The organism is Thauera propionica (genome assembly GCF_002245655.1).
Lineage (GTDB): Bacteria > Pseudomonadota > Gammaproteobacteria > Burkholderiales > Rhodocyclaceae > Thauera > Thauera propionica.
Genome location: NZ_NOIH01000007.1, coordinates 57,672 through 111,487, shown reverse-complemented (window position 1 = coordinate 111,487; position 53,816 = coordinate 57,672). Strand labels below are relative to the sequence as shown.

63 protein-coding genes (2 of these 63 cut by a window edge) are annotated in these 53,816 nt (G+C 64.4%); 25 read left to right on the top strand and 38 right to left on the bottom strand.

The features are described 5' to 3' along the window. A protein-coding gene (gene ppsA / locus CGK74_RS06525) for a phosphoenolpyruvate synthase (RefSeq protein WP_094267690.1) crosses the window boundary here: on the bottom strand, nt 1-1,898 show its 5' portion. 469 nt of this gene lie to the left of the window's left edge; 1,898 of the gene's 2,367 nt are visible here — the first part of the coding sequence; its start codon is at nt 1,896-1,898; its stop codon lies off the left edge, out of view. A gap of 130 nt (nt 1,899-2,028) precedes the next feature. Between ppsA and ppsR the strand changes: the two genes are divergently transcribed. The 3 genes from ppsR to msrB all read left to right on the top strand — a co-directional run bounded on the left by ppsR (nt 2,029) and on the right by msrB (nt 4,550). After that, nucleotides 2,029-2,862, top strand: coding sequence for a posphoenolpyruvate synthetase regulatory kinase/phosphorylase PpsR (gene ppsR, locus CGK74_RS06520; protein WP_094267689.1), 834 nt, complete (start codon nt 2,029-2,031; stop codon nt 2,860-2,862). An 88-nt stretch (nt 2,863-2,950) separates the two neighbouring features. After that, nucleotides 2,951-4,120, top strand: a complete 1,170-nt coding sequence (locus CGK74_RS06515) for a DUF2863 family protein (RefSeq protein WP_094267688.1) — start codon at nt 2,951-2,953, stop codon at nt 4,118-4,120. Nucleotides 4,121-4,148: 28 nt separating this feature from the next. Further along, entirely contained in the window at nt 4,149-4,550 is a 402-nt protein-coding gene (gene msrB / locus CGK74_RS06510; protein WP_094267687.1) for a peptide-methionine (R)-S-oxide reductase MsrB, read from the top strand. A gap of 110 nt (nt 4,551-4,660) precedes the next feature. Here msrB and CGK74_RS06505 read toward each other — a convergent pair whose 3' ends face one another. From CGK74_RS06505 to CGK74_RS06450, 12 genes are all read right to left on the bottom strand, one after another. Then, nucleotides 4,661-5,842 carry an acetyl-CoA C-acyltransferase family protein gene (locus CGK74_RS06505; protein WP_094267686.1) on the bottom strand — a complete coding sequence of 394 codons (1,182 nt, stop codon included), beginning with the start codon at nt 5,840-5,842 and terminating at the stop codon, nt 4,661-4,663. 28 nt (nt 5,843-5,870) lie between these two features. Beyond that, entirely contained in the window at nt 5,871-6,797 is a 927-nt protein-coding gene (locus CGK74_RS06500) for a CobD/CbiB family protein (RefSeq protein WP_094267685.1), read from the bottom strand. 138 nt (nt 6,798-6,935) lie between these two features. Continuing rightward, a complete protein-coding gene (locus CGK74_RS06495) occupies nt 6,936-7,571 on the bottom strand; it encodes a CoA pyrophosphatase (RefSeq protein WP_240498644.1) in 636 nt (211 codons plus the stop codon). Continuing rightward, on the bottom strand, nt 7,568-8,215 hold the full coding sequence (locus CGK74_RS06490) for a retropepsin-like aspartic protease family protein (RefSeq protein WP_240498643.1): 648 nt from the start codon (nt 8,213-8,215) through the stop codon (nt 7,568-7,570). Before CGK74_RS06490 ends, CGK74_RS06495 begins: the two co-directional genes overlap by 4 nt. Next, nucleotides 8,206-8,634, bottom strand: coding sequence for a type IV pilin protein (locus CGK74_RS06485; RefSeq protein WP_094267682.1), 429 nt, complete (start codon nt 8,632-8,634; stop codon nt 8,206-8,208). The genes CGK74_RS06490 and CGK74_RS06485 overlap by 10 nt, the downstream gene beginning before the upstream one ends. After that, on the bottom strand, nt 8,631-8,975 hold the full coding sequence (locus CGK74_RS06480) for a cupin domain-containing protein (protein ID WP_094267681.1): 345 nt from the start codon (nt 8,973-8,975) through the stop codon (nt 8,631-8,633). The genes CGK74_RS06485 and CGK74_RS06480 overlap by 4 nt, the downstream gene beginning before the upstream one ends. Before the next feature lie 43 nt (nt 8,976-9,018). Next, nucleotides 9,019-12,585, bottom strand: a complete 3,567-nt coding sequence (locus tag CGK74_RS06475; protein WP_094267680.1) for a pilus assembly protein — start codon at nt 12,583-12,585, stop codon at nt 9,019-9,021. 25 nt (nt 12,586-12,610) lie between these two features. Then, nucleotides 12,611-13,111, bottom strand: a complete 501-nt coding sequence (locus tag CGK74_RS18930) for a pilus assembly PilX family protein (RefSeq protein WP_165770051.1) — start codon at nt 13,109-13,111, stop codon at nt 12,611-12,613. A gap of 12 nt (nt 13,112-13,123) precedes the next feature. Beyond that, nucleotides 13,124-14,164, bottom strand: coding sequence for a PilW family protein (locus tag CGK74_RS06465; protein ID WP_276206045.1), 1,041 nt, complete (start codon nt 14,162-14,164; stop codon nt 13,124-13,126). Nucleotides 14,165-14,178: 14 nt separating this feature from the next. Further along, entirely contained in the window at nt 14,179-14,688 is a 510-nt protein-coding gene (pilV, locus tag CGK74_RS06460; protein ID WP_094267678.1) for a type IV pilus modification protein PilV, read from the bottom strand. A gap of 21 nt (nt 14,689-14,709) precedes the next feature. Continuing rightward, nucleotides 14,710-15,207 carry a GspH/FimT family pseudopilin gene (locus tag CGK74_RS06455; RefSeq protein ID WP_133091797.1) on the bottom strand — a complete coding sequence of 166 codons (498 nt, stop codon included), beginning with the start codon at nt 15,205-15,207 and terminating at the stop codon, nt 14,710-14,712. A gap of 133 nt (nt 15,208-15,340) precedes the next feature. After that, nucleotides 15,341-15,544, bottom strand: a complete 204-nt coding sequence (locus CGK74_RS06450; RefSeq protein WP_094267676.1) for a YjfB family protein — start codon at nt 15,542-15,544, stop codon at nt 15,341-15,343. Between the two features lie 181 nt (nt 15,545-15,725). On the opposite strand from CGK74_RS06450, the gene CGK74_RS06445 reads away from it, so the two are divergent. Next, nucleotides 15,726-16,541, top strand: coding sequence for an ankyrin repeat domain-containing protein (locus CGK74_RS06445; protein WP_094267675.1), 816 nt, complete (start codon nt 15,726-15,728; stop codon nt 16,539-16,541). Between the two features lie 14 nt (nt 16,542-16,555). Here the strand turns inward: CGK74_RS06445 and CGK74_RS06440 are convergent, their stop codons facing one another. The 6 genes from CGK74_RS06440 to CGK74_RS06415 form a co-directional block, all read right to left on the bottom strand. Next, the gene (locus CGK74_RS06440) at nt 16,556-17,041 is read right to left on the bottom strand and encodes a YajQ family cyclic di-GMP-binding protein (protein WP_094267674.1); all 486 of its coding nucleotides are present in this window, start codon (nt 17,039-17,041) and stop codon (nt 16,556-16,558) included. 22 nt (nt 17,042-17,063) lie between these two features. After that, complete coding sequence (ppnP, locus tag CGK74_RS06435; RefSeq protein ID WP_094267673.1) at nt 17,064-17,387, bottom strand: pyrimidine/purine nucleoside phosphorylase; 324 nt, start codon at nt 17,385-17,387, stop codon at nt 17,064-17,066. A 14-nt stretch (nt 17,388-17,401) separates the two neighbouring features. Next, nucleotides 17,402-17,632 carry a DUF2788 domain-containing protein gene (locus CGK74_RS06430; RefSeq protein ID WP_094267672.1) on the bottom strand — a complete coding sequence of 77 codons (231 nt, stop codon included), beginning with the start codon at nt 17,630-17,632 and terminating at the stop codon, nt 17,402-17,404. Nucleotides 17,633-17,671: 39 nt separating this feature from the next. Continuing rightward, nucleotides 17,672-18,901, bottom strand: a complete 1,230-nt coding sequence (locus CGK74_RS06425) for an argininosuccinate synthase (protein ID WP_094267671.1) — start codon at nt 18,899-18,901, stop codon at nt 17,672-17,674. A 71-nt stretch (nt 18,902-18,972) separates the two neighbouring features. Then, a complete protein-coding gene (argF, locus tag CGK74_RS06420) occupies nt 18,973-19,896 on the bottom strand; it encodes an ornithine carbamoyltransferase (RefSeq protein ID WP_094267670.1) in 924 nt (307 codons plus the stop codon). 9 nt (nt 19,897-19,905) lie between these two features. Then, nucleotides 19,906-21,081, bottom strand: coding sequence for an aspartate aminotransferase family protein (locus CGK74_RS06415; protein ID WP_094267669.1), 1,176 nt, complete (start codon nt 21,079-21,081; stop codon nt 19,906-19,908). A gap of 233 nt (nt 21,082-21,314) precedes the next feature. Here CGK74_RS06415 and CGK74_RS06410 point away from each other — a divergent pair, with 233 nt between their 5' ends. Then, nucleotides 21,315-21,605, top strand: a complete 291-nt coding sequence (locus CGK74_RS06410) for a DUF3579 domain-containing protein (protein ID WP_094267668.1) — start codon at nt 21,315-21,317, stop codon at nt 21,603-21,605. 137 nt (nt 21,606-21,742) lie between these two features. Here the strand turns inward: CGK74_RS06410 and rpsT are convergent, their stop codons facing one another. Further along, complete coding sequence (gene rpsT, locus CGK74_RS06405; RefSeq protein ID WP_004251992.1) at nt 21,743-22,009, bottom strand: 30S ribosomal protein S20; 267 nt, start codon at nt 22,007-22,009, stop codon at nt 21,743-21,745. Between the two features lie 176 nt (nt 22,010-22,185). Between rpsT and murJ the strand changes: the two genes are divergently transcribed. Genes murJ through CGK74_RS06390 form a run of 3 tightly spaced genes read left to right on the top strand, consistent with a single transcriptional unit; the run spans nt 22,186 to nt 25,497 of the window. Further along, nucleotides 22,186-23,721 carry a murein biosynthesis integral membrane protein MurJ gene (gene murJ / locus CGK74_RS06400; protein WP_094267667.1) on the top strand — a complete coding sequence of 512 codons (1,536 nt, stop codon included), beginning with the start codon at nt 22,186-22,188 and terminating at the stop codon, nt 23,719-23,721. A 32-nt stretch (nt 23,722-23,753) separates the two neighbouring features. Further along, nucleotides 23,754-24,674 carry a histone deacetylase family protein gene (locus tag CGK74_RS06395; RefSeq protein ID WP_094267666.1) on the top strand — a complete coding sequence of 307 codons (921 nt, stop codon included), beginning with the start codon at nt 23,754-23,756 and terminating at the stop codon, nt 24,672-24,674. A 4-nt stretch (nt 24,675-24,678) separates the two neighbouring features. Then, a complete protein-coding gene (locus CGK74_RS06390) occupies nt 24,679-25,497 on the top strand; it encodes a DUF429 domain-containing protein (protein ID WP_094267665.1) in 819 nt (272 codons plus the stop codon). A 46-nt stretch (nt 25,498-25,543) separates the two neighbouring features. Here the strand turns inward: CGK74_RS06390 and CGK74_RS06385 are convergent, their stop codons facing one another. Beyond that, on the bottom strand, nt 25,544-25,885 hold the full coding sequence (locus tag CGK74_RS06385) for a zinc ribbon domain-containing protein YjdM (protein ID WP_094267664.1): 342 nt from the start codon (nt 25,883-25,885) through the stop codon (nt 25,544-25,546). Nucleotides 25,886-25,970: 85 nt separating this feature from the next. Here CGK74_RS06385 and dbpA point away from each other — a divergent pair, with 85 nt between their 5' ends. Then, nucleotides 25,971-27,425 (top strand): ATP-dependent RNA helicase DbpA, encoded by a 1,455-nt coding sequence (dbpA, locus tag CGK74_RS06380; RefSeq protein WP_206186199.1) that lies wholly within the window; start codon nt 25,971-25,973, stop codon nt 27,423-27,425. Nucleotides 27,426-27,440: 15 nt separating this feature from the next. Here the strand turns inward: dbpA and CGK74_RS06375 are convergent, their stop codons facing one another. The 6 genes from CGK74_RS06375 to mltG are packed head-to-tail and all read right to left on the bottom strand — an operon-like array spanning nt 27,441 to nt 32,068. Continuing rightward, complete coding sequence (locus CGK74_RS06375; protein WP_094267663.1) at nt 27,441-28,160, bottom strand: ankyrin repeat domain-containing protein; 720 nt, start codon at nt 28,158-28,160, stop codon at nt 27,441-27,443. Beyond that, the gene (locus CGK74_RS06370) at nt 28,141-28,917 is read right to left on the bottom strand and encodes a TatD family hydrolase (protein WP_094267662.1); all 777 of its coding nucleotides are present in this window, start codon (nt 28,915-28,917) and stop codon (nt 28,141-28,143) included. Before CGK74_RS06370 ends, CGK74_RS06375 begins: the two co-directional genes overlap by 20 nt. A 58-nt stretch (nt 28,918-28,975) precedes the next feature. Then, complete coding sequence (locus CGK74_RS06365) at nt 28,976-29,341, bottom strand: PilZ domain-containing protein (protein WP_094267661.1); 366 nt, start codon at nt 29,339-29,341, stop codon at nt 28,976-28,978. Then, nucleotides 29,338-30,396 carry a DNA polymerase III subunit delta' gene (gene holB / locus CGK74_RS06360; RefSeq protein WP_094267660.1) on the bottom strand — a complete coding sequence of 353 codons (1,059 nt, stop codon included), beginning with the start codon at nt 30,394-30,396 and terminating at the stop codon, nt 29,338-29,340. Before holB ends, CGK74_RS06365 begins: the two co-directional genes overlap by 4 nt. Further along, a complete protein-coding gene (gene tmk, locus CGK74_RS06355) occupies nt 30,393-31,052 on the bottom strand; it encodes a dTMP kinase (protein ID WP_094267955.1) in 660 nt (219 codons plus the stop codon). The genes holB and tmk overlap by 4 nt, the downstream gene beginning before the upstream one ends. 11 nt (nt 31,053-31,063) lie before the next feature. Continuing rightward, nucleotides 31,064-32,068: an endolytic transglycosylase MltG gene (gene mltG, locus CGK74_RS06350; protein WP_094267659.1), complete on the bottom strand. Its 1,005-nt coding sequence runs from the start codon at nt 32,066-32,068 to the stop codon at nt 31,064-31,066. 191 nt (nt 32,069-32,259) lie between these two features. On the opposite strand from mltG, the gene ygfZ reads away from it, so the two are divergent. From ygfZ to CGK74_RS06335, 3 genes are read left to right on the top strand one after another with little or no spacing between them, the layout of a single operon-like run. Next, on the top strand, nt 32,260-33,291 hold the full coding sequence (gene ygfZ / locus CGK74_RS06345; RefSeq protein WP_094267658.1) for a CAF17-like 4Fe-4S cluster assembly/insertion protein YgfZ: 1,032 nt from the start codon (nt 32,260-32,262) through the stop codon (nt 33,289-33,291). Nucleotides 33,292-33,321: 30 nt separating this feature from the next. Then, complete coding sequence (locus CGK74_RS06340) at nt 33,322-33,624, top strand: DUF4936 family protein (protein WP_094267657.1); 303 nt, start codon at nt 33,322-33,324, stop codon at nt 33,622-33,624. Between the two features lie 3 nt (nt 33,625-33,627). Next, nucleotides 33,628-34,398, top strand: coding sequence for an NRDE family protein (locus CGK74_RS06335; RefSeq protein ID WP_094267656.1), 771 nt, complete (start codon nt 33,628-33,630; stop codon nt 34,396-34,398). Between the two features lie 12 nt (nt 34,399-34,410). On the opposite strand, the gene CGK74_RS06330 is transcribed toward CGK74_RS06335, so the two are convergent. The 4 genes from CGK74_RS06330 to tadA are packed head-to-tail and all read right to left on the bottom strand — an operon-like array spanning nt 34,411 to nt 36,583. Beyond that, nucleotides 34,411-35,187 (bottom strand): spermine/spermidine synthase domain-containing protein, encoded by a 777-nt coding sequence (locus tag CGK74_RS06330; RefSeq protein ID WP_094267655.1) that lies wholly within the window; start codon nt 35,185-35,187, stop codon nt 34,411-34,413. Further along, a complete protein-coding gene (locus CGK74_RS06325) occupies nt 35,184-35,642 on the bottom strand; it encodes a GNAT family N-acetyltransferase (protein ID WP_094267654.1) in 459 nt (152 codons plus the stop codon). Before CGK74_RS06325 ends, CGK74_RS06330 begins: the two co-directional genes overlap by 4 nt. Next, nucleotides 35,639-36,118 carry a L,D-transpeptidase gene (locus CGK74_RS06320; RefSeq protein WP_094267653.1) on the bottom strand — a complete coding sequence of 160 codons (480 nt, stop codon included), beginning with the start codon at nt 36,116-36,118 and terminating at the stop codon, nt 35,639-35,641. Before CGK74_RS06320 ends, CGK74_RS06325 begins: the two co-directional genes overlap by 4 nt. Beyond that, the gene (gene tadA, locus CGK74_RS06315) at nt 36,119-36,583 is read right to left on the bottom strand and encodes a tRNA adenosine(34) deaminase TadA (RefSeq protein ID WP_240498641.1); all 465 of its coding nucleotides are present in this window, start codon (nt 36,581-36,583) and stop codon (nt 36,119-36,121) included. 208 nt (nt 36,584-36,791) lie between these two features. Here tadA and CGK74_RS06310 point away from each other — a divergent pair, with 208 nt between their 5' ends. From CGK74_RS06310 to CGK74_RS06300, 3 genes are all read left to right on the top strand, one after another. Further along, a complete protein-coding gene (locus CGK74_RS06310) occupies nt 36,792-37,574 on the top strand; it encodes a DODA-type extradiol aromatic ring-opening family dioxygenase (protein WP_094267651.1) in 783 nt (260 codons plus the stop codon). 129 nt (nt 37,575-37,703) lie between these two features. Further along, entirely contained in the window at nt 37,704-38,312 is a 609-nt protein-coding gene (gene xpt / locus CGK74_RS06305) for a xanthine phosphoribosyltransferase (protein ID WP_094267650.1), read from the top strand. Between the two features lie 85 nt (nt 38,313-38,397). Continuing rightward, on the top strand, nt 38,398-39,261 hold the full coding sequence (locus CGK74_RS06300) for an HDOD domain-containing protein (RefSeq protein WP_094267649.1): 864 nt from the start codon (nt 38,398-38,400) through the stop codon (nt 39,259-39,261). Between the two features lie 8 nt (nt 39,262-39,269). Here the strand turns inward: CGK74_RS06300 and CGK74_RS06295 are convergent, their stop codons facing one another. Beyond that, entirely contained in the window at nt 39,270-40,217 is a 948-nt protein-coding gene (locus CGK74_RS06295) for an alpha/beta hydrolase (protein ID WP_206186198.1), read from the bottom strand. Between the two features lie 281 nt (nt 40,218-40,498). On the opposite strand from CGK74_RS06295, the gene CGK74_RS06290 reads away from it, so the two are divergent. The 6 genes from CGK74_RS06290 to CGK74_RS06270 all read left to right on the top strand — a co-directional run bounded on the left by CGK74_RS06290 (nt 40,499) and on the right by CGK74_RS06270 (nt 46,717). Then, on the top strand, nt 40,499-42,184 hold the full coding sequence (locus CGK74_RS06290; protein ID WP_094267648.1) for a methyl-accepting chemotaxis protein: 1,686 nt from the start codon (nt 40,499-40,501) through the stop codon (nt 42,182-42,184). A gap of 79 nt (nt 42,185-42,263) precedes the next feature. Beyond that, entirely contained in the window at nt 42,264-43,454 is a 1,191-nt protein-coding gene (gene ppk2, locus CGK74_RS06285) for a polyphosphate kinase 2 (RefSeq protein WP_094267647.1), read from the top strand. A 115-nt stretch (nt 43,455-43,569) separates the two neighbouring features. Then, on the top strand, nt 43,570-44,220 hold the full coding sequence (locus CGK74_RS06280) for an RcnB family protein (protein ID WP_206186197.1): 651 nt from the start codon (nt 43,570-43,572) through the stop codon (nt 44,218-44,220). A gap of 198 nt (nt 44,221-44,418) precedes the next feature. Then, nucleotides 44,419-44,556 (top strand): hypothetical protein, encoded by a 138-nt coding sequence (locus tag CGK74_RS18925; RefSeq protein ID WP_165770049.1) that lies wholly within the window; start codon nt 44,419-44,421, stop codon nt 44,554-44,556. 36 nt (nt 44,557-44,592) lie between these two features. Next, nucleotides 44,593-46,095, top strand: a complete 1,503-nt coding sequence (locus CGK74_RS06275) for a methyl-accepting chemotaxis protein (protein ID WP_094267646.1) — start codon at nt 44,593-44,595, stop codon at nt 46,093-46,095. Between the two features lie 67 nt (nt 46,096-46,162). Beyond that, nucleotides 46,163-46,717, top strand: coding sequence for a glutathione peroxidase (locus tag CGK74_RS06270; RefSeq protein ID WP_094267645.1), 555 nt, complete (start codon nt 46,163-46,165; stop codon nt 46,715-46,717). Nucleotides 46,718-46,764: 47 nt separating this feature from the next. Here CGK74_RS06270 and CGK74_RS06265 read toward each other — a convergent pair whose 3' ends face one another. After that, a complete protein-coding gene (locus CGK74_RS06265; protein ID WP_094267644.1) occupies nt 46,765-47,094 on the bottom strand; it encodes a DUF2249 domain-containing protein in 330 nt (109 codons plus the stop codon). Nucleotides 47,095-47,353: 259 nt separating this feature from the next. Between CGK74_RS06265 and CGK74_RS06260 the strand changes: the two genes are divergently transcribed. The 4 genes from CGK74_RS06260 (at nt 47,354) to CGK74_RS06245 (ending at nt 50,218) form a co-directional block, all read left to right on the top strand. Next, nucleotides 47,354-47,962, top strand: coding sequence for a LemA family protein (locus tag CGK74_RS06260; RefSeq protein WP_206186196.1), 609 nt, complete (start codon nt 47,354-47,356; stop codon nt 47,960-47,962). A gap of 13 nt (nt 47,963-47,975) precedes the next feature. Beyond that, the gene (locus CGK74_RS06255; RefSeq protein WP_094267642.1) at nt 47,976-48,938 is read left to right on the top strand and encodes a TPM domain-containing protein; all 963 of its coding nucleotides are present in this window, start codon (nt 47,976-47,978) and stop codon (nt 48,936-48,938) included. Continuing rightward, entirely contained in the window at nt 48,939-49,478 is a 540-nt protein-coding gene (locus CGK74_RS06250) for a TPM domain-containing protein (protein ID WP_094267641.1), read from the top strand. 236 nt (nt 49,479-49,714) lie between these two features. After that, nucleotides 49,715-50,218, top strand: a complete 504-nt coding sequence (locus CGK74_RS06245) for a phasin family protein (protein ID WP_094267640.1) — start codon at nt 49,715-49,717, stop codon at nt 50,216-50,218. A 65-nt stretch (nt 50,219-50,283) separates the two neighbouring features. Here the strand turns inward: CGK74_RS06245 and moaE are convergent, their stop codons facing one another. From moaE to CGK74_RS06220, 5 genes are all read right to left on the bottom strand, one after another. After that, nucleotides 50,284-50,766: a molybdopterin synthase catalytic subunit MoaE gene (gene moaE, locus CGK74_RS06240; protein ID WP_094267639.1), complete on the bottom strand. Its 483-nt coding sequence runs from the start codon at nt 50,764-50,766 to the stop codon at nt 50,284-50,286. Nucleotides 50,767-50,769: 3 nt separating this feature from the next. Continuing rightward, nucleotides 50,770-51,024 (bottom strand): molybdopterin converting factor subunit 1, encoded by a 255-nt coding sequence (gene moaD / locus CGK74_RS06235; RefSeq protein ID WP_094267638.1) that lies wholly within the window; start codon nt 51,022-51,024, stop codon nt 50,770-50,772. A gap of 19 nt (nt 51,025-51,043) precedes the next feature. Next, nucleotides 51,044-52,249 carry a molybdopterin molybdotransferase MoeA gene (locus CGK74_RS06230; protein WP_094267637.1) on the bottom strand — a complete coding sequence of 402 codons (1,206 nt, stop codon included), beginning with the start codon at nt 52,247-52,249 and terminating at the stop codon, nt 51,044-51,046. Further along, nucleotides 52,246-52,740, bottom strand: coding sequence for a molybdopterin-guanine dinucleotide biosynthesis protein B (gene mobB / locus CGK74_RS06225; RefSeq protein ID WP_094267636.1), 495 nt, complete (start codon nt 52,738-52,740; stop codon nt 52,246-52,248). The genes CGK74_RS06230 and mobB overlap by 4 nt, the downstream gene beginning before the upstream one ends. Before the next feature lie 142 nt (nt 52,741-52,882). After that, a protein-coding gene (locus CGK74_RS06220; RefSeq protein WP_094267635.1) for a sensor domain-containing diguanylate cyclase crosses the window boundary here: on the bottom strand, nt 52,883-53,816 show its 3' portion. Its footprint extends 326 nt past the window's final position; 934 of the gene's 1,260 nt are visible here — the last part of the coding sequence; the start codon falls outside the window, past its right edge; it ends in the stop codon at nt 52,883-52,885.

The window sequence follows — 53,816 nt, the reverse complement described above, 5'->3', positions numbered from 1 at the left end:
AGGCCCAGCTCGTTGCGCACCTTCTTCATCGCCGCCACTTCCATCTCGAAGCAGTCACGGAAGGTGTGGGCGATGTAACGCGAGGCGCCACGGAAGCCCAGCATCGGGTTTTCTTCCTCAGGCTCGTAGATCTCGCCGCCCAGCAGCTTGCGGTATTCGTTCGACTTGAAGTCGGACATGCGCACGATGACGGGCTTCGGGTAGAAGGCGGCGGCGATGGTCGCCACACCCTCGACCAGCTTCTCGATGAAGAACTGCTTGGGCGTCGCGTAACCACGCGAGCGGCGGTTGATCTCGTCGCGCAGGTTGGCCGGCACCTGGCCGAGATCGAGAATCGCCTTCGGATGGATGCCGATCATGTTGTTGATGACGAACTCGAGGCGAGCCAGGCCAACGCCGCCGTTGGGGATCTGCGCGAACTCGAAGGCGAGTTCGGGGTTGCCCACGTTCATCATGATCTTCACCGGAATTTCGGGCAGGTTGCCCATATCGGTGGTGATGACCTCGTACTCGAGCTTGCCGCGGTAGACGTAGCCGGTGTCGCCTTCGGCGCACGATACGGTGACGGACTCGCCTTCATTGAGGACGTCGGTCGCGTTGCCGCAGCCGACGATGGCGGGGATGCCCAGTTCGCGCGCGATGATCGCCGCGTGGCAGGTGCGGCCACCGCGGTTGGTGACGATGGCACTGGCGCGCTTCATCACCGGCTCCCAGTTGGGGTCGGTCATGTCGGTGACGAGGATGTCGCCCGCCTGCACGCGGTTCATTTCGGAAGCGTCGCCGACGATGCGCACGACGCCCGCGCCGATCTTCTGGCCGATTGCACGACCATGCGTGAGCGCCTTGCCGTACTGTTTGAGGCGGTACTTCTCCATCACCAGGCCGCTGTCCTGGCTCTTCACCGTCTCCGGGCGCGCCTGCAGGATGTAGAGCTTGCCGTCGACGCCATCCTTGCCCCATTCGATGTCCATCGGACGGCCGTAGTGCTTCTCGATGATCACCGCGTAGCGGGCCAACTCGAGCACGTCCTCGTCGGTCAGCGAGAAGCGGTTGCGATCAGCCTCGGGCACATCCACAGTGCGCACCGACTTGCCGGCCACGGCCTTGTCCGTGAACACCATCTTGATCAGCTTGGAGCCGAGGTTGCGACGGATGATCGCCGGTTTGTCCAGCGCCAGCGTGGGCTTGTGGACGTAGAACTCGTCCGGGTTGACTGCGCCCTGCACCACCGTCTCGCCCAGGCCGTAGGACGCGGTGATGAACACCACCTGGTCGAAGCCGGATTCGGTGTCGATCGAGAACATCACGCCCGAAGCGCCCGAGTCGGAACGGACCATGCGCTGCACACCGGCCGAAAGCGCGACGTCGGCGTGGGCGAAATTCTTGTGCACGCGATAGGCGATGGCGCGGTCGTTGTAGAGCGACGCGAACACTTCCTTCATCGCGTGCAGGATGTTCTCGTAGCCGTGGATGTTCAGGAAGGTTTCCTGCTGGCCGGCGAAGGAGGCGTCCGGCAGATCTTCGGCAGTCGCCGACGAACGCACGGCGAAGCTGCCCTCGCCTTCTGCGGTAATCTTCTCGTAAGCCGACTTGATCTCCGCTTCGAGCTGCGCCGGGAACGGAATGTCGATGATCCACTGGCGGATCTGCGCACCGGTCTTCGCCAGCGCGTCGACGTCGTCGACGTCCAGCGCGTCGAGCGCAGCGTTGATGCGATCAGCCAGGCCGTCGTGGGCGAGGAATTCGCGATAGGCTTCAGCAGTCGTCGCAAAGCCGCCGGGCACGCGTACGCTGGCAGGCAGCTGGCTGATCATCTCGCCGAGCGAGGCGTTCTTGCCGCCGACCTTTTCGACATCGGTCATGCGCAGTTCGTTGAAGGGGATCACGTAGCGAGTCATGGCTGGCCTTCCGCAAAAGGGAGATAGAAAGCAAAATGCGATTTTACAGTTTTATTGTGCTCTGCCGCACGACAGGGTTTGCCCCAATACCCCACCCGGTCTCTCCAGCCGGCGCATACAGGTATCCATCATGAGTGAAGCGCCCACCCGCACCGTCTTTTTCGTCTCCGACGGCACCGGCATCACGGCCGAAACCCTCGGCCACAGCCTGCTCGCGCAGTTTCCGGAAGGCAAGTTCAAACAGGTCCGCGCGCCGTTCGTCGACGACATCGACAAGGCCATCGAGTGTGCGACGCAGATTCGCGAGGCTGCCGCAGCCGACGGCGTCCGCCCGATCGTGTTCAGTACTCTCGTCAACGAGGACACGGTTGCTGCACTGCACAAGGCCGACGCACTGTTCCTCGACCTCTTCGAACGCTTCATCGGTCCGCTCGAAACCGAGCTTGGCCAGCGCTCGACCCATGCCGTCGGACGCTTTCACGGCATCGCCGACAGCATCAACTACAAGCACCGCATCGAAGCCATCAACTTCGCCATGGCGCACGACGACGGCGTCTCGAGCGATGGCGAACTCGCCGAGGCTGACGTGATCCTCGTTGGCGTCTCACGCTCCGGCAAGACGCCGACCAGCCTCTACCTGGCCATGCAGTTCGGCGTCAAAGCCGCCAACTATCCGCTGATCCCCGAAGACTTCGAGCGCAATAAGCTTCCGGGCGAATTGCACAAGTACCGTACCAAGCTGTTCGGCCTGACCATCGCCCCGGAACGCTTGTCGCAGATCCGCCAGGAGCGCCGCCCGAACAGCCGCTACGCCTCGCTCGAGAACTGTCGCTACGAGATCGACGCCGCACACAAGCTCATGCGCCGCGAGAACATCCGCTCGCTCGATTCGACCACCAAGTCCATCGAGGAAATCTCCGCCACCATCCTGCAGACCGTTCGCGTAGACCGCCCCGGCTTCTGATGCGCAGGGGCATCCGCGCACGATCGACTACAATACGATCCGTTAACGCCCGCGCCTGCGGACGCCCCAACAGCAACAGGACACCCCGATGAAAAGAACGCGCCTCAAGCGCCGTGGCGGCCTCGGCCGCATCGCAGAAAGACTCGTCTGGCTCGCCAATGGCATCGCCGAATCCGGCAGCCGTGTCGAAGATCGCTATTGGGAACAGCAACTGAGCACTGCCATCGACGAGCATCTCGCCGACGATGAGGAAGAAGCGCTGAACGCCGCGCTCGACCACCTTTACAGCACCGAACCGCGCGCCTACGACGAGCTCGCCGACTTCATCGAGTCGCGCGCCGAATGTGCCGCCGGGGCCTTTGCGACGCATGACGTGGTGTTGGTCGCGGCTCCCGTCCTGGCCTGGTCGCGCTATCGTATTCCGGCCTCGAACATTCCGCCTGCCGTGCTGGCCAACCTCCGCGTGCATCTTCAGGCCCATGTGCTGGCCAAAGGCGCACGACTCGCGCTCGCCGACTTCCTTTTCAGCCCGGACCAATTGCCGCAGGGTTACTGCGCCACCGCTGAGTTCGCCAAGGTGCTGGGCACGGCGGCGATGGACAATCACGACCTGCGCATCGACACCGAAGGCATGCCCGAGACGGCGCAGTTCCTGTCAGACACGCGCTACCTGCTCGCCGCGGTCGCCGTGCCGCGGGGCGAAGCCCTGTTCCGCTGGCAGGAGGACGACGGCAGCCGCGACACCGCCCGCGACCAGTGGCGCACCCAGGGCGGAGCCTGCCTGGCGCCACTGTTGCCGGGCTGCGCCATCGACCTCGTGTTGCCCGAGAGCTACTTCGCTGCCAGCCGTGCCGCCGACAAGGACAGCCGTCCATACTCCGTTCGCGCCTCGGTCGCCTATCTCGGCACGGCACTCGAGACGCCGGCCGCCAACCTGCGGGCCGTCATTGCCCCCTTCTGGGATCGTCAGCTCGAGGAGTACCGCGTCGGCATCACGGTGCGCGGCAGTGAACAGGTCGTGCATGGGGTCGTATGGCCGCTGCTCGGCGCAGAGGACGACAGCACCGACTGCGCGGCGCAGATCGAGGCCGTGCTGCGGGAGTGTGGCGTGAATGACATCGTGCACCTGGATCACCAGTTCCCGCTCGAGTATTGCGACGACTGCGGCGCCCCGATGTATCCGTCGCCGGAGGGCGAGGTGGTGCACGCCGAGATGCCCGAAGACCGCGCGGAACAAATGCCGCGTCATCTGCACTAAGCGCTAACCCTCAGGCAGGCTGACGACGATGCCCCGTAAGATCGAGAAGGCGGACGCCGAATGGCGCGCCCGGCTAAGCGACATGCAGTACCACGTCACGCGCGAGAAAGGCACTGAACGCGCTTTCACTGGCGAATACTGGAACGTCTGGGACAAGGGTGCCTACAACTGCGTCTGCTGTGGCGCCCCCCTGTTTCGCTCCGAACACAAGTTCGACGCCGGCTGCGGCTGGCCCAGCTTCTGGACGGCGGCCGAGCCAGACAACGTCGAGTCCGCCATCGACCGCAGTCACTACATGGTGCGTACTGAAGTCCTGTGCCAGCAGTGCGGCGCCCACCTCGGCCACGTTTTCGAAGACGGGCCGCAGCCCACCGGACTGCGTTACTGCATCAACTCTGCGTCGATCAAGCTGGACAAGGATCCTGACTGACGAGTCGGCTCCGGCCGGCCGCGCCGGTCCTGCTTAACGCGAGGAGCAAAAAGAAGCCGCGCAGGCCCCGAAGGGCAGCGCGGCTTTTTCGTGGTGCCAACCGAGCGTACTTAGATGCGTTCCCACACCGTCGTGATGCCCTGACCGCCCCCGATGCACATCGTGGCCAGGCCATAACGGCCATTCACGCGGATCAGCTCATGCAGCAGCTTGGTGATGATCACCGAGCCCGTCGCACCCACCGGATGCCCCAGGGCGATGGCGCCACCGTTCGGGTTGACCTTGCTCGTATCGAGTTCCAGGCCACGGTTGACCGCGATCGACTGGGCCGCGAAGGCTTCGTTCGACTCGATCACGTCCATCTGGTCGAGCTTCAGGCCTGCGCGCTGCAGCGCGAGCTTGGTCGACGGAATCGGACCTTCGCCCATGACATCGTTCGGCACGCCGGCAATGGCATAGGACACCAGGCGGGCGATCGGCTTCTGGCCGGCAGCGGCTGCCTTGGCTGCGTCGGCCAGCACCAGGAAGGCAGCGGCGTCATTGATGCCAGAGGCGTTGCCCGCAGTCACCGAACCATCCTTCTTGAACGCCGGCTTCATCTTGCCGAGCGCTTCCATCGTCGTCATGCGCGGGTGCTCGTCGGTATCGAACACCACGGTCCCCTTGCGGGTCTCGAAGGTGATCGGGACGATCTGATCCTTGAAACGCCCCTCGGCGATCGCGGCCGCAGCACGCTTCTGCGACTCGAGCGCAAAGGCGTCCTGCTCCTCGCGCGAGATCCCCCACTTGCTGCACAGGTTCTCGGCGGTGATACCCATGTGACCCACGCCGAACGGATCGGTCAGCACGGCAACCATGGCATCGATCGCCTTGGTGTCGCCCATGCGCGCACCGCTGCGCAGCGCCGGCAGCAGGTAGGCGCCGCGCGACATCACTTCGACGCCGCCACCGATCGCATAGTCCGCGTCACCCAGCATGATCGCCTGCGAGGCGCTGACGATGGCCTGCTGCGCCGAACCACACAGGCGATTGACCGCGAACGCCACAGAGTCCGTCGACATGCCGGCATTGACCGTCGCCACGCGCGCAACGTAGGCGTAGCGCGAGTCGGTCGGAATGCAGTTACCCACCGCAGCGAACGAAACCGCCTTCGGGTCCACTCCTGCACGAGCAAACGCTTCCTTGGCGACGACCGCACCAAGCTCCGACGGCTCCATGTCCTTTAGCGAACCACCAAAACCGCCGACAGCGGAACGAACAGCACTCAGAACAACGACTTCACGATTTGCCATGCGAACTCCCTCCTAGGAAATCGAAATCTCACCCGCCCACCCAGCCCGCAAGGCCGAGCAGTGCAAGCATGAACAAACACACCAGCAGCGCCCGCCATACCAGGCCCACGGTGCTTTGCATGTGATCGGCATCCGCCTCATCGCCCTGTCCAAGCTCGGGTCGGTCGACGATCTCGCCGGATTCATGGATGGGCATGCCGAGCCTTACACCCAACGCCCCTCCGCCGCTTGAAAGCAGTATAGCCGACGACCTGTCGGGCCACAGCACGGCCTGAGTGCGCCAGCAATAGATAGCATCCTCGAAATTGCCCACGATCGAGAAAGAGGCTGCTGTAAGCCGCACCGGCACCCAGTCGATCGCCTCGAATGCGCGGCGCGCAAAACGACCGAACTCACCGAACTCCGGATCGGTGCGCTGCCCCCAATCTTCGGCAAAGAAACGTGCCAGCCGATACATCACCGCACCACTCGGCCCGGGCAGGATCACGAACCAGAACGCCACGCCGAACACGTTGCGGTGTGCAGCGACCAAGGCCTGTTCTATGGCGAGGCGCGCCACCTCGCTCGAACTTGCGTCGCGGTAGCTACGGCCCCGCCATTCGCCCAGCAGTTCCCGTGCCCGATCGAGTTCCCCCATGCGCAGCGCGAGGTGGATGTCCGTGAAGAAATGGCTCTCATGACGAAAGCCCATCGTCAGGTAAAGCACCGCCACGTTGAACGCGAAGGCCAGCAGCGGATGCCCTTCCCAAAGCAGGTAGTGCGCCAGGGCCGTACCAACCGTCCCCAACACGACGACCAGCACCCAGGCCAGTCGTCCATGCTGGGCCTGTCCGTCATTGAAGCGACTCACCAACGCACCCGACAAGGCCGCAAGCGGGTCGAGCACGACGTGTTTGACGGGTAGCGGACGAACCTGCTCGAGCAGCAGGGCAATGATCAACGAAAAGAGGGTCATGCAGCAGCCGGGGGACGAGGAAGGAACTCGGAATCTGTTTTGCCCAAGATACCACAAGTGCCAAGAACAACTCGCGCACACGACGGGCGCAGAGCCCATCCTGTACGACAGGTCAGCTCGTCCCCTGATGCCTCTCTGTCAACGCTCCGGCTCCCTCAGCAGGCGATACAGGGACATCAGGATCCCGGCGGTCGCACCCCAGATGAAGTAGTCCTTGTAAGGCATGGCGTGGAACTGCCGCTCCCGCCCTTCGTGCATCAGGCTATGGCGCTGGTGGTTGGCGGGATCGAGAAAATGCTTCAGCGGCACCTCGAAGGCCTCGGCCACCTCGAAGGCATCCAGACGGAGTTCGAACGGCGGATGCACGAGCCCCACCACGGGCGTGACACGAAACCCCGTGCCCGTGTAGTAATCGGGCAAGGCACCGAGCAACTCGACATGGCGACGGTCGAGACCAATCTCTTCTTCGGTCTCGCGGAGCGCGGTGTCAACGGGCGTCGAGTCCTGCGCCTCGACGCGCCCACCGGGGAAGCTGATCTGGCCCGGATGGTGGTGGAGATGGTCTGTGCGGCGGGTGAGGAGGATGGCGGGATCAGAACCATTCAGAACGATCGGCACAAGGACCGCGGCTGGCCTTCCACTCCGCTGCGCAAGCACTTCAGGAAAATCGCCAGATTCGACATCGACAGGCCCGGCAGTCAACAAGCCGCGCAGACGAATCAGCGCAGGTGAAAGCTCGCGAACGTTCCGCTCCAGACTCATCGAAATCGTCAATACCGCTTCTTGAGAAGCAGTTTGTCTCCTTCTTGTCGCCAGTCCATCCGATTCAAAAAACTCATCCCCAACAGCACAACGGGCAAGTCCTGTTCATGCACGACGACATCGACGTTCCGCACCGAAAGGGGCCCGATTTCGAGCCTGTCCAGCTTGTGCCGCCAGACACGCACAGTACCGTTAGCTGTCGCGCTCATGCCCGGCGTTCCGGATGCGTAGTCGATTCCGGCACGTACGGCATCAGAGCGCCCCAGCGAAACGAAAGTTGCACCGGTATCAACCAACAACTCCGTCGCAGCACCGTTCAGGCGACCCCGAGTGACAAAATGCCCGCGTGAGTCGGCTTGCAGCGCGACCTGCTCGCCCCCCTCTGTCGTGGCCGCATGAACAACATGCTCACCCAGACGTGCTGACCCTCGCTGGCCTTCGAACTCGTATGAAAGCAAGTCACCATCGACCCGGAGGACACGGACCCCTTCGCGAGATTTTCCCCCAACCGGGATCGTCTGCGGCGCGCCCCCATCCACCACGAGGATAGCCCTCGTCCCAATCGTGCCGACCAACGCGATGTCCAATGCTTGAGCTGCATTCGCGACCATCAGCATCGCAGTCAGACAGAAAGCACCGCGAACGCTCACCAGCACTGTCGGACTTCCATTCCAGCCGCCTGCCCCTTCACCCCCGCCTGGTTGATCGTCAACGTTCCGCAAGCATCGCCTGTCTGAGGGCCAGCTGGCACTGCCTGAATCGCGAAACGATCTCTGGCCTGCGCACCAGCCACGAATCCGACGTTGTAATAAGTGACACCACCATCCACCGGGCATCTTGCCGCAAAGGGCAAATCGGGGGCTGCCGGGTCGTCAAAATACCAACCGTTCGCAGAAAAACGCCGCTCCATAGCATTCGCCAAGCTCAACAAGACGGACGCGCATTCGGCTCTCCGCCCCTTTCTGAGATACTCGCTGTAATTCGGATAGGCAATAGAGGCGATGATGGCGATCACCGCCACGACGATCATCATCTCAATCAGCGTGAAGCCACCAAGTTGTCGACGGAGTCTCATTTCGATCCCTCCCGCATTGGCTGGCTCTCATCGAGATCGTGAAGAACATGCAATCGGGAAATCCGATTTTCCGCATTCTCGACCGTATAGTCGTAGCCGATGGGAACACCCTTCGGAAACCTCACGAGATCACCGACCGTAAGCCGGCGCTCGGCGCCATCCGCGGTGATCACGATACGGCTCGAAGGGGAAACGGCCCGACCATTCACTATCAATTGCGGTGGCACGAGTTCAACGCCATCGAGCCGCCCCTGCAATTCTGGCATGCCCTCCTGAGCCCCAACCCCCCAAGAGGACACCGCGAGCATTGCGCCGAGCGCCAGTTTCTTAATCGTTATCATCGCAATGATTTCCTTTTTTTCAGTACCGCGCGCCCATGTTCGCTCAGCGCAGTTGCCGCCAGGACTGCCGACCTAGCGAGAATGGCACCTTGTTCGGAATCTGCACCAGCTGCCCCGAGGTATCCGTCATGTTCTTCATGACGGTATCGCCAACACGCAAGACTGCAGGCATCCGCATCATGCCATCCTCGTTGAGAATTCCCGTTGGCGGGGTCCGAACCTCGTTTCCATCTTCATCGAGAACAGGATTTCCTTCATTGTCCAGGAGGGGAACCCAGTCCGCCATGTTGAAGAGGCCATCACCATTGAGATCGAACGCCGCGAAGTCAAGACGCCCCCCAGTTGCCGGATCGACTTCCATCAACCACGACGACCCGCCAAACGAGCAGGGATCCGAATTCGGGATGCGCGTAACGAAGATGACCCGATCAGACCAGACCGAAACCGCTTCTGTGACCCGCTCCCCCTGCACCCCGAGACGTGGAGAAATGAGGTCAATGAAGAAACCCTTTTCCGGACTTGTGGGCGACATTGTCCTATTCGTAACCTGACGAAGCCCCCAGTTCTTATCTCCGACGGTGAGCCGATATTCGTATGTGATCGATTGTTCCAGCAAGTTCGTACGGGCGACCTTCGAGGATCCGGTTGCCGCTTCGCAGTCTGAACCCGTTACGCGCCGTCCACATTCGTCCTTGATGCCGTAGAGACTCTGTCGCGCCATGTCACCTTGATCACCACGCTCAAAGAACTGCCCGGTCCCGATGTAGACGTACACACCCCTACCACCTAACGCTGCAACTTGCGGCTTTGCCGTGATGGGCTGGGCATTACCCAGCGAATCCTTTGCCTGGAACAAGGGTTTTCCGCCAAAAGCGACCTTCCAGTTCGCGGCCGCAGTACTCGTCAGATCAAACTTCCAGACGTTCCCCAGCATGTCTGCCGCATAGACCATATCGGCCGCGCCATCCTGATCGAAGTCAACCGCGACCGGGGTCGCCAAGCCATTCGGCGTCGTCGTACTTCCCACTCCGGTATCAAGCCGGGCGAGCAGCGCACCATCGGATAGCCGAACGACGAACAACTGAGCCTTGTGCGAGTCGCTGTTGTAGCCGTTTCCGAAGATGGCGACCCAATCACCGCCTTCGGTCATGACAATCGACGCCTGGCCGATGGTGTAGCCGAGCTCAGCATGCGAAAACTCCCACATGATCTTGTCAGCACCGAATGCGTTCGGGTTCTCGACATCCAGGGCGAAATATGAGCGGCCGCCGGCGCCTGTAGAACCCACCAGCACGGTTTTCCAGGAGGTTCCAATCCACGCGTCCCCTACCTTCGGCGCTCCATCAACGTAGTAGCGATGCGTATAGTCCGGATCGGCCAACTCCTTGAGATACGGAAATACCGAGTTCGGAATGAAGGCAAACTTCTCCACCCCGGTACTGGCGTCAAACGCGTGCAACATGCCGTCGTTGGCACCCACATACAAGGTCCCCGGTCGTTCCTTGAATGCCGTACTGTTTTTTCGCGTCACGTACGCAGTTCGCTGCGCAAGCGGAATGCCCGACAAAGTCGCGTAACCAAAGTCCTCGGAAGCGACATATGCGGGATCCGAATTCACGATATCGCCAAGTTTGCCTGCCCTGGCCCGGAAAACGCCATCGCCGGCACCACCGACCTCATGAAGCTGCTCGCCGCGCAGGTAGTTCAGCAAGCGAGCATCGCTATTCAGATAACCTTTCTGGGCCGTCGTGATCGAGGACCAGAGGAATGGAACGCCGGTCCCGCCCGACTCGGGGCTCCAAGTAAAAATGCTCCGCGATCCGTGAGCGGGGATGAGCGCCGCTGCACTCCAGGAAGGAGTCGCAGTCGGCTGGCCAGTCACGGGATCCAGTGCATAGGCAGCAAGATCTCCAGTCCAGCCGCCGCTCTCGTAGGTCGCACGAAAGATCTTTGACTCCGAGCTCAACTGGAACGCGCTGACCGCTGCAGCCGAAGCGGAACTGCTACGGCGTCCGATAGACTCGAGCGTTTCCTTGATCACTTGTGCGAATTCATCGGGGTCACTCGCACTGAAGAACCCGCCACGCGCATTCACTGAAGCATGCAGAAGGTCATCTACTTTACGTGCATCCTTAACAGCGGTCGTTCCCTCAAGAGGATTACCCCAAGGAATCGTAGTGCCCGAGTCGATCGCCGCGAAAGCAGCATCTGGAGAAACCGTTCCCTCAACACCCAAGCCGATACCGAACAACGACATGTGCTGCCAAAAAGCCGGATTGATCGTCGTCGTAGGAACCCGGTTCTCGACATCCGTCCGAAGGTCACGCTTCCAGTAGTACATCGCGACGTCGGCCAAGGTGTCCGAATAGGAATCGGAGAAGGGACTCGTAGCGGAATAGGTATAGCTTTCCCCTCCTGGACCAGTGATCGCGCTTCCCGCGACGCCGTCCACATTATTGTCGCGTGCAGCGCTGGTGCGGGCATCATACTCACTGCCTTCGCTCCAGTACCCATCAGTCATCAGGATGGCGTATGACTGCCTGCAGCTGAGATCCGTCCCGCCTGTGGCCCCTGGGGTCGTACTCCAGGGCCCCCGATCGTCAGTGCGCGAGAAATATTGCCCTGCATCATCCAGCGCTCGGCGAAGCGGCGTGCCCGCAGCCGGGATCGTGTGCCCATACAGCTCGCTGAAGAAGCCTGCGCGATCCGTGCCCTCAAAGCGCCGGACTCCCCTGATGACCGTACCGCCGGCCAAACCATCCACGGTGCTGCTATCGGTGTTGATCGCACCGAAACCGACGCGCATGCCCTCCCCCTGGGCTGCAAAACCACGCCCGATGCCCGCTCGTGCCGTAAGAATACGGGATCGGTAATAGCTGAACCAGTTGGCGAAATTCTGGGTTTCCTGGGCAACACTCCGCCCCCACGGGAATGTAGTAACCGTGGTTTCGGAACCGCCGTTCAGATCCTGTCGATACCCGGCTGTGCCCCTGATCTGGTACTTGACATAGTTCCGATAATTGTCGACTGCACCGCTACCCTTATAGACATAGAACGTAATGGGCCAATAGGTGCGCGCAGTGTCGTTAGTACCCGAATCATTTCTCCAGCGATTGTAAGACTTCTCAGTCGTTAAATTCCATTTTCCTCGCGAATAATTCTGTGGATTGAAAGGCGCATCAAACGGATTAATATTCGCCCATGCTGCGTTATCCTGATTGACCCACGGCAGGTAGGTGACGTTCGGATTGTAGAAAATCTTGTTATTGTGGCTTGAACGAACCTGCACGTTTCTTGCGGACGTATCGCTGAACTGAATTATCCTATTATCATAAATACTCCCGCCATACATGTTGCTGACCGGCGGAAAAAGATAGTAAGTCCAGGTCAACGACTCGGGGATCGCCTCGAACTGCATTGAGCCCGAATCATCAAGGATAAAAAGGATGTTCGGCTCGATCGTCCCGCCGAGGTACAAGGGGACACTCGAGATATCAAACGACGCAGCGTTGGCCATGCTCGCCACGCCTGTAAGACAAAATGACATTGCCGCGATATGCGCTGCCAAACGACGCGGGGCTGGCATACGTGAGATTCGTTTCGTTTGCATGATGACTCCGCTCGAGATGCCGCAATCAGCGTGTATATGTGTTCTGGATGATTGAAACTGTGTTCGCGCGCGCACCTTGCGCTCTCGCCGTAACGGTGAAAACCTCGAGTTCCTTGTTCTTTCCCGCCTCGAGGGTGTTCGTAAAACTGATGTTGGGCAGTTTCTCTATTCGGTAAACCGCTGCGGTTGCGGCGCGCACGCGTTCGTCCGCACTGAGTACGACCCGGTTTGCAGCCCAGTCGTCAAGCAAAGGGTCTGGCGCCGAGGTGCCGACGCTCTCGATATCGAAACGGCCATTGACAAGCGAAACCGTGAAGGGGAACAGCCCGGCGGTCAGCGCTTCTTCCGCAACCCGGACGGTTGCCTCAGCAGCCTGCGTTGCAAGGTTGCGATCATGCAGATTTCCAGCCATGCGTTCCTGTTGCGTCGAGGTCTGCATCGCCGTCAGGCCGATCATGGTTACGACCAACAACATGATCAGACCGATTATCAACACGGCACCGTGCTGAGAGGCTCTAAGCCGCATAATCAAATACTCCTAGCGAAGCCGGTTCCGCAGACCGACTGCAGTGGTGAATTCCTGCCGGTATCGTCGGTCACCCTCTTCTGCATCCTGCTCTACTCCATCGAAGAAATAGGTCTGCTCGGTTTCCAAGACGCGATTCTGAGCTGAGACGAAAAGCAGACGGGCCCTCACTGCCACGACCCTGGCCCAGCTGGGGGGTGTGGCATCACCAATTGCTACGTACTGATCGACGGAGCCATTGCCGTCGGTATCTTCACCGTACTCAACCACCAAACTCTCGACACCCTCAGCAATCTCCTGAAAAGTGACACCGTCAGTCGATCGGAATAGTGACGGAATCTCGGCATCGCTATTGTCCATGCGTCCGCTCCCCTGGATTCGGTATACGACCTGCTTGAGCGGAAACACCATTGCGTCGGCACCGTATCCGTAATTCAAAGTTTGATCCAGTTCCAATGTCACTTTGTTATTGGGCACTGAAACGATTGGATCCGAACGCAACTGAAAAAGGTCGCCCTTTGTGCAATCGGTGATCAGGCCGAAACGCGTCTCGGTAGCAAGGTCACCATTGCCCATTGCAGCACCCATCGCCTGCCCCGGAACTCGCGTAGTGTTAAGCAATTCGATCGACAGATCTCCGGGCGTAACGACGTTGCCCACGCCTCCACCGAGACGAGTGCCATCCTCCATCGCGCCGATGATGCGGATCTCATCCGTGCCATTCAGCCCCTCCGGCTCGGCACGAATTGCACGCTCTTCAACGAGGTCCACCTCATTCAGCGGAACATCGGCATCGCTCACCCTGACGTCGTTGGCCCCAAAACGGCGGCATCCCATGAATGCCGCATGCCTCAGATCGCTTGCGAGAAGCTCGAGCGCGATTCGGGCATTCTCCTGCACCCGCGATTGCGCCTCGTTCTGCGTGTAGGAGGTACGTGACGCGAAGAAGACGGTAAACACCCCTGCGATTACCAGCAAACCGATGATCAAGGAGATCATCAACTCCACGAGGGTGAAACCCCTGGCTGATGTACGGCCGGAACGTGTTCTCATGGTCGTGCCCATTCTCATATGTGCCCCACCACCATCATCGAGACGGCAGCACGATCGCGCCCATTCTCATCCAATGCAGTCCAGCGGATGACCACACGAACATAGTCACCATTCTCTGGACACGCGTCATCGATCTGGATGGCAGGATCGTCAGCCTGACAGACTTGACCTTCGCCACCCGGCAACGATGCAACACGCTGGACCCATTCATCGAGGTCCTCCCCGGCCACCCCCGCAGCATCGGGTTCATCGTCCTCGTCGCTGCCGAAGTCGAGGTTGTAGTTGTAGTCGGCGATCCGCGCAGGGTTCGCACGAACGCTGTCGATAATCTGGTAGGCGAGAATCGACGCCTGAGTGCGAATCCCGGCGTCCTGATTCGCCTTCAGGGAAGCAACCTGCAGCCCGGCAAGCCCGAGGAGACCTAGCGACAGGACGACGAGGGCGATGAGAACTTCCAGCAGACTCGCGCCGCACTGCCTCACCTGGACCAGCGACCTGCCGGCCGTCAGAATCCTTCGATTCATTCTGAGATTCCTCAACGTGCGTCAATCACAAGCAATGCGCTCGACTCGCGAAAGCCCACTCGGCATCACAACAATCCGCCGGGTTCTGAGCTCTCCCTCTTCACAACCAACTGGCGTGACGAGCAGCACGAAGTCTCCCGTCAGCCTTGCCCCTAGGCGAGAAAAGCGAACCTCTCCTCCGAGATCCTCATCGATTGCCGCATCCGTCGCTGCAAGCGCCTTGTTGAAGACGAACAACTCCTCGTCTCCGACAACGAGAGGATCGTCCTCCGGATTGAGGACGCGCCAACCTGCGCCATACCCATCGTCGTCGTCGGGAACAACGCGAACGGTATCACCGCGACGCACAGCCTCGCTCCGCGCATAGTTGAGACCGGAAATGAGCTCGTTGGACCACGTCGTGATCCGGTTGTCGATCAGCACGTTCCTGAACGACGGCGCAGCCATCGACAGAATGATTGCCAGCACGCCTAGCGCGACCATCAACTCGATGAGCGTAGTTCCGCGTTGATACCGCATGAAGGTCATCCTCTATAAGGTCAGCCAAACTCTTACATGGCACCGAGAAAAATGCTGCGTCATTGCGACGAGCGGAATGTAGCTGCGGATCGTCGGCACGAGCGCAGCAACCCTCTCGCTACGAAACCGGCGGTCAAGCCCATGTATCGACTAGGCCGCCTGCGGCTCTCCCGTAGGCAGGTGACGTCGCCACCACTTCAGGGAGCGCCTGAACCAGCTGCAACGCACTCTCCTCCTGCATGTTCATAGCCATCTTCAGCACCCTGATCGACACCTCCGCCTGAACCTTGGCCGCAGCGTTGGCGCTGGCTGCTGCGGCGATGGAAGTAACGTCCATACCTGACTCCTTAGCAGCGAAACCTCTCAAATTAATCTTACGCGCCGGCCAACCAAGTGCCTGGCGTAGCCATTGCGGAAAACCGCAACTTGTGACCGATGTCACGCCCCATCATGGGTAGTGTTGTTCAAACAGTCAAAATCGCCGTAAATAGAGACTGTCAACTAAACCATTCATTTATATGAAACATGAATTTTTCGCCTTCATGGGAACGAGCTACCCCTCGAGCCTTGAACGCGAGTTCGAGCGGATCCTGATCAAGATCGAGGACCTGTGGGACACCCCCAAGATCCACGATTACTTCAGCGACCTGCTCATCGACAAGCGCGGCGGCCGCAAGGGCTTTCCGCCGGACGTGCTGGCGGACATCATCCGCCTGCGGGATGCGCGCGAGCTCGAAACCTTCAAGGCGGCGGAGCGCAAGGAACACGCGATGCACGACCTGACCGCGCGCGGCATCGCCTTCCTGCCGAAGAACTTCTTCAGCGCACTGGAAGAAGGCAACCAGGAAATCATCGACCTCTTCGTCCGCGCCAACTTCAACGTGAATCTGACAGCGGAGGACGGGACTCCGCCTCTGGTGTTCGCGCTCAAGCGCGGCCTGACGATCATCGCGCAGATCCTGCTCAGCGCGGGCGCCGACCCGAACGCGAAGGATCGCCTTCACCTGACACCGCTGCTGGTCGCCTGCGGCAAGCCGACGGCCGGCTACCGGAACACGGTGGAACTGCTGCTGAAGAAGGGTGCGCACATCAACGTTCGTGACCCGCTCGGCAACACGCCTTTGCTCCTGTCGATCAGCGGTGGCACACCCGACATCGCATACATGCTTATCGAACAGGGGGCAGACGTGTTTGCCAGCCGGCGCGATGGCGAGACCGCGCTGTCACTGGCGCAGAAGCTAGGTGACGAGCGCCTGCTGCGCCTGATCGAGTTCAAAACGAAACAGGCTTCGCCCTTCGGCGGAAGCCTGTCTGGTGAGCGCGCTGCAGCCTGAGCGCTGCGTGGAAATCAGTCGCGGAAGTTGCCGTACTGCAGCGGGAAGTCAGTGACCTGCTTCTTCACCAGCGCGATCGCTTCCTGCAGCACGTCACGCTTGGCACCGGACACGCGCACTGCGTCGCCCTGGATGGCGGCCTGCACCTTCATCTTGCTGTCCTTCAACAGCTTGACGATCTTCTTGGCCAGATCCTGATCGACGCCGACGCGCACCTTCACTTCCTGCTTGACCTTGTTGCCGGAGATCTTCTGCACATCGCCGTAATCGAGGCAGCGGACATCGACGTTCTTCTTGGTCATCTCGGGCAGCAGGATGGTCTTGATCTGGTCGAGCTGGAAATCGCTGTCACCGTAGAGGGTGAGCAGCTTCTCGGCGTGTTCGATCTTGGCGCTGGTGCCCTTGAAGTCGTGGCGTCCATCGACCTTGCGGTTCGCCTGCTCCACCGCGTTTCGCAGCGAAGGCTGATCGACCTCGGACATGATGTCGAATGACGGCATCGCTCCCCCTCCTCCCGCGCGCTCAGCCGAAGTGGCAGATGTAGTGATACGGCTCGCCCGACACTTCGATGTCGAAGCTCGAGTTACCCGGCACGTCGAAGGATTCGCCAGCGCCGTAGGACTTCCACTCAGCTTCACCCTTGAGCCGGACGCGGCAGCTGCCCGCCACGCCTTCCATGACTTCGGGTGCGCCGGTATTGAAGGTCAGTGCAGCCGGCAAGATCACGCCGACCGACTTACCCGTACCATCCGCGAAACGGACGCTGTGGCTGACGCACTTGCCGTCGAAATAGACGTTGGCCTTGGTGGTGACGGCAACGCCGTCGAGCTTTTCGGTAATGCTCATCAAACTATCCTTTCTTACTCGATTCCAAGCAGCCTCTGGATGAAGCCCTTGGCGACGAAACCGATGAAACCCAGGCCGAGACCGATGAACATCCACATCGCGCCGTACTTGCCTGCCTTGGACTCCTTTGCGAGGTTGCCGATGATGAACAACATGTAGAGGATCAGGGCCGTGAAGCAGACCTTGAGTGAAATGTCCTCGAACTCGGCCATCGTCAGGCCGAAGATCAGTATGTCGTTGTCCATCACCGGTTTCCAAAGAGCTTTACGACCTGAACCGCTTCCTTAGCCGCGCTTCGCCTTGGCGTTGGCCGCGATGCGCATGCGCAGCGCGTTGAGGCGGATGAAGCCGTGTGCGTCCTTCTGGTTGTAGGCGCCCTGGTCGTCCTCGAAGGTCGCGATCGTCGGATCGAACAGCGAATCGGTCTTCGAGTCGCGGCCGGTGACGATGACGTTGCCCTTGTAGAGCTTGAGGCGCACCCAGCCATTGACGGTCTGCTGGGTGTGGTCGATCAGCGCCTGGATAGCCTGGCGCTCGGGGCTCCACCAGTAGCCGTTGTAGATCATGCTGGCGTAGCGCGGCATCAGGTCGTCCTTGAGGTGGGCGACTTCGCGGTCGAGCGTGATCGATTCAATGGCACGGTGGGCGCGCAGCAGGATGGTGCCACCCGGCGTTTCGTAGCAGCCACGGCTCTTCATGCCGACGTAGCGGTTCTCTACCAGATCGAGGCGGCCGATGCCGTGCTTGCCGCCCAGCTCGTTGAGCTTGGCGAGCAATTCGTGCGCCTTCATGCGGGTGCCGTTGATGGCGACGAGGTCACCCTGCTCGAATTCCAGGTCGACGTACTCGGCGGCGTCCGGCGCAGCTTCGGGCGACACGGTCCAACGCCACATCGACTCTTCGGCTTCGGCAGCCGGGTTCTCGAGATGGCGGCCTTCGAAGGAGATGTGCAGCAGGTTGGCGTCCATCGAATAGGGCGAGCCGCCCTGCTTGTGCTTCATCTCGATGGGAATGCCATGCTTCTCGGCGTAGGCCAGCAGCTTCTCACGCGACAGCAGGTCCCATTCGCGCCACGGGGCGATGACCTTCACGCCCGGCATCAGCGCGTAGTAGCCGAGCTCGAAGCGGACCTGGTCGTTGCCCTTGCCGGTGGCGCCGTGCGACACGGCATCGGCGCCGGTGGCGCGCGCGATCTCGATCTGGCGCTTGGCGATCAGCGGACGGGCGATCGAGGTGCCGAGCAGGTACTCGCCTTCGTAGACGGTATTGGCGCGGAACATCGGGAAGACAAAGTCGCGCACGAACTCTTCGCGCAGGTCGTCGATGAAGATGTTCTCGGGCTTGATGCCGAACTTGAGCGCCTTGGTGCGCGCGGGCTCGAGCTCTTCGCCCTGGCCGAGGTCGGCGGTGAAGGTGACCACTTCGCACTGGTAGGTGTCCTGCAGCCACTTCAGGATGACCGAAGTGTCCAGCCCGCCGGAGTAGGCGAGCACTACTTTCTTGACGTCGCTCATGCTGTTTTCCTGTTTCCTGCTGTGTTGCCGGCGCGCACGCCCGTGTGCACCGTAAATGTCGTCGGACTGAGTCAGGCCTTGATACGGCCCAACATCAGGTATTCCATGAGGGCTTTCTGTGCGTGGAGGCGATTCTCGGCCTCGTCCCACACCACCGACTGCGGTCCATCCATGACCTCGGCGGTCACTTCCTCACCGCGATGCGCTGGCAGGCAGTGCATGAAGACCGCGTCCCTGTTGGCCACAGACATCATCTCGGCGTCCACGCACCAGTCGGCGAAGGCCTTCATGCGCTCCTCGTTCTCGGCTTCGAAGCCCATCGAGGTCCACACGTCGGTCGTCACCAGATCCGCGCCGCGGCAGGCATCCATCGGGTCGGCGAACTGCTCGAAGTGATCGGTGCCATAGAGGCCGGCACGTTCGGGCTCGACCTCGTAACCCGGAGGCGTCGATACGTGGACGTTGAAGTCCAGCACCTCGGCGGCCTGCAGCCAGGTGTTGCACATGTTGTTGCTGTCGCCCACCCAGGCCACCGTCTTGCCCTGGATCGAGCCGCGATGCTCGATGAAAGTGAAGATGTCGGCCAGGATCTGGCACGGGTGGTATTCGTTCGTCAGGCCATTGATGACCGGCACGCGCGAATTGGCGGCAAAACGCTCGACGATGTCCTGCTCGAAGGTGCGGATCATCACCAGGTCGCTCATGCGCGAGATCACCTGGCCCGCATCCTCCACCGGCTCGCCGCGGCCAAGCTGCGAGTCGCGGGTGTTCAGGTAGATGGCCGAGCCGCCGAGCTGGTGCATGCCGGCCTCGAAAGACAGACGCGTGCGGGTGCTCGCCTTCTCGAAGATCATCACCAGCGTGCGGTCAAACAGAGGGTGGTAAGGCTCGTAGCGCTTGAACTTGTCCTTGATCCACTTCGCGCGCTCGAACACATAGTCGTATTCCTCGCGCGTGAAATCCTTGAACTGCAGGTAATGCTTGATGGAAGTCATAGGCAATCCTTAGCCGTTCGCGAGGAAGTCGCGCACCATCGGCGCCAGCATGGCCACCAGGGTCCGAGCCTCGTCGGCGGTGAAGGTCAGTGCCGGCAGCAGGCGGATGACGCGTTCGGCCGTGACGCTGAGCAGCAGACCCTGCTCCGCCGCACGCGCCATCAGCACGCCGCAGGGGCGATCGAGCTCGATGCCGATCATCAGCCCGCGACCGCGGATATCGACCACACCTGCAACGCCGACGAGCGCTTCGGCCATGCCCTTGCGGATCTGGTCGCCGATCGCCACCGCGTTGTCCATCAGCCTGTCCTCGACGATGGTGTCGAAGGTGGCCAGGCCGGCGGCGCAGGCCAGCGGATTACCGCCGAAAGTGGAGCCATGGTTGCCGGGACCGAAAAGCCCCGTGGCCCTGCCCGACGTCACGCAGGCGCCGATCGGCACCCCGGAGGCCAGGCCCTTGGCCAGCGTCATCACGTCGGGCTTGGTGCCGGCGTGCTGCCAGCCGTACCACTTGCCGGTGCGCCCCATGCCGCACTGAACCTCGTCGCACATCATCAGCCAGCCCTTGTCATCACACAGGGCACGCAACTCGCGCTGGAAGGTCTCGTCGGCCACATTGACACCGCCCTCGCCCTGGATCATCTCGAGCATCACCGCGACGACCGTATGGTCGTGCTCGGCGATCTTGCGGATGGCCTCGATATCCTTGTATGGCACGCGGATGAAACCCTGCACCAGCGGCTCGAAGCCGGCCTGAGCCTTGCGGTTGCCGGTGGCCGACAGGGTCGCCATGGTGCGACCATGAAAGGCGCTTTCCATGACGATGATGTGCGGCAGCTCGATTCCCTTCTTGTGCCCGTACATGCGCGCAAGCTTGATTGCGGCTTCGTTGGCCTCGCAACCGGAGTTGCAGAAGAACACCTCGTCCATGCCAGCGGTCTCGGCGATGCGGTCCGAGAGCTGCTCCTGCAGCGGAATGCGATACAGGTTGGACGTATGGATCAGCTTGCCGGCCTGGTCGGCGACCGCCTTGACCAGGCGCGGATGATTGTGGCCCAGCGTATTGACGGCGATGCCGGACAAGGCATCGAGATAGCGCTTGCCGGTCTCGTCGTACATCCAGACGCCTTCGCCGTGCGTAAACGCGATGGGCAGCCGGGCGTAGGTGTTCATGACATGGGACATGCTGTACCTCGATCGAAACTAAGCCGTAAACGTGCACGGCGGCCGCCGCCGCCGTGCAAATGAGCCGGAATCTTAAGCCAAAACCGCCAACCCTGTACAGGCGCGGCCGCTGACGCGGGAGTCTTATATATGACCGTCAATAAACCCGTTTTCTGCTAGAATGCGCCGCGCTTTGGGCGCCGCCCGCTGGACGGCGTCCATAGCGCACCTCCTCTGCCGCCAGGGCGCAAGACATGACTCAGAAGATCGAAAATTTCATCATCGTCGGCATCACCAATGACGGGAAGAAATTCCGCCCCAGCGACTGGGCCGATCGCCTCTGTGGCGTCATGTCAGCCTTCGGCGCCGACCATCGCATGATGTATTCGCCCTATGTCCGCCCGGGCTGCACGCTCAAGGGCGACAAGACCGTGCTGGTCGACGCGCGGCTCTACGACATCGAGCCGATGGCGTACAAGTTCATGATCAATTTCGCGAAGGACAACGACCTCCAGATCGACTGGATGGGCGATACACCACTCTGACAATCGGGCCGCGCTCACGCCAGAGCCGCCGCATCACACCAATGCTGGCGCCTTGTCTGACGCAGACATAAAAAAAGCGACCCGCGGGTCGCTTTTTCTTCAACCGCAGCCAAGACTGCGGCGAGGATCATACAAGATCAGACAGCCATCGCCTTGACGGCAGCCGACAGACGGCTCTTGTGACGAGCAGCCTTGTTCTTGTGGATGATCTTCTTGTCGGCGATGCTGTCGATGGTGCTCATCGAGGTGCGAAAGACCGACTGAGCCGCCGCCTTGTCGCCACCCACGATGGCCTTGCGCACGGCCTTGATCGCGGTACGCAGGCGGGAACGAAGGCTGGCGTTGTGGGCGCGAGACTTGACTGCCTGACGGGCGCGCTTGCGAGCTTGTGCCGAGTTGGCCATAGATGTAATTCCGTTGTTGAATGGTTCTGGAAAGCCCGCGATTCTAATGGCGCTCCGAATCTAACGCAAGCACGATTTGCGCTGCGGCGATAGTGTCTCGACTTACAGTGACCGTAGCGCCCGGCTATCATGCGAGCCTTGCCGCCCACGGCCCACTCCATTCCGCAAATACACGCATGAATCTGCTGCGCGCCCTCGCCACCGTCAGCGGCATGACCCTGCTGTCTCGCATCCTCGGCTTCGTGCGCGACTTCGTCATCGCCCGTACCTTCGGCGCTGGCATGGCCACCGACGCATTCTTCGTCGCCTTCCGCCTGCCCAACCTGCTGCGCCGCATGTTCGCCGAGGGCGCGTTTTCACAAGCCTTCGTGCCGATCCTGGCCGAATACAAGAACCGCCAGGGGCCGGAGGCGACGCATACCCTGGTCAACCGCGTCGCCACCCTGCTAGGCCTTGCCGTGGCCGCAGTCGCTGCGCTCGGCGCGCTGGCCGCACCGCTGATCATCTACGTTTCGGCGCCGGGCTTCTCGGGCGCCCCTGGCAAGTTCGAACTCACCGTCGAGCTCACACGCATCACCTTCCCCTACATCTTCTTCATGTCGCTGGTGGCGCTGGCCGGCGGCGTGCTCAACACCTGGAGCCGCTTCGCGATTCCGGCGTTCACACCGGTGTTGCTGAACCTCGCCTTCATCGGCATGGCACTGTTCGCCGTACCCTATTTCGACCCACCGGTGCTGGCGCTGGCGTGGGCGGTTTTCCTCGGCGGCACGCTGCAATTGCTGCTGCAACTGCGTCCGTTGTGGAAGATCGGCATGCTGCCGCGTTTCGACCTCGACCTGTCCGATCCGGGCGTGCGCCGCGTGATGAAGCTGATGGCGCCGGCCATCCTGGGCGTGTCGGTCAGCCAGATCTCGCTGCTGATCAACACCATCTTCGCCTCGTTCCTCGAAAGCGGCAGTGTGTCCTGGCTGTACTACGCCGACCGGTTGATGGAGTTCCCCGCCGGTCTGCTCGGCGTGGCACTCGGGACGATCCTGCTGCCCAGCCTGTCGAAGCTCCATGCAGACGACAAGGCGCAGGAGTTCTCCTCGCTGCTCGACTGGGGCCTGCGCCTGACGCTGATGCTGACACTGCCAGCAGCGCTCGGCCTCGCGCTGCTGGCCGTTCCGCTGGTCGCGACGCTGTTCAACTACGGCGCCTTCGGCGCCGACGACGTGATGCACACCCGCAGCGCGTTGATCGCCTACAGCGTCGGCCTCACGGGCCTGATCCTGGTGAAGGTGCTCGCGCCCGGTTTCTACGCCCGCCAGGACATCCGCACGCCGGTGAAGATCGCCATCATCACGCTCGCCGCGACGCAATTGATGAACCTCGCCTTCGTGATCCCGCTTCGCCACGCCGGGCTGGCGCTGGCGATCGGGCTGGCCTCGTGCCTGAACGCGGCCCTGCTGTATCGCGGCCTGCGCCGGCGCGCGGTGTATGTGCCGCAGGCCGGCTGGGGTGCGTTTGCGCTGAAACTGCTGGCGGCGCTCGTGGTCATGGGCTGCGTGCTGTGGTTCGGCGCCGGGCCGGAGCGGCTGTGGATCGAGATCGGCGGGCTCGAACGCGGTCTGCGCCTCGCCGCCGTGGTCGGTGCTGGCGCCCTGAGCTACTTCGCGACGCTCTTCGCCTTCGGTTTTCGCCTGCGCGATTTCCGTCGCCGCGGCGCCTGAGTCGTCCGTCCCCGAACGCCCCGCTCGACGCCATGAAGCTCTACTACGCCGACCATTTCGTCCTGCCGCTACCCGAAGGCCACCGCTTTCCGATGGAGAAGTACGCACGCCTGCGCAGTCGCCTGCAGGCCTCCGGCATGTTCGCCGAGACGGATTTCCGCGTGCCCGATCCGGCGAGCGACGAAGCCATCCTGCGCGCGCATGACGCCGGCTACCTGGAGCGCGTGGCTGGCGGCACGCTCGACGCGGCCGAAGTGCGCCGCATCGGGTTTCCGTGGTCGCCCGCCATGGTCGAACGCTCGCGCCGCTCGGCCGGCGCCACCCTCGCAGCCTGTCGCAGTGCCCTCGCACGCGACGGCGGCACGGCTTGCGCAGTGAACCTGGCCGGCGGCACGCACCACGCCCACCGCGATTTCGGCTCCGGATTCTGCGTCTTCAACGACACGGCCATCGCTGCGCTGGCCATGCGCGCCGAAGGCCGTGCGGGACGCATCGCCATCGTCGATTGCGATGTGCATCAGGGCGATGGCACGGCGACCATCCTCGCCGACGAGCCCGAGGTGTTCACCTGCAGCCTGCACGGCGCCAAGAACTTCCCGTTCCGCAAGCAGATCAGCGACCTCGACATCGAGCTGCCCGACGAGACCGACGACGCGGCCTACCTGAAGGCACTGGACGACGCCGTGCAGAGCGTGTTCGAGCGCGTGCGCCCCGAGCTGGTTATCTATCTCGCTGGCGCCGATCCCTATGCTGGCGACCGGCTGGGACGCCTCGCGCTCAGCATCGACGGCCTGCGCCTGCGCGACGAGCGCGTCCTGGCCACCTGTCGCGACGCCGGCGTGCCGGTCGCGATTGCCATGGCAGGCGGGTATGCGGAGCCAATCGACGACACCGTGACGATCCACTTCAATACCGTGACGAGCGCAGCCCGTCTGCTGCGCGACCGCGCCTGAACCGATGACGCTTGCGCTGACGCTGATCGGCGTCGATTTCACCTCCGCGCCCCGTCCGGCCAAGCCCATCACCGTGGCACTAGGCAGACTCGAGAGCGACACCGTCGTCCTCCAGCAGCTCGAGAAGCTGGCTGACTGGCCCGCCTTCGAGTCGCTGCTCGCCCGCCCCGGACCCTGGCTCGGCGCCTTCGACTTTCCCTTCGGCTTGCCGCGTGAGGCGGTCGTTGACCTGGGCTGGCCGACGACATGGACCGAACTGGTCCGACACTGCGCTGGCATGGGAAAGGCGACCTTCCGTGCCGCGCTGGACGCCTATCGTGAAACGCGCCCGATGGGCAAACGCTACGCGCATCGCGCCACCGACCTGCCGGCGCACTCGCACAGCCCGCTGAAGCTGGTGAATCCGCCGGTGGGGCTGATGTTCCTGGAAGGCGCGCCGCGCCTGCTGGCCGCGGGTCTGTCCGTGCCCGGCGTGCATGCGGCGGACCCGCATCGACTCGCGGTCGAAGCCTACCCCGGCCTGCTGGCGCGCAGCATCACGACCGAATCGTACAAGAGCGACGACAAGCGCAAGCAAACGCCCGAGCGCCGCGTCGCCCGCGTGCGGATCGTGGACGCCATTGGCGCCGACCGCAGCGCCGCAGGCATTGCCCTGCACGCCACACAGGCACAGCAGGCAGTATTGATCGAGGACGCGAGCGGCGACAGCCTGGACGCCGTCCTAGCGCTGCTGCAGGCCGCTGCCTGCGCCCTTGCGGGCGCACCGCACTACGGACTGCCGCCGGACTTCGACCCCCTCGAAGGCTGGATCGCCGGCGCCTGAACGGTCCTTCGCCCGCTACTGGCGGTGGCGGGCGAAGGAATGCGCCTCACAGCTTCTTGACGAACTCCGACTTCAGCTTCATCGCGCCGATGCCATCGATCTTGCAGTCGATGTCGTGGTCACCATCGACCAGACGGATGTTCTTCACCTTGGTGCCGACCTTGACTACCAGCGACGAGCCCTTGACCTTCAGGTCCTTGATCACGGTGACACTGTCACCGTCCTGCAGCACATTGCCGTTGACGTCCTTGAACACCTTCTGCGCTTCACCCGCGTCCTCGACGCCGTCCTGCGGCCATTCGTGCGCACATTCAGGACAGACGTAGTTGGCGCCGTCCTCGTAGGTGTATTCGGAACCGCACGCGGGACATTTGGGCAGACTGCTCATCCTGTTTCCTTGTCGTTATGTAATGCGCCCGGACATGTCGCCAGAAAATTCCCGGCATGCGCCGTCCGAGGCCTGATAATTGCGCATGACCGACATTATCCCCCCTGACGGCGCCGTCGCCGAACACGCTCTCCCCCCCGTCACCACGCCCGAGGCTTTGGCCCGGGGCTTCGACACCCTGTCCTTGCCGCCGGCCATGCTGGTCAACCTCCAGCAACTGGGCTATCTGTCGATGACGCCGATCCAGGCTGCGGCACTGCCGCCCGCGCTGGGCGGGCGTGACCTCATCGCCCAGGCGAAGACCGGCAGTGGCAAGACCGTCGCCTTCGCCCTGCCGCTGCTGACCCGTCTCGATCCGCAGCGGCTCGACGTGCAGGCCCTGGTGCTGTGCCCGACGCGTGAACTGGCCGACCAGGTCACGCAGGAGACCCGCCGCCTCGCCCGCTTCGCCGACAACATCAAGGTGCTGTCGCTGTGCGGCGGCACGCCGATGCGCCCGCAGCGCGAAAGCCTGGCGCATGGCGCCCATATCGCAGTCGGCACGCCGGGCCGCATCATGGATCATCTGGAGCGCGGCAGCCTGAAGCTCGATGCGTTGACCACGCTGGTACTCGACGAGGCCGACCGCATGCTGGACATGGGCTTCCACGACGACATCGCGTGGATCGCCAGCCACTGTCCGGTTCGCCGCCAGACGCTCCTGTTCTCGGCCACCTTCCCCGCAGGCATCGCGGCGCTGGCGCAGCGCTTCCAGCGCGAGCCACTGCAGGTGAAGCTCGCCGAGCAGCATGCACCGGACAAGATCCGCCAGTGCTTCTACGAGATCGAACACGCGGCACGCCTGCAGGCCGTCGCCACCCTGCTGCGCCATTACCGGCCCACGAGCGCGCTGGCCTTCTGCAACACGCGCCAGCAATGCCGGGCGCTGGTCGAACTGCTGCGAGGCGAAGGTTTTCACGCCCTGGCGCTGCACGGCGAGATGGACCAGCGCGAGCGCGACCAGGTGCTGATCCAGTTCGCCAACCGCAGTTGCTCGGTACTGGTCGCCACGGATGTGGCCGCGCGCGGGCTGGACATCGCGCAGCTCGAGGCGGTGATCAACGTCGATGTCACGCCCAATCCCGAGGTGCACATCCACCGCATCGGGCGCACCGGACGAGGCGACGAGGCAGGTCTCGCGCTCAGTCTGTGCAGCAATGCCGACCGCCGCCGCGTGACGACGATTGCCGAGACGATGGGTTTCACGCCCGAATGGCACACGCTTGGCGAGTTGTCGATCGAAAATCCCGCGCCGTTGCAGCCACCGATGGCCACATTGCTGATTCTGGGCGGGCGCAAGGACAAGATCCGCCCCGGAGACGTGCTGGGCGCCCTTTCGGGCGAGGCGGGCCTGTCCCGCGAACAGGTGGGCAAGATCACCGTGACCGACCAGAATACCTACGCGGCCGTGGCGCGTGAGGTCGCCCACGACGCCGCCCGGCGGCTGACGGCCGGAAAGCTCAAGGGGCGGACGGTGAAGGTCCGCATCCTCGAGGGCTGAACCGCGACGAAGGTCTTATTCGATCATGACCCTGATCGCCGGCGCCGGCAGGCCGCGCCGCTTGCGCTCGGCCTGAATCAGTTCGGCGATGTCGGTGTTGCTGTTCTGCAGTGCCCAGGCGTCGGCCGACAGGCCGGCTTCGTTGAGCACATTGAGCTCGGTGCGCGGGATGGCCAGCAGCTGGCGCACGAATCCGATGTGACCGTTGCGCGCGGCGAGCATCAGCGGCGTCGCCAGGTTCGGCGCCGGCGCATTGACGTCGGCACCTGCCGCCACGAGGTCCTTGAGCAAGGCCTCGCGCCCCTCGAACGCAGCATAGTGCAGCGGCGTCCAGCCTTCCTGATTGACCGCGGCGCCCGCCTTGATCAGCACACGAGCAGTGTCCTCGTGGCCCCGCAGCACGGCCAGCATTAGCGCCGTGTCACCCGCGGCATTGCGGTAGTTGATCCTTGCCCGATACTGCAGCAGGGCCTCGACAGCGGCGGTCCGCCCGTCTCGCGCGGCCAGGATGAGCAAGGTGTTGCCGTTGGAATCGACGGTATCCGGGTCGATGCCGCGATGCAGCAGACTTGAGAGCGCCTTCGCATCACCCGAGGTGGCTGCACTCAATGCATCGTCGTAGGCGCCGGCCAGCGCCACACCGGACAACAGGCCGCAGGCGACGAGCGCACCGGTGGCGACCAGGGTGCGCACGCGGGCGCGCGGCGAGCGGATTTCAGGCAGGTCTTTGTGCATGGCTGAACAGGCGGAAAAAATTATCGGTCGTCGCCGCCTCGATCAGTTCCAGCGGCTCGTCGCGCAGGCGGGCAAGCTCCTCGGCCACGTGAATGACCCAGCCCGGCTCATTGGTCTTGCCGCGGTGGGGTACCGGTGCGAGATAGGGCGAATCGGTTTCGATCAGCAGACGGTCAAGCGGTACGCGCTTGGCGACCTCCTTCAGGTCCTTCGCATTGCGGAAGGTCACGATGCCTGAGAACGAAATGTAGAAGCCGAGTTCCAGCGCGCCTGCGGCGACCCCCCAGCTCTCGGTAAAGCAATGCATGACACCGCCTGCCTCGCCGGCATTTTCCTCGCGCATCAGCCGCAGCGTGTCGTCCGCTGCACTGCGCGTGTGGATGACCAGCGGCTTACCGGTCTCGCGGGCCGCGCGGATGTGCGTGCGAAAGCGCTCGCGCTGCCACTCGGGGGCGTCTTTCTGCCAGTAGTAGTCGAGCCCGGTCTCACCGATCGCCACCACCTTCGGATGATCGGCGAGCGCCACGAGGCGGGCCACGTCGGGTTCGTCGCAGTCGGCGTTGTCGGGGTGGACACCGACCGAGGCCCACAGATGCGGATGGCGTTCGGCCATGTCCAGCACGCGCGGGAAGTCCTCGAGCTTGACGCTGATGCACAGCGCCGTGCCCACGTCGTTGGCAGCCATCGTCGCCAGCACCGCATCTTCGCGTGCAGCAAGATCAGGGAAATCGAGATGACAGTGGGAATCTACGTACATCGGGCGTCTTCAAAAACCTCATTCACCGGTGCGACCCGTGAGCGCAACCGGCAGTGACTTACAAGGTGTGGGTGGGACGGTTTGAGCCGAGGTGACCCGCGAGGATCTGCTCGATCCGCCCGCGCAGTCCTTTGCCCGCCTCGTCGTCCGAGAACTGCACGCCCACGCCCGGCGTCTTGCCGCCCTGCGCACCGGGTGGGGTGACCCAGACCACGCGGCCCGCCACAGGGTGGCGGGTGGGGTCGTCCATCAGCTGCAGCAGCATGAAGACCTCGTCGCCCAGGTTGTAGGTCTTGGGCGTGGGTACGAACAAGCCGCCATTGTTCAGGAACGGCATGTAGGCCGCGTACAGCGCGGACTTCGAGTTGATGTTCAGCGACAGCACGCCGGGGCGCGCAATCTGGGGCTTGGCTTGGGTGTTCATCCTCGGACTCCGGCAATGGCGCGCGCATAACGCAAAAGCATGTCCTCCAGCACCAGGCGCAGGTTCAGTGGATGCCGGGACACCTTGCGGATTTGCATGATCTCATTGTAACAGCCGCTCACCGCCGCAACGCTGAGCCGGCTTGCGAGCGACGACAGCACGCCTTCGTGAGCAGGGAAGAAGCGTACGCCGCCACCCAGCCGCAGGGCTGCCAGGTCGCCGACCCAGCGCTGCATCCAGTCGGCAAGTTCCGGCAGGCCGAAGCCGGCCGCCAGCGCCTCCTTGGACTTGAGCCAGGCTTCCCATTGACCCGCCAGGCGCAGCGCGTCCTTCGGTTGCAGGGCGCCGATGTCGCGCACAAAGCGCTCGAGCAGCGCGGCGCTGCCATTCTGCGCCATGCGTTCGGCCGCCAGCGGCATGCCGCCCGCGATCGCGAGCAATGCCTCGGTGCCGGGCTCGGCCCGTGCCTTCCAGTGCGCCAGGGACTGCACGTCCGGCCGCGAGAACGGCCACTGCTGGCAGCGGCTGCGGATGGTCGGCAACAGGCGTCGCGGCGCCGACGACACGAGCAGGAAGACACAGCCCGCGGGTGGCTCTTCGAGCAGCTTGAGCAGGGCGTTGGCGGTGAACACGTTCATCGCCTCTGCAGGATCTAGAACCACCACGCGACGCGCGCCATGGTGTCCGGTAACACTCAGCGACGCCTGCAGGTCGCGGATCTGCTCGATCACGATCTGCTCGGACTTGGCTTTTCCGCCCTCCTTGGCCGCTCCTTCGCCACCCTCGGTCTCACCGGCCTCGGCCGCCGCGTCGGCGGCGGGCACGACGTGGTACAGGTCGGGGTGGTTTCCCGAAAGACGCCACTGGCAGGGTTCGCACTGGCCGCAGGCGTGACCGTCGGCGCGTGGCGCGTCGCACAGCAGGCGCGCAGCGACAGCCTCGGCCAGCTCGCGCTTGCCCAGGCCGGACGGCCCGACGAACAGCAGCGCGTGCGGCAAACGCTCGCCCAGTTCGACAAGCCGCGTCCACGCGGGCTGCATCCACGGGTGAATCATGCGAACAGGGTCTCGGTCACGATGCGCTCGATCTCGGCGCGGATCACCTCGGGCGGCCGGTTGGCGTCGATCACGCGAATGCGCTGTGGCGCCTGGCGGGCACGTTCCAGATAGGCGCCGCGCACGCGCTCGAAGAAATCACGTTGTTCGCGCTCGAAACGGTCGGGATCGACGCCGGTGGACGCGACACGGCCCGCGGCAATGTCGGGCGCCAGATCGAACAGCAAGGTCAGATCGGGCTGCAGGCCGGGATGGACCCAGGCCTCAAGGGCATCGAACTTGCCGCGCGCGAGTCCGCGACCACCGACCTGGTAGGCGAAGGTCGCATCGGAGAAGCGGTCGCACACCACCCAGCGCCCTTCAGCGAGGGCGGGCTCGATGCGGGCGGCCAGATGCTCGCGGCGTGCGGCGAACATCAGCATCGCCTCGGTCTCGAGATGCATCGGCTCGTGCAGCAGCAGTTCGCGCAGACGCTCGCCCAAGGGTGTGCCGCCCGGTTCGCGCGATTGCTCGACGTCGATCCCGCGCACCCGCAGCAGCGCCACGACGGCCGCGATCTGGCTGCTCTTGCCGGCGCCATCGATGCCCTCGAAAGTGATGAAACGGCCGCGCGGCAAGGTCTTGCCGGTTCCAGCCGCGGAAGCGTGATTCGGCATCAGGCTGTCGCTCAAGGCTTGCCCCCGTTGCGGATGAAGCGGTTGACCGCCTGGTTGTGTTCGTTGAGCGTGCGCGAGAACTGGCTGCTGCCATCGCCGCGCGCGACGAAGTACAGGTAGTCGCTTTGCTGCGGCTTGACGGCCGCACGCAGTGCGTCGGGACCGGGCATCGCAATCGGCGTCGGCGGCAACCCGCCACGCGTGTAGGTGTTCCAGGGATGGTCGGTTTCGAGGTGCTTGCGCCGCAGGCGACCGTCGAACTCGGGACCGAGGCCGTAGATGACTGTCGGGTCGGTCTGCAGCGGCATGCCGATGCGCAGACGGTTGGCGAACACGGATGCGACCAGCCCGCGATCCTCGGCACGCCCGGTTTCCTTCTCGACGATCGAGGCGAGAATCAGCGCCTGATAGGGCGACTGCAGTGGCAGCGACGGATCACGCTGCTCCCACACCTGCGCGAGCCGGGACTGCATGGCGTGATAGGCCCTGCGCAGCACGCCCGAGGCCTGCGAGCGCTTGTCGAACAGGTAGGTATCGGGGAAGAACAGGCCCTCGGGATGCGATTCGACGGCACCGATCCGCGCGAGGATCTCCGCATCGCTCAGCCCGGCCGTGTCGGGATCGATCTCGGGATGACTCTCGAGCGCGCGGCGCAACTGTGCGAAGGTCCAGCCTTCCACGAGCAGCACCTCGGCCTGCGACACGTCGCCGTCCGACAGCTTGAGCACGATCTGCCACGGCGTGATGCCGCGGTGCACCTCGTAACTTCCGGCCTTGATGGAGGTTGCCCGCCCGGTGATACGCGCCAGCCCGCTCAGCAGCGCAGGATTCACATCGACGCCGGCAGCGGCGATGACGTTTGCCGCCTGGCGCATGCCCAGTCCGCGTGACACGGTGAAGTCGACCACCTCTTCCTTGAGTTCGAGCGGTCGATGGGCGAGCACGTAGGTCGCGCCTGCTGCCAGGACGGCCAGGGCGATCAGCAGCAGGACGGTGCGAAGCAGGAAACGTGTCATCGAAAACCGGCGAAAACCATGGCGACCGAGTGGGCGACCGCCGCGTGGCGGGGCGCCTATAATACTGCATCGCGCGACCGGCCCATCCCGTCATCCTCACCGCATCGGAGGGTCGCGCCGCAGAATCGAAGAGGCAGGTCCAACCTGCCTGCAATTCCCTTCCTTCCCCCACTGGACCGCATATTCCAACCATGACCGTCTGGACCGATCACCTCGCCCATCTTGGTGCCACCCTGGCCGACAACGCATTGAGTTTCGCCGCCCCCACTGATGAGGCGCGCGCAGCGACCGACAACACGATCGTCGTGCCCTTGCTGCACCTGGGCACGATCCGCTCGGTCGGTCCGGATTCGGCCGAATTCCTGCACAACCTGGTGTCGAACGACGTCAAGAAGCTCCCTGCCGACGGCGCCGCCTGGAACAGCTTCAATTCGCCGAAGGGACGCATGATCGCCAGTTTCCTGATGTGGTCCGAAGCGGAAGGCCACGCGATGGTGGTGTCGGCCGACATCCTGCCGGCTTTCCTCAAGAAGTTCTCGATGTATGTCTTGCGCAGCAAGGTGAAGCTGTCCGACGCCAGCGCCGACATTGCCCTGATCGGGGTCAGCGGGACGAACGCTGCCGCGGCGCTGGACGCCGCCGGCCTCGCCGTACCGACCGAGGCGATGAAGCAGACGGGCGGCGGAGACGCGCCGCGCTGTATCCGGCTCAACGACAGCAGTTTCGTTGTGGCGGTCGACACCGCGGCCGCACCGGCCCTGTTCGATGCGCTGCAAGCTGGCGGCGCAAGCCGTGCCGGCACGGCAGCATGGCATCTGGCGATGATCCGTGCCGGCTTGCCGCTCATCACCGCGCCCACGCAGGAAGAATTCGTTGCGCAGATGCTCAACTACGAGCTGATCGGTGGCGTGAGCTTTCACAAGGGCTGCTACCCCGGGCAGGAGATCGTCGCCCGCACGCAGTACCTCGGCAAGCTGAAGAAGCGCATGTACCGCGTGGCGATTCCGGCGGGCAGCGCCGCGCAGCCCGGCGCCGATCTTTACGCGCCGGACTTCGGCGAGCAGTCGGCAGGCAAGCTGGTCAACGTCGCACCGGCTGCCGACGGCGGCTTCGAGGCGCTGGCGGTGCTGCAGACCAGCAGCGCCGAGGTCGGCGAAGTTCACCTCGGCAGCGTCGATGGCCCCCGCCTCGCCCTGCTCGACCTGCCCTACGCGCTGGGCTGATCCGCCCTTTCCTGACGGAGGCCATACACCATGCGACAGGGCATGCTCACGCACGTCTATCTCTACTACCGGATTCGCCCCGAGCAGGATGTCGAGATCGCTCGCGCCAGTGTCGCGGCCATGCAGGCCGCCGTGGCCGGTCGAACTGGTGTGCAGGGCCGGCTGATGCAACGGGCGGACGATGCCACGACCTGGATGGAGGTTTATGAGGACGTCGGCGACCGCGCGGACTTCATGATCGCCCTCGAGGCCGAGACCGCTGCGCACCGGCTCGCCGACCTCGTCGACGAGGGCGGTGCGCGGCATGTCGAGTGTTTCATCGAGCAGCGCTGAACGATGTGCCTGATCGTACTGGCCTGGCAGGCACATGAGGACTACCCGCTGATCGTCGCCGCGAATCGCGACGAGTTCCTGAACCGCCCGGCTGCGCCGGCGCACTGGTGGACCGACGCCGGCGACATCCTCGCCGGTCGCGACCTCGAAGCCGGCGGCACCTGGATGGGGCTGACCCGCAGCGGACGCTTCGCCGCGCTGACCAACTATCGCGACCCGAGCCGCCATGTTGCCGGCGCCCCCTCGCGCGGCGCGCTGGTGCGCATGGCCCTGGAGCGCGACGCCGGTGCCGAGGCCACCCTGCAGCACCTGGCCAGCGACAGTGCGGCCTACGCCGCCTTCAACCTGCTGGTGGGCGACGGGCGTACGCTGGGGGTCCTCGAGAGCACCACCGGCCGCGTCCGCATGCTCCAGCCCGGCATCTACGGCCTGTCGAACCACCTGCTCGACACCCCCTGGCCCAAGCTGAAGAAGACGCGCGAAGGCCTGCACGCCTTGCTGCCGCGCCTGCCGGACGACGACGCGGTGCTGGCGCTGCTGCGCGATGGCACGCCCGCACCCGACCCCCACCTGCCTGACACCGGCGTCAGCCTCGAATGGGAACGCTGGCTATCCCCCGCCTTCATCCGAGCACCCGGTTACGGCACGCGCTGTTCGAGCCTGGTAATGACCGATCGCCACGGCCGAACCCGCCTGCACGAGTGGACCTGGGATGGTCACGGCGAGCTGCGCAGCGAAGTCACCCACCGCTTCAAGGCCTCGTCCCCGGCCTGAGTCCGCGCCTGGTCAGGAATCGATGCGCGCTCCGCCGGCACGACGTCCCATCATGCGGTCGAGGCGGCCGAGAACACGCTGCGTGATGTCCGTCACGTCGAAGCTGTGCAGTTCAGACAGCGCCGCACTGCGACCCAGCACCTGGCCGCGCGAGGGCGGGAACGACGGCCCCGATACCGCAAAGCTGATGCGGTTGTCTCCGTCTTCGGCACCGATCGCCAGCACGCGCCCGTCGAACGCGTCGCGCAGCCGCGCGGCATACACCGCGTAGCGGCTGTCACCCGCCCAGTGATTGACCACCAGCACGCCACCGGGCGTCAGCGCACGACAGCAGTCGGCGTAGAAATCGGCACTACCCAGGCGCGGCGGCAAGCCGGCGGCGACGAAGCCATCGACCAGCAGCACGTCCGGCGCATCCTCGCAGTCGCGCACGTAGTCCGCACCGTCAGCACACACCACGCGAAAGCGCTCGTCGTCCGGCGGAATGCCGAAGCGGTCGCGCAGCGCGATCACCGCCGGGTTGATCTCCACCGCCGTGAATCGCGTATCGGGCAGCGTGCGCAGGCAGTACTTCGCCAGCGAGCCGCCACCGAGCCCGACCATGACGATGTGGCGAGGGCGCGGGTTGAACAGCAGGAAGCCCATCATGGCGCGGGTGTAGTCGAGCGCCAGCGCGTCGGGCTCGACGACCGACATCACGCTTTGCACAGTCAGTCCGTCGAACTGCAGCGAGCGCAGCGGCCCCAGTTCGGCGACGAAAGGTTCGTCGCACCCCGCCGTGTCCGTCATGCGTCGCCGCCTGCCGGCCGCTCGCACGACCGCCGCATGGTCCGGTGCGGAATCCCCGCCTCCATGAAGACCTCGCCTTCTTCCACGAAGCCGTGGCGCCGGTAGAAGGCCAGCGCCTGCACCTGGGCGTTGAGCATGACCTGCGGCAGTCCGCGCCGGGCGGCCTCTGCCGCCAGCGCCTCGAGCACGCTGCCGCCGACGCCGCGCCCGCGCCAGGCTGACGCCACCGCCATGCGGCCGATGTGCCCGTCCGGCAGCAGGCGCCCCGTGCCGACGACTTCGCCCCGCACGTCGGTCGCCACTGCATGACGACTGAGCGGATCGAACTCGTCGAGCTCTATCTCCGGCGGCACGCCCTGCTCCACGACGAACACCTGCATGCGCAGCGGCATTACGCGCTGCTGCGCCGCAGTCCAGTCGACGATCTCGATGCCGATTCCCGCAGCCGTCGTCATTCGCAGATCTCCACTTTCGTTCCGGTCGGCACCAGGTCGAACAGCTCGATGACATCGCCGTTGCGCATGCGCACGCAGCCATGCGACAGCGGAACGCTCATCGGCTGATCGTCGCCTGTGCCATGGATGTAGATGTAACGCCGCATCGAATCGACGCGCCCCAGGCGGTTGCGCCCCGGCTCCTCGCCGCACAGCCACAGGATGCGGCTCAGGATCCAGTCGCGCCCCGGGTGTGCGGCGGCAAATTCGGGCGTCCAGCGCTCCCCGGTCGGCCGGCGACCTCGGAAAACGGTGCCGCTGGGCGCACCGGCGCCGATCCGCGCGCGGACGCGATGGCGGCCACGCGGCGTGCGCTGGCTGCCACTTTCCTCCCCCGGCCCGTTGAGTGCGGTCGACACCGCGTAGCGCCGGATGCACGCGCCATCATCGCCGAACAGCTCGAGGCACTGGCGGCCAAGATCGATGCGGATGCGCATTCAGGCCACCAGGGTCTTGCTGCGACGCGCGGCAAAGAAGCTCGACAGCATCCGCCCGCATTCATCGGCCAGCACGCCGCCTTCGATCGCCGCATGGTGATTCAGCCGCGTCTCGGCGAACAAGTCGAGCACGCTGCCGGCGACACCGGTCTTGGGATCACGCGCGCCGTACACGACCCGCGCAATGCGCGCGTGCATGATGGCCCCGGAGCACATCGCGCAGGGCTCGAGCGTCACGAACAGCTCGCACCCGGGCAGCCGGTAGTTTCCCAGACGCTGGCCGGCATCGCGCAAGGCCATGATCTCCGCATGAGCGGTCGGGTCGTGGCGACCGATCGGCTGATTGAAGCCGCGACCGACGATCTCGCCATCAAGCACCACGATGGCGCCCACCGGCACTTCGTCGCAGGCGCCCGCCTGGAGCGCCTGCTCCATCGCGGCACGCATGTAGTCTTCGTCGTTCATCATCACACTCGTGTTGCAGTCGGCGGAATTCTAGCCGACGCGCCTGTCAACCGCGCTCGTCCCCGTTCGCTGCCTCATTGCGGACGATCCGCCCCACGCCCGTTCACTGTTGCATTATCGACAACAGTGAACGGCCGGATGTCTGGTTTATCTGCCACGCGCCGTGCCTTACCCTGCAACGCATCCCGATTTCCCTTGTGGAGCCCCCATGTCCCCGCTGCCCACGCTCTTCGTCTCGCACGGTTCGCCGATGTTCGCCCTCGAACCCGGCATTGCCGGACGCGAACTGCGCGCCCTGACCGACGCCCTGCCCCGCCCGGAGGTGATCGTGATCGCCTCGCCGCACTGGATGGCGCCGCGGGTGTCGGTAACCGCCGCCCCTAGGCCGGAGACGATCCACGACTTCGGCGGCTTTCCGCGCGCCCTTTACGAACTGTCGTATCCTGCGCCGGGCTCGCCGGACTGGGCGCGACGGGTGCTGGACACGCTGGCCGAGGCCGGCATCACCGCACACGCGGACGAGACACGCGGACTCGACCATGGCGCCTGGGTGCCCCTGATGTTCATGTACCCCGACGCCGACATCCCCGTGCTGCAGATCTCGCTGCACCCTCATTTCACGCCGGCGCACCATTACCGGCTCGGTCGCGCCCTGGCACCGCTGCGCCAACAGGGTGCCCTGATCGTGGGCTCGGGCAGCCTCACGCACAACCTGCACGAGTTCCGCAGCGACCATGGCCCCACCCAGGCCTACGTGGAGGCGTTCGCGGACTGGATCGCCACCACGCTGGCGGCCGGCGATACCGCAGCGCTGCTCGACTACCGGGCCCGTGCCCCGCATGCGGAACGCGCGCACCCGACCGACGAGCACCTGCTCCCCCTGATGTTCGCGCTGGGCGCAGCCGGCGACGACTGGCGCGCCCGCCGCATCGCTGGCGACGACGTGCGCTACGGCATGCTGGCGATGGACGCCTACGTTTTCGAGCACTGACCCCGCTGGGTCGCGGAAGACACCAATGTGCCCAGCGTCCGCCGGCGCCGTCCGCGCGCAAGGACTGCGCTAGAATCGCGCCACCTGCCCCCGCCACCAGGGGGCCGTTTCGTTTACGGACCATAGCGCATGACTGCCGACCTCAACCTCCTCCGCCCCTACGGCCCGCTGGTACGCCGAATCGAAGCCGAAGCCACGGTCATCGGCGACCAGATCCTGAAGATCGACCACTTCCTCAACCACCGCATCGAGCCGAGCTTCATCACCGAAATGGGGCAGGAACTGGCCAAGCGCCTCGCCCGCTTCGAGCCGACCGTTATCCTCACCGCCGAGGCCAGCGGCATCGCCCCCGGGCTAGTGGTGGCGCAGGCGCTGAACGTGCCACTGGTCTATGCGAAGAAGTACGCGCCGCAGGTCGAATCCCCTGCCATCGCCCGCGTGATCCCTTCGCCGACCAAGGGCGGCGAGACCAAGCTGGTGCTGTCGCAACGCTACGTGGTGCCCACCGACCGCGTCGTGATCGTGGACGACTTCCTGTCGAACGGTCGTACCGCCGTCGCACTGATCGAGATGGCGCGCGAGGCGGGTGCCGAAGTGCTGTGTGCGAGCTTCATCGTCGAGAAGCGCTTCAAGCAGGGCCATGCCGCCATCGAAGCACTCGGCGTGCCGGTCTCCACGCTGGCCCAGGTCGAAGCACTGGAAAACGGCCGCGCCGTCCTGACCCAGCCGCAGGACTGAAGCGCACCAGCCGTCCGCGACGATCCGCCGCCCCGCGTTGCGGATCGCTTAAACTCCGCAAAAACCGCATCGGGGTAGCGAATCAATGAGAGAGTTCGACGTGCAGATCGGCGCCTTCACCGCCGAAATCGAGGAAGAGCTGAAGTCCGGCAACCTCAGCTTCCCCACCGTTTTCGACCTGTCGCTGCGCATCAAGCAGCTCGCCGACGACCCGAACGCCTCGGTCGAGGACATGGCGAAGGTGGTGCGCGCAGAGCCGGTACTCAGCGCCAAGGTGCTGAAGATGGCGAACAGCCTGCTGCTAAACCCTTACCAGCGCGAAATCTCCAACGTTTCCGCAGCCGTGTCGCGCGTCGGCTCGTCGGCGCTGCGCTGCCTGGCCTATGCGGTTGCTGCCGACCAGCTCGCCCGCGACCAACGCTCGCGCCAGATGCAGCTGGTCGCCTCCGGCCTGTGGATGCATTCGATCGATGTGGCGTCGTGGGCCTACGCCTTTGCGCGCCACCTCGGGCGCGGCAACCCCGACACCGCATTGCTGGCAGGGCTGATGACGCACATGGGCCAGTTCTACCTGATGGCGATGGCCGCCAGGCGACCCGCCATCGAAAGCGATCTGCGCGAATTCGCGCAGTTTGTCCTCAAGTGGGAAACGGCGGTGCGTCAGGCGGTGCTCGAGGCCTTCGAGCTGCCCGAGCAGATCATCGATGCCGTCAACGTGGACCTCGTCACGCCGATCACCTGGCCGCCGCGCTCGCTGGGCGACGTGCTGTTCCTCGCGATCCAGGCGGCCGAGACCCCCAACCCGTTCGCTGACATCCTTGGCCTCGGTCACCGGCCCGAGCTGCTCGAGGCCAGCCTTGGCGACGACGGACGGGCCGAGTTCAATGCGCTTGTCGCAGCTGCACGCGAAACCCGCCAGCAGATGCTGGCGGTCGTCACCGGCGACTGAAGGCCCGTTCAGTCTCCAGAATTCAGGGCGCGCGCCAGTGCGCGCGCAGCGGCGTAGATGGCCTGTGCCGCCTGCGGAAACTGCTTGCCGAGCGTCAGGAATCCGTGCACCACGCCATCGACCTGCAGGTATTCGGTGTCGACGCCTTCGTCGCGCAGGCGCGCCGCGAACGCAAGGCAGTCATCGACCAGCGGGTCGAACTCGGCCGTCACCATCAGCACCGGCGGCAGTCCCTGCAGGGATTCCGCCCGCATCGGCGACGCGCGCCAGTCCTCGCTGTTGCCCGCCGGCAGATAACGCTCGAAGAACCACTGCAACGTCCCGGTGTCCAGGAAGTAGCCTTCTGCATAACGCTGGCGTGAAGGCCGCGCGCTGACGATCTCGGTGCAGGGATAGACCAGCAGCAGGAAGCGCGGCGCGATCGCGGCGCCGCGCAGATCCAGCGCGGTGACGATCGAAAGGTTGCCGCCTGCACTGTCGCCACCCAGCGCGATCCGTTCCGGATCGATCCCCAGCAGATCCGCCTGCTCGACGGCCCAGCGGAATGCGAAGGCCGCATCGTCCAGCGCCGCCGGAAACGGATGCTCGGGCGCCAGGCGGTAATCGACCGACAACACCGCACACCCGGACAGGTTGGCCAGTTCGCGGCACAGCACGTCGTAGCTCGTCACATCGCCCACGCACCAGCCACCGCCGTGCAGGAAGATCAGCAGCGGCAGCACATCGCGCGGCTGGCTCGACAGCGGCCGGTATAGCCGCGCCAGCAGAGCCGAGCCATCGGGGCGCGCCATCGGCACTTCGGTGGTGGCTGCGACGGCCGGCGCCTCCGGCCGGAAGGCGAACTGCAGCTTCTGGAAAGAATGGCGGGCCTGTGCCGGCGAGAGCTCGTGGAACTTCGGCGCACCGACACGGTATGCCATGGCAAGCAGGGATTGGGCCTCGGGGCTCAGGGGCATTTCGAGTTCATTGACCGCGCACCCGCGCGCGGACGTTTGATTGGGAAGAGCGCGATTCTAGCGCGTCCCTTCGACAAGGATTGGCTTGAGGCAGATGTCACAGCCGAGGCGAACTGTCCTGGACAACCAACGGCAATTAATGCTCAAGTTGGGCACGTTGTTGTCGATATGGACACTACAGGTCCGAAACCGGGCAGCGGCGTTGCAACGCCAAAAGAAGAATGAGTCACACGACTGCAGCTGCAGTCGACGTGGCTCCCCCACTGCACTGAGGAGTTTTCATGAAGGACATGAGTTTGCGAGCCCTGCTATCGCTGGGCTTCGGCACGATCCTGGCTTTGCTGCTGTTTGTCGGTGGCTACGCGATCGTCAGCGAGCAGTCGATGACCGAGGACATCGATGATCTAGCCAACCGGCGCCTGCCGGCCACGGTCGGCTATGGCGTACTCAACGTCGAGCGCATGAGAATACGCAGCCAGACTCTCGAGGTACTGAACCTGCGTTTCCCGGCCGAGCAGACCACGGCTGTGCTCAACGAGGTCACCAAGGCGCGCGCCGCATCGTGGGCGACCGTCGAACAACGCCTTGCCGAAGTCGACAAGCTCCCGAGAATCTCGGCCGACGCGCAGCGCCAGCACGACACGATGCTTTCGCAGTACAAGGAATGGCGTCAGCACTATGTCGGACTGGATGCGACCATCACCACCATGATCGAGACCTCGAAGGCCGAGGACTTCAACGGTTTCGCCGAGGCCCTTGAGCGATATGGTCGCCAGTACGAGGCGATGCTGCCGGTCTCCCGCGCGCTCGGCATCACCCTCGACGAGATCAATGCGGCCCAGGTGGCGCGTGCGAACAGCGACGCGGCTGCCGCTTCGGCCGATGGCGCGCGCGCCCTCGCGATAACGATGGTGCTTATGGCTGTCGGCCTCGTGCTCGGCGGCGTCACTGGCCTCATGATCTATCGTGCGGTGATGAATCAGGTGGGGGGCGAGCCGGCCTACGCCAACAGGCTGCTGCGCCAGGTCGCGAACGGCGATTTGACGGTCGACATCGCGCTTCGTGCCAGCGACCGCTCGAGCATGCTGTTCGCACTACGGGAGATGGTGAACCAGCTGAAGGGCCTCGTCGGCATAATCAGTGACAATGCAAATCACATCGCTGCAGCCAGCGAGCAGCTCTCCGCCGCCTCCGACAGCATCGCGTCGGCGAGCGACGAGCAATCCCAGGCCGCAACGTCGATGGCGGCCTCGGTGGAAGAGATGACCGTCAGCATCAACCACGTATCGAACTCCGCGACCGACGCCGACCGCATGGCGAAGCAATCCGGTGAAGCCGCGCGCAGCGGCTCGGACGCCATCCGCAACGTGGTGGCCGACATCAACCGCATAGCGCGTGAAGTGTCCGAGGCGACGCAGAGCATCGAGGAACTCGGTGAGCATTCCCGGGAGATCGCGTCGGTGGTGACGATCATCCGCGAACTCGCGGACCAGACCAACCTGTTGGCGCTCAACGCCGCGATCGAGGCGGCACGTGCCGGCGACCAGGGACGCGGCTTCGCCGTCGTGGCCGACGAGGTGCGCAAGCTAGCCGAGCGGACCTCCAGCTCGACCGACCAGATCGCCCGCATCGTCAGCGAGATTCACTCCGGGACTGAGCGTGCGGTCCAGACCATGCGCCGGCAGAGCGAGAACGTGCGCAGCAGCGTGGAGGTGTCGGACCGCGCAGGCAAGGCCATCGAGGACATCAACTCCGGCTCGCGCGAAGTGGTCTCTGCGGTCGAGGAGATCTCGCAGGCACTCGTCGAGCAATCGACTGCCAGCACCGAGATCGCGCGCAACGTCGAGCAGATTGCAACGATGAGCGAGAACAACAGCGGCGCGGTGCGCGAGGCCGCCGGTGCAGCGCGCGACCTCTCGGCCCGGGCTGCCGAACTGCAGGCTGCGGTGGGCCGCTTCAGGCTCTGAGTAAGCGGTCCGGTGCATTTCGGAAACACAGGCCCTGTCTGGTAGTAAAGTGGAGTCGGACAACCGCGGAGGGCCAAGGATGACAACGAACGAACGCGAAACGACCCCGAATGCGCGCAAGCGCGGTACCAGCACCCCGTCCGACACGCCGTCGGGCCCCCGGAGTTCAACCCGGGGCGCCCGCGCGGTGCAGCGGGGCGACACGGCGCCGGAACTCACGCCCGAGGGTATCGAACGCTTCGAACTCGAGCAGGCGACTTCCGCGGCCCGGGATTCCAAGCTCGTGGCCCTCACCGAGATCCTGCAGCACGAGGCAGCCGCCCCCGGCGCCGCCGTGAAGGCGCTCGAGGCCATCCTCGCCGGTGCATCGCCGGATGACGTCCACGCGCTGCGTCGCGCCCTGATGAAGGCCGACGCCAGCGCGCAGGGTGACAGCGGCAACCCCGACGACGAGCTTTCTCCCGACTGGCGCAGTGGTGGCTACCCTTACCGCAACCTGATGTCGCGCAAGGCTTACGAGAAGCAGAAGTACCGCCTTCAGGTGGAACTGCTGAAGCTTCAGGCCTGGGTCAAGGAAACGGGCCAGCGCGTGGTGATCCTGTTCGAGGGCCGCGACGCCGCCGGCAAGGGCGGCACCATCAAGCGCTTCATGGAACACCTGAACCCCCGCGGCGCACGCGTGGTGGCGCTTGAGAAGCCCTCGGAGATCGAGCGCGGCCAGTGGTACTTCCAGCGCTACATCCAGCACCTGCCCACCGCGGGCGAGATCGTGCTGTTCGACCGCTCCTGGTACAACCGCGCCGGTGTCGAGCGCGTGATGGGTTTCTGTTCGCCCGACGAATACAACGAATTCATGCGCCAGGTGCCCGAGTTCGAACGCACCCTCGCGCGCAGTGGCATCCACCTGATCAAGTTCTGGTTCTCGGTGAGCCGCGAGGAACAGCGCCGCCGCTTCAAGGAGCGCGAGAGCCACCCGCTCAAGCAGTGGAAGCTGTCGCCAATCGACCTTGCGTCGCTCGACAAGTGGGACGACTACACCAAGGCCAAGGAGGCGATGTTCTTCTACACGGACACCGCGGACGCGCCGTGGACGGTGGTCAAGTCCGATTGCAAGAAGCGCGCACGCCTCAACGCCCTGCGCTACGTGCTGCACAAGATGCCCTATGCCAACAAGGACATCGACCGCATCGGCCCGCTCGACCCGCTGCTGGTCGGTCGCGCCAACGTCGTCTACGAGCGCGGCGAGAAGGATGCAGTCGCGCTGCTCTGATGCGGACGCCTTTGGTGACAATGCGTAAGGCCCCTGCCTGCGGGGGCCTTGCCGAGCATAGACTCGGGTCGTCGGCAAGCCTGCCGGCGTGATTCCGGACTTCAGGAGAGAACGCATGCGCCCCCCATGGTTCAAGACCCGCACGCTGCTGCCACTAGCACTTGCTGCCATGTTGGGGGCTGCACCCACGCTGGCCAAAGAACCTGTAACGGCCGGCCCCGCCAGGCATGAACGCGGCGAACGCGGCCCGGACAAGCGAGATCATCACGAGACCCGTCCGCAAAGCAATGCCCGCGAGCGCGAATACCGACGTGACACCAACCGTGCCACTGCCCCGGAAATCCGAAGCACTCGCGATGAAAGCCGCGATCGCGACCCGCCAGCCATCCGTGACGACCGCCGCAATGAAGTGCGCGCCTACCGCAATGACGGCCGCGACGACGTTCGCCCTCACGCCTATTTCGACGACCGCCATCGCGAGGTCGTGCGGCACTATTACGCCGATCGCTATCGCGCCAACGACTGCCCGCCGGGCCTCGCGCGGAAACACAACGGCTGCATGCCGCCGGGCCAGCTCAAGGCTTGGCGCATCGGTCATCCCTTGCCACGGGACCTCATCTACTACGACGCTCCCGCCGCGATCGTGATCCGTCTCGGCGCACCGCCCGACATGCACCGCTACGTGCGCGTCGGGGCCGACATCCTGCTGATCGCCATCGGCACGGGACTGGTCGTCGACGCCTTGGAGGACCTGAGCGGGATCTGAGCAGGCCAATTTGAACAACCGAAAAACGGGGCGCTTCGGCGTCCCGTTTCTTTTTCACAGCCTGCACCCAGAATGGGCATCAATTTCCAACCATTCATTCAATTTTCGGCGTTTCATGCCGTTTATCACACTACCGTCGGAACCATGCATTCACCTCCGCACCTAAGCACAACAGATCGCCTCTGAGCCCAGATGCCCATGCCTGTATCACGCCCCCCGCGCCGTCTGCGCCTGCTGTGCTGGATCGCCTTCGCCGGCTGGCTGGCCTACAGCGGCGCGCTGCTCGGTTGGGCCGCCGCGAACGCACCGCCGGCCGACGCCTGTATCGTCCGCTGATTGTTAGCCACCCTTCACGAACAAGAGTCCCAAGCCATGTCCTACAGTTCCAGCCCGGAAGAAACGCTGCGCCCATTCCGTGCAGCCGCCGACAAGCTGATGCTGGTCACGCTCGTGCTGCTGCTCTTGATCGCGCTCGGCGTCGCGGCCAAGACCGGCACCTGGGGCATCGCCCTCGCGGTCGGCCTCCCTGCGGTCGCCGTACCCGGCTTGCTCATCCAGCTCCAGCCGGGCGCGGTGGTCTCGCGCCTCGCGGTCGCGTCGGCCTTCATGGTGTTCTCGGCCCTCAACATCCAGCAGGTCGGCGGCGCAATCGAGGCGCATTTCGGGATCTTCGTCCTGCTCGCGTTCCTGCTCTATTACCGCGACTGGAAGCCGGTGCTGCTGGCTGCGGTGTTGATCGCGATCCATCACCTCGCCTTCAACCACCTGCAGGCACTGAACTGGGGGTTCTACCTGTTCGATTCCGGGGCTTCACTGGTGCGCGTCATCGTGCATGCTGCCTACGTGGTGGTGGAAGCCGGCATGCTGATGTACATGGCGGTGCGCCTGCAGCGCGAAGGCATGGAATCCGCGCAGGTCGCCATGCTCGCCGGAGCAATTGGTGCCGGCGACCTTCGCAGCCAGGCGATCGACGTCCGCAGTTCGCAACTGCTGGGCTCGGTGGTCGAGATGCAGCGCAATCTCGCCGCGACGATGCAGCGCGTGCATCAGCAGGCTCAGCTGATCTCGGCAAGCGCGGCCTCGCTCGATCGAAGTTCGGACGAAGCTGCAACGCGGATGCGCGAGCAGAAGACGGCGACGGACGATATCTCCGCCGCGATCGAAGCCCTGAACGCCGAGATGAGTCGCCTTTCCGCCGACGCCGAAGCGGCCCGCGCCCTGGCGTCCGAATCGGGCGAGTCATCGCGTACCGGGGCACGCATCGTCCAGGCCGCGATCGACGAGATCACCGGCATCGCCACGATCATCCGCCAGTCGGCAGCCAGCGTCGAACAGCTCGGCCAGCAGTCTGACCGTGTTGCCGAAGTGGTCGGACTGATCAAGGATATCGCCGGCCAGACCAATCTGCTTGCGCTGAACGCGGCCATCGAGGCCGCGCGCGCGGGCGAACAGGGACGCGGGTTTGCCGTGGTGGCCGACGAGGTGCGCAAGCTGGCCGAGCGCACGGCTGCGGCGACCGAGGAGATCACCGGGATGATCGGCGATATCCAGACGAGCAAGACACAGGCGCTGGGCAACATCGAGTCCGCGGTCGAACGCGTCGGCAACGGTACCCGGCTGGCTGCCGAGGCGGGCGCCTCGATCGCCACCATCACGGACGGCGCCACCCGCGTGGAACAGGTTTTCGAGGGAATCGCGGGCACCTTGCGCGAACAGAGCGTCGCCGCACATCGAATGGCGGATTCGATCGAGGCGGTCGCCCGCCTCGCCGATCAGACGGCGGCGTCGGCAGCCAGTGTGGCGAGCGAAGTATCTACGCTCGAGACCGGGGCGCGCGAGCTATCGCAGGCGGTGGGTGGTTTCCGCCTGTCCTGAATGCGCTTCGTGGCGAACCACGCCGGCGCCATACGGTCAATCGAGCACACCTGAAGGAGTCCCGATCATGTCCGTTTCCCACTCTCGAAACCTGTTCTCGTTCCTGCTGCTCGGCGCCGCCCTGCTTCTGCCCGGCGCCGGCGCCTTTGCTGACCAATCGCTGTTCGATCACCAGCTTCGCAGGCTGCATTCGGGCGAGACGGTGGACCTCGCCCAGCGCTTCGCCGGGCAGCCGGTATTGCTGGTCAATACCGCGAGCCATTGCGGCTTCACCAGCCAGTTCAAGGAACTCGAGGCCATCCACCAGCGCTACAAGGACAGGGGCCTGAAGGTCGTCGGCTTCTCGTCCAACGATTTCGACCAGGAGGCCGAGAGCGAGGAAAAAGCGGCCGAGGTCTGCTTCCTGAACTTCGGCGTCAGCTTTGACATGTTCGCGACGATTCCGGTGCGTGGCGCTGGCGCGCATCCGCTGTTCCGGGAACTCGCCCGCCAGGCCGAGGAACCGCGCTGGAACTTCCACAAGTACGTGATCGACCGCAACGGCAAGGTCGTGGCCAGCTTCCCGAGCCGGGTCCGGCCCGACGCCCAGGACGTGATCAGGGCGATCGAAAAGGTACTCTAGGCACCTCCCCGACCGCCCCGATGCGTTGCGTGGGCGAAGGGTTCGCCTTAGCCGCCCGAACAACCGCAGCCGTGGCCACCGCCGCAGCTTCCGGCTGCCGCCGCAGCGCCGACCGCCGGTGCGGCTTCTGCCGACGCGCCAAGCTGGATGCGGAAGTCGATGACGATGTTGCCGGGCTCGCGCGCCACATAGCTGATGCCCACCTGGTTGCCGTAGCGTTGCTGGATCTGGCCCAGCAGGGGCAGCGGGTCATGGTCGTTCACGAATCGCATCGTCTCCCCGTCCTCGAGCGACTCGAGGGCGCCGAAGATGGCGGCGTGGCGGAAGCGCTTGGCGACGCCGCGGGCGTCGAAGGGGTGAACAGCGTTGTCGAACATCGGGTTTCCATCCTGAAGATCGTTTGCCGGACAAGGTCGGAGTTGCGGCCGGTTTCGCAGTAGGCCGAAGCGTACGGCCCGTCGCCGGCCAAAACCTTGAGCGAGAACAAAAAACACCGGACGTCGGGTTTCGGCCTGGCAAACTCCGGGACCAGAACGACATGGCGACGCATCCCGTTCAAATGCGGCATCTGCGCCAACACTGACGCGACCTGCTAAAGTCGGCCAAGACCAACTCATGTCCGCCCGGAGACCTTTCATGATCACCCGACACCTGTCACTGGCCCTGCTACTCAGCGCCTCGCTGACGCTCGGTGGCTGCGGCTACAACGACTTTCAGCGCCTCGACGAACAGACCAAATCGGCCTGGGCGGAAGTGCTGAATCAGTACCAGCGTCGCGCGGACCTCATTCCCAACCTCGTCGAAACCGTCAAGGGCGAGGCGAACTTCGAACAGGAGACACTGAGCCGCGTCATCGAGGCCCGTTCGCGCGCCACCGCCATCCAGGTCACTCCCGAGATGCTGAACGACCCACAGGCCATGGAGCGCTTCCAGCAGGTGCAGGGGCAACTTGGCAGCGCGCTTTCGCGTCTGCTGGCGGTGTCCGAGAACTATCCGAACCTCAAGACGAACCAGGGCTTCCAGGACCTGCGTGTCCAGCTCGAAGGCACCGAAAATCGTGTCACCGTGGCACGAAACAAGTACATCGAGGCCGTGCAGCAGTACAACGTGCTGGCACGCAGCTTCCCGACCAACCTGACGGCCATGGTCTTCAGTTACCAGCCGAAAGCCAGCTTCACGGTGACGAATGAAGCCGAGATCGCATCCCCGCCCAAGGTCGATTTCGGCGGTCAGGGCGCACGCTGAACGCCTCGGCGACATGACAGGACCGCTCCCGTCATATCCCTCCGCAGGGAAAGCCGCTGCGTCGGCGCCTGCCGCATGGCTCGGCCCGCTCGCGCGCTGGCTCGTCGCCTTCGCGCTCGCCGCACTCTTTCCGTCCATTCTGCTGGCCCAGGCGGTGCAGCCGGTGCCGGCGCTCACGGCACGGGTGATCGACACCAGCGCCACCCTGAGCGCACAGGCGATCAGCGAACTCGAGCATCGGCTCGCGGCATTCGAGCAGGAACGCGGCAGCCAGATCGTGGTGTTGCTGGTACGGACCACGGCGCCCGAGGACATCGCCGCCTACGCCTACCGTGTCGCCGACAGCTGGAAGATCGGCCGCAAGGAGGTCGGCGACGGGATCCTGGTCGTCGTTGCCAAGGATGATCGGCGCGTACGCATCGAGGTCGCGCGCGCACTCGAAGGCGCCGTGCCGGACCTTGCCGCCTACCGGATCATCGACGGACTGATCACGCCCGCTTTTCGCCAAGGGGATTTCGCCGGCGGCCTGATGGCCGGGGTCGATGGCCTGATGCGCCTCATCCGCGGCGAGGACCTGCCGCTACCGGCCGCCCGCGCTGGCGCCACGGACGAACTGGGCCTGCAGGATCTCGGCGCATTTCTCTTCGTCGCAATCCCGGTTGCGGGTTCCTTCCTGATCGGACTGTTCGGACGCAAGCTCGGCTCGGCACTGACGGGCGGAGCCACCGGCTTCATCGTCAAGCTGCTCACTGGTAGCCTGCTGCTGGGCATCGGTGCCGGCATCGCCGCGCTCGTCTTCGTTCTGGTGCTCGGCATCGGCAGCGGCGGCGGCCGCGGTGGCCCCGGCGGATTCCATCGGGGTAGCGGCCCCGTGATCTGGGGCGGCGGCCGCTCGGGCGGCTTGGGTTCCAGCGGAGGTTTTCGCTCGGGCAGAGGCGGCAGTTTCGGTGGCGGCGGCGCCTCGGGAAGGTGGTGAATGAGCAAGCTCATGCGCCTGCTGCGCCACCTCTGGCTCGACGCACGCGATGCCGAACGCGCGCTTGGCAAGGACGGGCTCGACCGCATCGAGCGACGCATCACCGAAAGCGAGCGCCTGCACTGTGGCCAGATCTGCGTGTGCGTCGAGGCCAGCCTGCCCTTGCGCTACCTGTGGCGCCACCTGGGCCGCGGCGAACCGATCGAGGCGGTGATCGCTGACCGTGCCCTGACAATGTTCGGCAAACAGCGCGTCTGGGACACGGAGCACAACAACGGCGTGCTGATCTACGTGCTGCTGGCCGAGCATGAGATCGACATCCTCGCTGACCGCGGCCTGAGCAAACACGTCTCGACAGATGACTGGCTCACCACGATCGAGCAAGCCCTCACTCACCTGCGAGACGGCCGACTCGAGGACGGACTGAACGCGGCAATCGGGGAGGCGCACGCAGTACTGGCGCAGCATTTCCCACGCGAATCGGCGGACGAATCGACACGGTCCGACAAGGATCTTCCCAACCGCCCGCAGACCCGCTGAATGCTTCGCCGTGTGCGGTCTGACGCATTTCGTCAAACTGTTGCTGCAGTGCAACATATCACGCCGGTTATCCAGTCGAATCCGCGGTTTGCGCGCGACTGAAGGATGGCTGTGCTATTGTCGTCATCGAGGCTTCCCGAACGACGACAAGGTCGTATGATTTCGGCATCCACCAGACGAAGTGCCGGGTGCCTCACGGATTCCCAGACAATTCAGATCGCGAGCGGAGGGTGTGTATGGCTACGAAGCAGGATCAGTTCAACGAACTTCAGAAGAAGAATCTCGAGGCCGCCATGCGTCTCGCCCAGCTTTCGATCGAGAACTCGCAGCGCATCATGGAAATCCAGGTTTCCACTGCGAAGAGCCTGTTCGAGGAAGGCGTGCAGAACGCCAAGGCGCTGTCCTCGGCCAAGGACCCGAAGGACATGATGGACCTGCGTGCTCACTACGCACAGGCCACGACCGAGAAGATGCTGGCTTGCGCCCGCGAGATCGCCGAGATCACGACATCCACCCAGGCGGCCTTCGGCAAGCTGGTTGGCGAGCAACTCACGAGCGGTAGCCACGACATGTTTGACGCCATGCAGAAGATGTTCAAGGGCATGCCGATCGCCGATCAGAACGCCCTGGGCGCGATGCAGACGGCGATGGACACCACGCGCGCCGCCTTCGAGCAAATGACGCGTGCCTCCACCGAGGCCTTCCAGGCGCTTGGCCAACAGCCGAAGGGCCGCAAGTAAGCCCTCGGGTCAGCATGAAAAACGGCGCCGCACGGCGCCGTTTTTTTTGGGTCCTGTCCGATTCGCTAGTCCCCGCGCTGCCAACGGGCGGCCGCCGAATCGTCGCTCTCGCGCGCATCGACCCACCGCGCGCCTTCGGGCGTTTCCTCGCGTTTCCAGAATGGTGCCCGGGTCTTCAGGTAGTCCATGATGAACTCGCACGCAGCGAAGGCTTCGCCCCGATGCGGACTGGCAACGCCGACAAAGACGATGCGATTCGCCGGCTCGAGCCGACCGAAGCGGTGGATCACCCGCACGCCCTGCAGCGACCAGCGCTGACGGGCCTGCTCCACGATCTCCTCCAGCGCCTTTTCGGTCATGCCCGGATAGTGCTCGAGCGTCATCGCCGAGACACCGCTGCCGTCGTTGAGATCACGCACGAGCCCGACGAAACTGGCGATGGCGCCCACGTCGCGCCGCCCCTCGCTCAGTGCGGCGATCTCGCCCCCCACATCGAAATCGGCCTCTTGCACGCTGACGCTGGCAACGAAGGGAAGCGCTTGCGCCACGGCTCAGCCCCCCGTCACCGGCGGGAAGAAGGCGACTTCGTCCCCGCTCGCCACCGCCGCATCGGCACCGGCCATGCGCTGGTTGACCGCCGCGCGCACGTTGCGCCCCTCGCCCAGCGCCTGCCAGCCCTCGCCACGTGCCGCCAGATGCGCACGCAGGGCGCCGACGGTTGCCACGCCGGTAGGCAAGGCGAGCTCTTCGGCGGGCCGGCCCAGCGCTTCGCGCAGGCTGGCGAAATACAACACTTTCACAGTCATTCTCTCTGTCCTCTCGCGATCAGTGCAGCAAGTCGCCATATGGCAGGAAGCGCACCAACTCGCCCCGCGCCACCGGTGTCCCCGCCGGAATGTCGACCAGTCCGTTGGCCCACACTGTGGAGTTGAGCGCTGCCGAACCCTGGTTGGCAAAAAGCTCCACGCCGCCCTGCGCATTCATGCGCGCACGCAGGAACTCGCGCCGGCGGTCTGGCCGGGGCCAGTCGAAATCGGCGCGCAGCATCAGCGATGGCGGCGCCACCTCACTGACGCCCTGCGTCGCCAGCAGGAAGGGCCGCACCATCAACAGGAATGTGACGAAGCTCGACACCGGATTGCCGGGCAGACCGATGAAGGCAGCACCATGCACGCGACCGTAGGCCAGCGGCTTGCCGGGTTTCATCGCGATCTTCCACATGTCCAGGCTACCTTCGGCCTCGACCGCCGGTTTGACGTGGTCTTCCTCGCCGACCGACACGCCGCCGCTGGTCAGGATCAGGTCGTGGCCTTCGGCCGCGCGACGCAGCACATCGCGCGTCTGGTCGAGGCGGTCAGGCACGATGCCGAAGTCCTCGACCTCGCAGCCCAGCCCCGCAAGCAGCGCGCGCAGCATGAAGCGGTTGGAGTTATAGATGCCGCCCGGCGGCAGGGGTTCGCCCGGCATCACGAGTTCGCTGCCGGTGGAAAACACGGCCACCTTGAGGCGGCGATACACGGGAAGCTGAGCAGCGCCCACCGAGGCCGCCAGCGCCACCGCCTGCGGCGTCAGGCGCAGCCCGGAAGGCAACACTTCCTCGCCCTCGGCGATGTCCTCGCCCATTCGGCGCACGGCCTCGCCCGGCGTCGGCACGGTGTCGATCACCACATCCTCGCCGTCGTGCTCGCACAACTCCTGCATCACCACCGTGTCGGCACCCGGCGGCAGGGGCGCACCAGTGAAAATGCGCGCCGCCGTGCCCGGCTGCAGCGCATGACCGACGCTGCCGGCCGGAATGCGCTGGCTCACCGGCAGGCGGGTGCCCGCTGCCGGCACGTCGGCCGCGCGCAGCGCGTAGCCGTCCATGGCCGAGTTGTCCATCGGCGGCTGGTTGATCGTCGAGTGCAGCGCAACGGCAAGCACCCGGCCAGCAGCCACCATGGTGTCGACGTTCTCGATCTCGCGGACCGGACGGACGAAGCCGAGCAGTTTCTCGTAGGCCTCGTCAAAGGAAAGCATGTTGCCGTTCATTGGGCATCCAGATAGTCGAGGATGAAGCCGGCGATGACGGCCGGCTCGTTGAGCGGGAGTCGGGGCAGCGGGCAATCGAGCTCGGCATCGCTCGCCACCGCCACCACGTGCGGATTCTCGGGCCACAACGGCGGCTTGCCGTGGGATGGCCGGTGGATCTCGATCTTGGGCACCGCGGCAGCCTTGTAGCCTTCGATCAGCACCAGGTCGCAGGGTTCGAGCAGGTGCAACTGCTCCTCAAGCGTCGGCTCGGGAGCGCCGCGCAGCTCGTGCATCAGCACCCAGCGGTCGTTGGACAGCATCAGCACCTGGGTCGCCCCTGCCTCGCGATGGCGCCACGAGTCCTTGCCCGGTTTGTCGAGGTCAAAGCCGTGATGCGCGTGCTTGATAACGGAGACGCGCAGGCCGCGCGCCGTGAACTCGGGGATCAGCCGTTCGACCAGGGTGGTCTTTCCCGAACCGGACCAGCCGGCGAAACCAAAGACGTTCATCGAAAGTACGGGGCCACTGCCGCGTGTGACAAAGCCGAAGGATACAACAGCGGCCCTTCGCCGGCGCAGGCTGTACGGACATCGACTGGCCAGGCCCTCCACACCATCACGCAGTGCCCACGCCAACGACCCATGACCCTTCTCAACCACGCGACTCGGCGACGCAGAGCCGGTCGCGCCCACCCCGCTTGGCCTGGTAGAGCGCGGCATCGGCGCGCGCGATCAGTTCGTCTGTCGATTCGGCGGGCGCCAGTGTGGCGAGCCCCAGCGACAGTGTGACCCTGCCGACCTCGACATCCCGGTGAGCGGCGATGCGCACACGGATCCGTTCCGCAAGATCGATCGCCGCGGCCTGCGGACAAGCGTCGAGCACGATCACGAACTCCTCGCCCCCCCAGCGGATCACCGCATCGCGGCCGCGAACGGACTGGCGCAGGATGCCGGAAACCTCAATCAGAATGCGGTCACCGGCAGGGTGGCCAAAGCGGTCGTTGACCTGCTTGAAATGATCGACATCGCACACGATGACCGTCAGTGGGCCACCACCCGTGCGCGCCTCTGCCGCCGCCTCCTCGAGCAGTTGCTCGCCACGGTGACGGTTATAGAGGCCTGTCAGCTTGTCGCGCGTCGCTGCGTCACGAAGCGCCTGTTCCATGTCGACCCGTTGCGAGATGTCCTTGCTTACGCTGACGTAATGCGTGATACGTCCGGCTTCGTCACAGATCGGCGAGATGCTCTGTTCCGCGTGATACAACGAGCCGTCGCGGCGCCGGTTGATGAAGGTTGCGCGGAAATCCTGCCCGCTGGCGAGCGAACTGCGCAGGCCGGCATAGAAGGCGTCATCATGCGCACCCGACTTGAACAGCGCGGGCGTCCTACCGCGGATTTCGCTGGCCGGATACCCTGTCACCTCGACGAAAGCGGTGTTGGCAAAGATGATCCGCGCCTGCGCGTCCGTCAGTAACACCGGGTCGCTGGTGGCATCGAGCGCGCGGGCGAGCAGACGATTCTCACGCTCGGTGCGCACGTGCTCCGAGATGTCCTGCTGCACCGAGATGAAATGCGTCAGCACGCCA

Excerpts from the sequence above, each read along its gene's own strand:
- ppsR (WP_094267689.1), top strand. The coding sequence starts at position 2,029 with ATGAGTGAAGCGCCCACCCGCACCGTCTTTTTCGTCTCCGACGGCACC.
- CGK74_RS06515 (WP_094267688.1), top strand. The coding sequence starts at position 2,951 with ATGAAAAGAACGCGCCTCAAGCGCCGTGGCGGCCTCGGCCGCATCGCA.
- msrB (WP_094267687.1), top strand. The coding sequence starts at position 4,149 with ATGCCCCGTAAGATCGAGAAGGCGGACGCCGAATGGCGCGCCCGGCTA.
- CGK74_RS06505 (WP_094267686.1), bottom strand. The coding sequence starts at position 5,842 with ATGGCAAATCGTGAAGTCGTTGTTCTGAGTGCTGTTCGTTCCGCTGTC.
- CGK74_RS06500 (WP_094267685.1), bottom strand. The coding sequence starts at position 6,797 with ATGACCCTCTTTTCGTTGATCATTGCCCTGCTGCTCGAGCAGGTTCGT.
- CGK74_RS06485 (WP_094267682.1), bottom strand. The coding sequence starts at position 8,634 with ATGAGACTCCGTCGACAACTTGGTGGCTTCACGCTGATTGAGATGATG.
- CGK74_RS06480 (WP_094267681.1), bottom strand. The coding sequence starts at position 8,975 with ATGATAACGATTAAGAAACTGGCGCTCGGCGCAATGCTCGCGGTGTCC.
- CGK74_RS06475 (WP_094267680.1), bottom strand. The coding sequence starts at position 12,585 with ATGCAAACGAAACGAATCTCACGTATGCCAGCCCCGCGTCGTTTGGCA.
- CGK74_RS18930 (WP_165770051.1), bottom strand. The coding sequence starts at position 13,111 with ATGCGGCTTAGAGCCTCTCAGCACGGTGCCGTGTTGATAATCGGTCTG.
- CGK74_RS06465 (WP_276206045.1), bottom strand. The coding sequence starts at position 14,164 with ATGAGAACACGTTCCGGCCGTACATCAGCCAGGGGTTTCACCCTCGTG.
- pilV (WP_094267678.1), bottom strand. The coding sequence starts at position 14,688 with ATGAATCGAAGGATTCTGACGGCCGGCAGGTCGCTGGTCCAGGTGAGG.
- CGK74_RS06455 (WP_133091797.1), bottom strand. The coding sequence starts at position 15,207 with ATGCGGTATCAACGCGGAACTACGCTCATCGAGTTGATGGTCGCGCTA.
- CGK74_RS06450 (WP_094267676.1), bottom strand. The coding sequence starts at position 15,544 with ATGGACGTTACTTCCATCGCCGCAGCAGCCAGCGCCAACGCTGCGGCC.
- CGK74_RS06445 (WP_094267675.1), top strand. The coding sequence starts at position 15,726 with ATGAAACATGAATTTTTCGCCTTCATGGGAACGAGCTACCCCTCGAGC.
- CGK74_RS06440 (WP_094267674.1), bottom strand. The coding sequence starts at position 17,041 with ATGCCGTCATTCGACATCATGTCCGAGGTCGATCAGCCTTCGCTGCGA.
- ppnP (WP_094267673.1), bottom strand. The coding sequence starts at position 17,387 with ATGAGCATTACCGAAAAGCTCGACGGCGTTGCCGTCACCACCAAGGCC.
- CGK74_RS06430 (WP_094267672.1), bottom strand. The coding sequence starts at position 17,632 with ATGGACAACGACATACTGATCTTCGGCCTGACGATGGCCGAGTTCGAG.
- CGK74_RS06425 (WP_094267671.1), bottom strand. The coding sequence starts at position 18,901 with ATGAGCGACGTCAAGAAAGTAGTGCTCGCCTACTCCGGCGGGCTGGAC.
- argF (WP_094267670.1), bottom strand. The coding sequence starts at position 19,896 with ATGACTTCCATCAAGCATTACCTGCAGTTCAAGGATTTCACGCGCGAG.
- CGK74_RS06415 (WP_094267669.1), bottom strand. The coding sequence starts at position 21,081 with ATGTCCCATGTCATGAACACCTACGCCCGGCTGCCCATCGCGTTTACG.
- CGK74_RS06410 (WP_094267668.1), top strand. The coding sequence starts at position 21,315 with ATGACTCAGAAGATCGAAAATTTCATCATCGTCGGCATCACCAATGAC.
- rpsT (WP_004251992.1), bottom strand. The coding sequence starts at position 22,009 with ATGGCCAACTCGGCACAAGCTCGCAAGCGCGCCCGTCAGGCAGTCAAG.
- murJ (WP_094267667.1), top strand. The coding sequence starts at position 22,186 with ATGAATCTGCTGCGCGCCCTCGCCACCGTCAGCGGCATGACCCTGCTG.
- CGK74_RS06395 (WP_094267666.1), top strand. The coding sequence starts at position 23,754 with ATGAAGCTCTACTACGCCGACCATTTCGTCCTGCCGCTACCCGAAGGC.
- CGK74_RS06390 (WP_094267665.1), top strand. The coding sequence starts at position 24,679 with ATGACGCTTGCGCTGACGCTGATCGGCGTCGATTTCACCTCCGCGCCC.
- CGK74_RS06385 (WP_094267664.1), bottom strand. The coding sequence starts at position 25,885 with ATGAGCAGTCTGCCCAAATGTCCCGCGTGCGGTTCCGAATACACCTAC.
- dbpA (WP_206186199.1), top strand. The coding sequence starts at position 25,971 with ATGACCGACATTATCCCCCCTGACGGCGCCGTCGCCGAACACGCTCTC.
- CGK74_RS06375 (WP_094267663.1), bottom strand. The coding sequence starts at position 28,160 with ATGCACAAAGACCTGCCTGAAATCCGCTCGCCGCGCGCCCGCGTGCGC.
- CGK74_RS06370 (WP_094267662.1), bottom strand. The coding sequence starts at position 28,917 with ATGTACGTAGATTCCCACTGTCATCTCGATTTCCCTGATCTTGCTGCA.
- CGK74_RS06365 (WP_094267661.1), bottom strand. The coding sequence starts at position 29,341 with ATGAACACCCAAGCCAAGCCCCAGATTGCGCGCCCCGGCGTGCTGTCG.
- holB (WP_094267660.1), bottom strand. The coding sequence starts at position 30,396 with ATGATTCACCCGTGGATGCAGCCCGCGTGGACGCGGCTTGTCGAACTG.
- tmk (WP_094267955.1), bottom strand. The coding sequence starts at position 31,052 with ATGCCGAATCACGCTTCCGCGGCTGGAACCGGCAAGACCTTGCCGCGC.
- mltG (WP_094267659.1), bottom strand. The coding sequence starts at position 32,068 with ATGACACGTTTCCTGCTTCGCACCGTCCTGCTGCTGATCGCCCTGGCC.
- ygfZ (WP_094267658.1), top strand. The coding sequence starts at position 32,260 with ATGACCGTCTGGACCGATCACCTCGCCCATCTTGGTGCCACCCTGGCC.
- CGK74_RS06340 (WP_094267657.1), top strand. The coding sequence starts at position 33,322 with ATGCGACAGGGCATGCTCACGCACGTCTATCTCTACTACCGGATTCGC.
- CGK74_RS06335 (WP_094267656.1), top strand. The coding sequence starts at position 33,628 with ATGTGCCTGATCGTACTGGCCTGGCAGGCACATGAGGACTACCCGCTG.
- CGK74_RS06330 (WP_094267655.1), bottom strand. The coding sequence starts at position 35,187 with ATGACGGACACGGCGGGGTGCGACGAACCTTTCGTCGCCGAACTGGGG.
- CGK74_RS06325 (WP_094267654.1), bottom strand. The coding sequence starts at position 35,642 with ATGACGACGGCTGCGGGAATCGGCATCGAGATCGTCGACTGGACTGCG.
- CGK74_RS06320 (WP_094267653.1), bottom strand. The coding sequence starts at position 36,118 with ATGCGCATCCGCATCGATCTTGGCCGCCAGTGCCTCGAGCTGTTCGGC.
- tadA (WP_240498641.1), bottom strand. The coding sequence starts at position 36,583 with ATGAACGACGAAGACTACATGCGTGCCGCGATGGAGCAGGCGCTCCAG.
- CGK74_RS06310 (WP_094267651.1), top strand. The coding sequence starts at position 36,792 with ATGTCCCCGCTGCCCACGCTCTTCGTCTCGCACGGTTCGCCGATGTTC.
- xpt (WP_094267650.1), top strand. The coding sequence starts at position 37,704 with ATGACTGCCGACCTCAACCTCCTCCGCCCCTACGGCCCGCTGGTACGC.
- CGK74_RS06300 (WP_094267649.1), top strand. The coding sequence starts at position 38,398 with ATGAGAGAGTTCGACGTGCAGATCGGCGCCTTCACCGCCGAAATCGAG.
- CGK74_RS06295 (WP_206186198.1), bottom strand. The coding sequence starts at position 40,217 with ATGCCCCTGAGCCCCGAGGCCCAATCCCTGCTTGCCATGGCATACCGT.
- CGK74_RS06290 (WP_094267648.1), top strand. The coding sequence starts at position 40,499 with ATGAAGGACATGAGTTTGCGAGCCCTGCTATCGCTGGGCTTCGGCACG.
- ppk2 (WP_094267647.1), top strand. The coding sequence starts at position 42,264 with ATGACAACGAACGAACGCGAAACGACCCCGAATGCGCGCAAGCGCGGT.
- CGK74_RS06280 (WP_206186197.1), top strand. The coding sequence starts at position 43,570 with ATGCGCCCCCCATGGTTCAAGACCCGCACGCTGCTGCCACTAGCACTT.
- CGK74_RS18925 (WP_165770049.1), top strand. The coding sequence starts at position 44,419 with ATGCCTGTATCACGCCCCCCGCGCCGTCTGCGCCTGCTGTGCTGGATC.
- CGK74_RS06275 (WP_094267646.1), top strand. The coding sequence starts at position 44,593 with ATGTCCTACAGTTCCAGCCCGGAAGAAACGCTGCGCCCATTCCGTGCA.
- CGK74_RS06270 (WP_094267645.1), top strand. The coding sequence starts at position 46,163 with ATGTCCGTTTCCCACTCTCGAAACCTGTTCTCGTTCCTGCTGCTCGGC.
- CGK74_RS06265 (WP_094267644.1), bottom strand. The coding sequence starts at position 47,094 with ATGTTCGACAACGCTGTTCACCCCTTCGACGCCCGCGGCGTCGCCAAG.
- CGK74_RS06260 (WP_206186196.1), top strand. The coding sequence starts at position 47,354 with ATGATCACCCGACACCTGTCACTGGCCCTGCTACTCAGCGCCTCGCTG.
- CGK74_RS06255 (WP_094267642.1), top strand. The coding sequence starts at position 47,976 with ATGACAGGACCGCTCCCGTCATATCCCTCCGCAGGGAAAGCCGCTGCG.
- CGK74_RS06250 (WP_094267641.1), top strand. The coding sequence starts at position 48,939 with ATGAGCAAGCTCATGCGCCTGCTGCGCCACCTCTGGCTCGACGCACGC.
- CGK74_RS06245 (WP_094267640.1), top strand. The coding sequence starts at position 49,715 with ATGGCTACGAAGCAGGATCAGTTCAACGAACTTCAGAAGAAGAATCTC.
- moaD (WP_094267638.1), bottom strand. The coding sequence starts at position 51,024 with ATGACTGTGAAAGTGTTGTATTTCGCCAGCCTGCGCGAAGCGCTGGGC.
- CGK74_RS06230 (WP_094267637.1), bottom strand. The coding sequence starts at position 52,249 with ATGAACGGCAACATGCTTTCCTTTGACGAGGCCTACGAGAAACTGCTC.
- mobB (WP_094267636.1), bottom strand. The coding sequence starts at position 52,740 with ATGAACGTCTTTGGTTTCGCCGGCTGGTCCGGTTCGGGAAAGACCACC.